The sequence below is a fragment of the Mycobacterium sp. genome, from assembly GCF_035506235.1.
Lineage (GTDB): Bacteria > Actinomycetota > Actinomycetes > Mycobacteriales > Mycobacteriaceae > Mycobacterium.
Genome location: NZ_DATJPU010000015.1, coordinates 1 through 40,374, shown reverse-complemented (window position 1 = coordinate 40,374; position 40,374 = coordinate 1). Strand labels below are relative to the sequence as shown.

At 68.7% G+C, this 40,374-nt stretch carries 41 protein-coding genes and 2 pseudogenes; 23 read left to right on the top strand and 20 right to left on the bottom strand.

Features of this window, described 5'->3' with window-relative positions:
* The first annotated feature begins 4 nt into the window (after nt 1-4).
* Nucleotides 5-1,501: a molybdopterin-dependent oxidoreductase gene (locus tag VMD50_RS02390; RefSeq protein WP_325424491.1), complete on the top strand. Its 1,497-nt coding sequence runs from the start codon at nt 5-7 to the stop codon at nt 1,499-1,501.
* A 1-nt stretch (nt 1,502) separates the two neighbouring features.
* Complete coding sequence (locus VMD50_RS02385) at nt 1,503-1,754, top strand: hypothetical protein (RefSeq protein WP_325424489.1); 252 nt, start codon at nt 1,503-1,505, stop codon at nt 1,752-1,754.
* Here VMD50_RS02385 and VMD50_RS02380 read toward each other — a convergent pair.
* Entirely contained in the window at nt 1,751-2,110 is a 360-nt protein-coding gene (locus VMD50_RS02380; protein WP_325424487.1) for a hypothetical protein, read from the bottom strand. The genes VMD50_RS02385 and VMD50_RS02380 overlap by 4 nt on opposite strands.
* Before the next feature lie 40 nt (nt 2,111-2,150).
* Nucleotides 2,151-3,188: a hypothetical protein gene (locus VMD50_RS02375; RefSeq protein WP_325424485.1), complete on the bottom strand. Its 1,038-nt coding sequence runs from the start codon at nt 3,186-3,188 to the stop codon at nt 2,151-2,153.
* A 135-nt stretch (nt 3,189-3,323) separates the two neighbouring features.
* Here VMD50_RS02375 and VMD50_RS02370 point away from each other — a divergent pair, with 135 nt between their 5' ends.
* Nucleotides 3,324-3,884 carry a hemerythrin domain-containing protein gene (locus VMD50_RS02370; protein ID WP_325424483.1) on the top strand — a complete coding sequence of 187 codons (561 nt, stop codon included), beginning with the start codon at nt 3,324-3,326 and terminating at the stop codon, nt 3,882-3,884.
* Between the two features lie 88 nt (nt 3,885-3,972).
* Nucleotides 3,973-4,629 carry a UdgX family uracil-DNA binding protein gene (locus VMD50_RS02365; RefSeq protein ID WP_325424481.1) on the top strand — a complete coding sequence of 219 codons (657 nt, stop codon included), beginning with the start codon at nt 3,973-3,975 and terminating at the stop codon, nt 4,627-4,629.
* 28 nt (nt 4,630-4,657) lie between these two features.
* Here VMD50_RS02365 and VMD50_RS02360 read toward each other — a convergent pair whose 3' ends face one another.
* The 5 genes from VMD50_RS02360 to VMD50_RS02340 all read right to left on the bottom strand — a co-directional run bounded on the left by VMD50_RS02360 (nt 4,658) and on the right by VMD50_RS02340 (nt 9,913).
* Nucleotides 4,658-6,451, bottom strand: a complete 1,794-nt coding sequence (locus VMD50_RS02360; RefSeq protein ID WP_325424479.1) for a thiamine pyrophosphate-requiring protein — start codon at nt 6,449-6,451, stop codon at nt 4,658-4,660.
* Between the two features lie 289 nt (nt 6,452-6,740).
* A complete protein-coding gene (locus tag VMD50_RS02355) occupies nt 6,741-7,796 on the bottom strand; it encodes a DNA topoisomerase IB (protein WP_325424477.1) in 1,056 nt (351 codons plus the stop codon).
* A gap of 110 nt (nt 7,797-7,906) precedes the next feature.
* Nucleotides 7,907-8,305, bottom strand: coding sequence for a heme-binding protein (locus VMD50_RS02350; protein ID WP_325424475.1), 399 nt, complete (start codon nt 8,303-8,305; stop codon nt 7,907-7,909).
* Between the two features lie 295 nt (nt 8,306-8,600).
* Nucleotides 8,601-9,017 (bottom strand): STAS domain-containing protein, encoded by a 417-nt coding sequence (locus VMD50_RS02345; RefSeq protein ID WP_325424473.1) that lies wholly within the window; start codon nt 9,015-9,017, stop codon nt 8,601-8,603.
* A gap of 260 nt (nt 9,018-9,277) precedes the next feature.
* On the bottom strand, nt 9,278-9,913 hold the full coding sequence (locus VMD50_RS02340) for an SDR family oxidoreductase (RefSeq protein WP_325424471.1): 636 nt from the start codon (nt 9,911-9,913) through the stop codon (nt 9,278-9,280).
* Between the two features lie 192 nt (nt 9,914-10,105).
* Between VMD50_RS02340 and mbp1 the strand changes: the two genes are divergently transcribed.
* Nucleotides 10,106-10,342, top strand: coding sequence for a microaggregate-binding protein 1 (gene mbp1, locus VMD50_RS02335; RefSeq protein WP_325424469.1), 237 nt, complete (start codon nt 10,106-10,108; stop codon nt 10,340-10,342).
* A gap of 131 nt (nt 10,343-10,473) precedes the next feature.
* Entirely contained in the window at nt 10,474-10,755 is a 282-nt protein-coding gene (locus VMD50_RS02330) for a DUF3349 domain-containing protein (protein WP_325424467.1), read from the top strand.
* A gap of 4 nt (nt 10,756-10,759) precedes the next feature.
* Here the strand turns inward: VMD50_RS02330 and VMD50_RS02325 are convergent, their stop codons facing one another.
* The 3 genes from VMD50_RS02325 to VMD50_RS02315 are packed head-to-tail and all read right to left on the bottom strand — an operon-like array spanning nt 10,760 to nt 13,335.
* A complete protein-coding gene (locus VMD50_RS02325; protein WP_325424465.1) occupies nt 10,760-11,524 on the bottom strand; it encodes an endonuclease/exonuclease/phosphatase family protein in 765 nt (254 codons plus the stop codon).
* Nucleotides 11,525-11,578: 54 nt separating this feature from the next.
* Complete coding sequence (locus VMD50_RS02320; RefSeq protein WP_325424463.1) at nt 11,579-12,394, bottom strand: PIG-L deacetylase family protein; 816 nt, start codon at nt 12,392-12,394, stop codon at nt 11,579-11,581.
* Entirely contained in the window at nt 12,391-13,335 is a 945-nt protein-coding gene (locus tag VMD50_RS02315) for an acyl-CoA dehydrogenase family protein (protein ID WP_325424461.1), read from the bottom strand. Before VMD50_RS02315 ends, VMD50_RS02320 begins: the two co-directional genes overlap by 4 nt.
* 190 nt (nt 13,336-13,525) lie before the next feature.
* Here VMD50_RS02315 and VMD50_RS02310 point away from each other — a divergent pair.
* A pseudogene (locus VMD50_RS02310) lies at nt 13,526-13,712 on the top strand (hypothetical protein); the annotation flags it as partial.
* A gap of 28 nt (nt 13,713-13,740) precedes the next feature.
* On the opposite strand, the gene VMD50_RS02305 reads toward VMD50_RS02310, so the two are convergent.
* Nucleotides 13,741-13,998: a DUF7218 family protein gene (locus tag VMD50_RS02305; protein WP_325424458.1), complete on the bottom strand. Its 258-nt coding sequence runs from the start codon at nt 13,996-13,998 to the stop codon at nt 13,741-13,743.
* A 104-nt stretch (nt 13,999-14,102) separates the two neighbouring features.
* Nucleotides 14,103-15,671, bottom strand: a pseudogene (locus VMD50_RS02300) (catalase).
* A gap of 98 nt (nt 15,672-15,769) precedes the next feature.
* Between VMD50_RS02300 and VMD50_RS02295 the strand changes: the two are divergent.
* From VMD50_RS02295 to VMD50_RS02285, 3 genes are read left to right on the top strand one after another with little or no spacing between them, the layout of a single operon-like run.
* Nucleotides 15,770-16,789, top strand: a complete 1,020-nt coding sequence (locus VMD50_RS02295; protein ID WP_325424456.1) for a chemotaxis protein CheB — start codon at nt 15,770-15,772, stop codon at nt 16,787-16,789.
* Nucleotides 16,782-17,540 carry an STAS domain-containing protein gene (locus VMD50_RS02290; RefSeq protein WP_325424454.1) on the top strand — a complete coding sequence of 253 codons (759 nt, stop codon included), beginning with the start codon at nt 16,782-16,784 and terminating at the stop codon, nt 17,538-17,540. The genes VMD50_RS02295 and VMD50_RS02290 overlap by 8 nt, the downstream gene beginning before the upstream one ends.
* A gap of 54 nt (nt 17,541-17,594) precedes the next feature.
* Complete coding sequence (locus tag VMD50_RS02285) at nt 17,595-19,436, top strand: CheR family methyltransferase (RefSeq protein ID WP_325424452.1); 1,842 nt, start codon at nt 17,595-17,597, stop codon at nt 19,434-19,436.
* Between the two features lies 1 nt (nt 19,437).
* Here VMD50_RS02285 and VMD50_RS02280 read toward each other — a convergent pair whose 3' ends face one another.
* Nucleotides 19,438-20,307, bottom strand: coding sequence for a chemotaxis protein CheB (locus tag VMD50_RS02280; protein WP_325424451.1), 870 nt, complete (start codon nt 20,305-20,307; stop codon nt 19,438-19,440).
* A 157-nt stretch (nt 20,308-20,464) separates the two neighbouring features.
* Between VMD50_RS02280 and VMD50_RS02275 the strand changes: the two genes are divergently transcribed.
* On the top strand, nt 20,465-21,613 hold the full coding sequence (locus tag VMD50_RS02275) for a glycosyltransferase (protein WP_325424449.1): 1,149 nt from the start codon (nt 20,465-20,467) through the stop codon (nt 21,611-21,613).
* Nucleotides 21,614-21,655: 42 nt separating this feature from the next.
* Nucleotides 21,656-22,720, top strand: coding sequence for a helix-turn-helix transcriptional regulator (locus tag VMD50_RS02270; protein WP_325424447.1), 1,065 nt, complete (start codon nt 21,656-21,658; stop codon nt 22,718-22,720).
* 2 nt (nt 22,721-22,722) lie between these two features.
* Here the strand turns inward: VMD50_RS02270 and VMD50_RS02265 are convergent, their stop codons facing one another.
* Nucleotides 22,723-23,676: an AraC family transcriptional regulator gene (locus VMD50_RS02265; protein ID WP_325424445.1), complete on the bottom strand. Its 954-nt coding sequence runs from the start codon at nt 23,674-23,676 to the stop codon at nt 22,723-22,725.
* A 92-nt stretch (nt 23,677-23,768) separates the two neighbouring features.
* Here VMD50_RS02265 and VMD50_RS02260 point away from each other — a divergent pair, with 92 nt between their 5' ends.
* Entirely contained in the window at nt 23,769-24,206 is a 438-nt protein-coding gene (locus VMD50_RS02260; RefSeq protein ID WP_325424443.1) for an SRPBCC family protein, read from the top strand.
* A 6-nt stretch (nt 24,207-24,212) separates the two neighbouring features.
* Here VMD50_RS02260 and VMD50_RS02255 read toward each other — a convergent pair whose 3' ends face one another.
* Complete coding sequence (locus VMD50_RS02255) at nt 24,213-25,583, bottom strand: flavin monoamine oxidase family protein (RefSeq protein ID WP_414685978.1); 1,371 nt, start codon at nt 25,581-25,583, stop codon at nt 24,213-24,215.
* 192 nt (nt 25,584-25,775) lie between these two features.
* On the opposite strand from VMD50_RS02255, the gene VMD50_RS02250 reads away from it, so the two are divergent.
* Nucleotides 25,776-26,750: an alpha/beta fold hydrolase gene (locus VMD50_RS02250; protein WP_325424439.1), complete on the top strand. Its 975-nt coding sequence runs from the start codon at nt 25,776-25,778 to the stop codon at nt 26,748-26,750.
* A 23-nt stretch (nt 26,751-26,773) separates the two neighbouring features.
* Here the strand turns inward: VMD50_RS02250 and VMD50_RS02245 are convergent, their stop codons facing one another.
* The gene (locus VMD50_RS02245) at nt 26,774-28,120 is read right to left on the bottom strand and encodes a flavin monoamine oxidase family protein (RefSeq protein WP_325424437.1); all 1,347 of its coding nucleotides are present in this window, start codon (nt 28,118-28,120) and stop codon (nt 26,774-26,776) included.
* 79 nt (nt 28,121-28,199) lie between these two features.
* Between VMD50_RS02245 and VMD50_RS02240 the strand changes: the two genes are divergently transcribed.
* On the top strand, nt 28,200-29,177 hold the full coding sequence (locus VMD50_RS02240; RefSeq protein ID WP_325424435.1) for a TIGR03617 family F420-dependent LLM class oxidoreductase: 978 nt from the start codon (nt 28,200-28,202) through the stop codon (nt 29,175-29,177).
* 14 nt (nt 29,178-29,191) lie between these two features.
* Here VMD50_RS02240 and VMD50_RS02235 read toward each other — a convergent pair whose 3' ends face one another.
* Together VMD50_RS02235 and VMD50_RS02230 are read right to left on the bottom strand one after the other, a co-directional pair.
* A complete protein-coding gene (locus VMD50_RS02235) occupies nt 29,192-30,307 on the bottom strand; it encodes an Rv3169 family protein (protein ID WP_325424433.1) in 1,116 nt (371 codons plus the stop codon).
* A complete protein-coding gene (locus VMD50_RS02230; RefSeq protein ID WP_414685977.1) occupies nt 30,307-31,470 on the bottom strand; it encodes a phosphotransferase family protein in 1,164 nt (387 codons plus the stop codon). The genes VMD50_RS02235 and VMD50_RS02230 overlap by 1 nt, the downstream gene beginning before the upstream one ends.
* Before the next feature lie 45 nt (nt 31,471-31,515).
* Between VMD50_RS02230 and VMD50_RS02225 the strand changes: the two genes are divergently transcribed.
* Nucleotides 31,516-32,118, top strand: coding sequence for a TetR/AcrR family transcriptional regulator (locus VMD50_RS02225; RefSeq protein ID WP_325424429.1), 603 nt, complete (start codon nt 31,516-31,518; stop codon nt 32,116-32,118).
* Entirely contained in the window at nt 32,115-33,002 is an 888-nt protein-coding gene (locus tag VMD50_RS02220) for an SDR family NAD(P)-dependent oxidoreductase (protein ID WP_325424427.1), read from the top strand. Before VMD50_RS02225 ends, VMD50_RS02220 begins: the two co-directional genes overlap by 4 nt.
* Here the strand turns inward: VMD50_RS02220 and VMD50_RS02215 are convergent.
* Together VMD50_RS02215 and VMD50_RS02210 are read right to left on the bottom strand one after the other, a co-directional pair.
* Entirely contained in the window at nt 32,999-33,604 is a 606-nt protein-coding gene (locus VMD50_RS02215; protein ID WP_325424425.1) for a class I SAM-dependent methyltransferase, read from the bottom strand. The genes VMD50_RS02220 and VMD50_RS02215 overlap by 4 nt on opposite strands.
* Nucleotides 33,605-33,635: 31 nt before the next feature.
* Complete coding sequence (locus VMD50_RS02210; protein WP_325424423.1) at nt 33,636-35,021, bottom strand: 13E12 repeat family protein; 1,386 nt, start codon at nt 35,019-35,021, stop codon at nt 33,636-33,638.
* A 166-nt stretch (nt 35,022-35,187) separates the two neighbouring features.
* On the opposite strand from VMD50_RS02210, the gene VMD50_RS02205 reads away from it, so the two are divergent.
* From VMD50_RS02205 to VMD50_RS02180, 6 genes are all read left to right on the top strand, one after another.
* Nucleotides 35,188-36,147, top strand: coding sequence for a DUF4129 domain-containing protein (locus VMD50_RS02205; RefSeq protein WP_325424421.1), 960 nt, complete (start codon nt 35,188-35,190; stop codon nt 36,145-36,147).
* Nucleotides 36,144-36,626 (top strand): hypothetical protein, encoded by a 483-nt coding sequence (locus tag VMD50_RS02200; RefSeq protein ID WP_325424419.1) that lies wholly within the window; start codon nt 36,144-36,146, stop codon nt 36,624-36,626. The genes VMD50_RS02205 and VMD50_RS02200 overlap by 4 nt, the downstream gene beginning before the upstream one ends.
* A gap of 13 nt (nt 36,627-36,639) precedes the next feature.
* Nucleotides 36,640-37,617 (top strand): AAA family ATPase, encoded by a 978-nt coding sequence (locus VMD50_RS02195; RefSeq protein ID WP_325424417.1) that lies wholly within the window; start codon nt 36,640-36,642, stop codon nt 37,615-37,617.
* Nucleotides 37,618-37,624: 7 nt separating this feature from the next.
* On the top strand, nt 37,625-38,893 hold the full coding sequence (locus VMD50_RS02190) for a DUF58 domain-containing protein (protein WP_325424415.1): 1,269 nt from the start codon (nt 37,625-37,627) through the stop codon (nt 38,891-38,893).
* Between the two features lie 7 nt (nt 38,894-38,900).
* Nucleotides 38,901-39,347 (top strand): hypothetical protein, encoded by a 447-nt coding sequence (locus VMD50_RS02185; RefSeq protein ID WP_325424413.1) that lies wholly within the window; start codon nt 38,901-38,903, stop codon nt 39,345-39,347.
* Nucleotides 39,348-39,597: 250 nt separating this feature from the next.
* The coding region (locus tag VMD50_RS02180; RefSeq protein WP_325424411.1) for a PPE family protein at nt 39,598-40,374 on the top strand (777 nt) is incomplete at its 3' end.

Genomic DNA, 40,374 nt, shown 5'->3' with positions numbered 1-40,374 from the left:
GCAGATGACCGAGATCGTGCTCGACTACCCGGCGTGGCTGCGCATCGACCACTGGCTCAACGTCCTTTTTCTGACGTTGTTGCTGCGCAGCGGCATCGAGATCCTGTCCACCCACCCCAAGCTGTACTGGCGCGAGGACAGCAGGCCCGGCACCGAGTGGGCGCGCTTCACCACCAAGACGATGCCGACCGACAAGCTCTACGACACCCTCGACGAGGAGGAGGACTACAGCTCGCTGGTGGCGCTGCCCGGTCACAAGAAGCTCGGCATGGGGCGCCACTGGCACTTCATCTCGGTGATCGGCTGGGTCCTGGTCGGGCTGTCGTACTACGTCCTGCTGTTCGCCACGGGTCAATGGCACCGATACTGGCCCCAGTCGTGGGCGACCTTCACCGAAGCCGGCAACGACATCGTCACCTACATGACGTTCAATCTGCCCCCGCTGCTGCCCAACGAACCGCTGGACGCCATCCAGAAACTGACCTACGCGGGCGTCATCTTCGTGCTGGCGCCCTTCCAGATCCTCACCGGCGCGTTGCAGTCCCCGGCGATCGAGGCCAGGTTCCCCTGGCTGTTGCGGGCCTGCGGCGGGCGGCAATCCGTGCGCAGCCTGCACTTCCTGGGGCTGGTCGCGTTCCTGGTCTTCATCGCGATCCACGTGTCGATGGTCTTCTTCTGGGGCTGGGGCCAGCTCAACGCCTCGATGATCTTCGGCTCGGTCCGCAATCTCACGTTGGCAACCGTGTTGTCCTTCGTGATCATCGGCGCGATCGTCGCCATTCACGTTGCGGCCACGGTGTGGAGCCTGCGCCGGCCGGTACAGGTCCGCCGCATTCTCGGCGCCGTCATCACGCGGGCCCGGCTCATCCTGCTGCGCCCCCTGGACTCGCGACAGGACTACCCGGAACGGATACTGTCGGAAGAACACCGCGTCAACGGCAAGCCACCGTGTTCGGCCGAGTACAAGGTGATGGCGGTGCACAACTTCGTCGACTGGCGGTTGCGGGTCGGTGGGCTCGTCGAAGAGCCGGTGACGTTGGACCTTGCCGCCCTGCGCGCGCTGGCCGAACCGCAAAGCCAACGCGTCCTGCACAACTGCGTCCAGGGCTGGTCGAGCATCGGCGAGTGGAAGGGGCTCCCGCTGGCCGCGCTGGCGGACCTGGTGCGCCCGCTGCCCCAGGCGCGCTTCGTGTGCTTCCTGACCATGCAGGACACCGGCCGCGACGAACCCAGCGCGGAGGGGGAGGGGCAGTTCTACGAAGTGATGGACATCGAACTGGCCTACAAGCCGCAAACCATCCTGGCGTACGAGATGAACGGAAAACCGTTGCCCATCAAGCACGGTGCGCCGTTGCGGCTGCGGGTGGAAACCCAGGTCGGCTTCAAGATGGCTAAATGGATCAACCAGATCGAGTTCATCGACGACCACCGCGGCATCGGCCATGGCCTGGGCGGCTGGCGAGAGGACAACGTCCACTACGACAAGGACGTGGAGATCTGACATGAGCGAGCTGACCGCTCTGGACCCGGCGGCCCGCCAACGGGTTTCGGAACAGATCGCGGCCAAGGGCGGGTACTGCGAGTGCTGCGGCGCAACGGAGTTCGATGTCGGCGACGCGCTGTTCCTCGGCTTTTTGTTCCTCGACGAGGACCGCGACGCCTACATGGTCGCGCTGACCTGCCGCAATCCCGACTGCACCAAGCCGCGCACCGGGATCATGCTGTCGGAGAAGGACTTTCGGGCAGAGCGTTAACGGCGGGGACGGAAACGCTTCGCCTTGGCGGGCGGGCTGTCGGTGAAGTTCGGCGAGGCGAGCCGGAACCGATCGATCAGGTGCGACAGCGTGCGCAATTCGTCGAGCAACGCGTGAAATCGGCGCTCGTCCGCCTCGTCGAGCCGGCCCAGCGAACTGTAATGCACCAGCCGGCGCAGCCGACCGGCCAGCACCGTTCCCCACCTGATGCTGAAGTCGTAGCGCTGGCCTTCGCTGATCGGCTCTTCGTCGTCCCGCTTCGCAAGGTCCCTGAGCGCCTTGATCTGTTGGTTGATCAACTCGACGTCGTTGTCGATGTCGATCGCCGCGCGGGTGGGATTTCGTGTGGTGCTCATCGTTTCTTCCTCCGCCTATCTTCCTCCGCCTAAGGATGTCTCACAGATGCGGCTTGGCCACGCTGATCACATACGGCGCGCCGGCCAGCGTGAGATAGACGCGGTGGGGTCCGATGGCCATGCCCGACAGGCCGGCCGACCGGGCGGCGCCGCCGGGCAGGTGGGACCGGTAGTCGATGACGCGGAGCACCGGGATCTTCCGGTCCGCAAAGCCGGTGAAGCTCGCCGTCTCGAGGACCACCACCTCGCGGTCGGTCGCGGCGTAGATGCGGGTGTCGTCGGTGCCCAGTTCGCGGATCGGCGACGGCAATTCGGCGCTGGCCAGCAGTTCCATCCCCCTGCCGCCGCGGCGCGAGTCGACGGCATACAGCGTGTTGCTGTCGTGTCCGGCAACATAGTTGCGGGTGTCCGCGGCACCGTCGCCGGCCGAGACCGCGACGTCCATGCCCAGCGAGCCGCGCTTGGTCGGCGGCGACGAAAAGCCTTCGTAATAGCGGATTCCCGATGCCCCGTAGAGGTGGTAGTCGATCTTTCGACCGCGGTTGGCGCCGTCGATGCTGTCCGCGGGGTCGTCGGTGACCGTCGCGGTCGGCAGCTTGCGGAAGCCGTACTGGTCCACCGGCGTCACCGCCGTTCCGTCCGCCGAGAGTGCGAGCAAGATCCGCATCCCGGCGTCTTCGGCCAGACAGGCGGGGTGCGGGCCGGCGTCGAAATCGTTGATCTGGCGCAGGCTTTCGAGGTCGATGGAGGCGACCTTGCCACGCTCGGGTTGCGGCACAAACACGACCCGGTCGTCCTTCTGGCTGATCTGCAGGTTGCGTCCCACCGCCATGGGCGCGGACAGCCGCGTCTTCGCGTCGTCGGGGCGCGCGCCCTCGGCGACCTCGGCCAGCCGGTGATCGTCGGTGATCGCGATCAGCGCGTGCGTGCGATACGACCACACGGGCTGGCGCAGCGGCGCGCCGACGGACCACAACGCCACCTCGGGCGCGCTCTCCAGCGTCGATCCCGGCGCGGCACAGCCCGCCGCGACCATGACGGCGCCGACGGCGCCGGCCAGCCCCGAACGCCAACCCATGATCGGAGAAATACCCGCTTGACGCACCCCCACACCTGCCGGTTTGGTGGCCGGGACGGTCGGGTAGCCGCTACAGAGCGCGCAGCAGCCCGCGCGCCGCTGTTGGAATCAAATGGCTTAAATGGGAGGGACATCATGGCGCAACACGCCATCGAGTCGCCCACCGACGTGGTCGACTTCCTTGTCAGCCAGCACGAGCAGATCAAATCCTTGTTCGCGGAGACGCTGTCGGCCACCGGAAAGGACCGAGAGAAGGCGTTCCTGAAACTTCGGCGGATGCTCGCCGTGCACGAGACCGCCGAAGAGGAGATCGTGCACCCGCGGGCCAAGCGGAAGCTCGGCAACGGTGCCGCGGTGGTCGGCAAGCGATTGGAAGAGGAGCACGAGGCCAAGACGGTGCTGCAGAAGCTGGAGAAGCTCGACGTCGACAGCGCGGAGTTCACCCGCCACCTGACGGAACTCCGCGATGCCGTCATCGACCACGCCGAGCACGAGGAGTCCGACGAGTTCGCCAAGCTGGGCGAGGAATTGAGCGACGAGGAGTTGGAGAGGATGGGCCGCGCCGCCAAGCTTGCCGAGGCGATCGCGCCCACCCGGCCGCACGCCGGCGTCGAGTCCCGGTTGGCCAACCTGGCCGCCGGCCCGTTCGCGGCGATGCTGGACCGGGCCCGCGACGCCATCGTCGGGAAGGGCTGAGCGGGCGTTTCCCGGCCGACACGCAGGGGTATGCCCGGGGACATGACGTCCCCGGGCCGCCACTGAATGCCACTGAATACGCTGAATCATGGCCGCCACCGAGATCAGCGCCGCGCGCTACCTGCCCGAGGATCGCAGCCTTGAGGCGCTGAAGGCGGCCGCCGGACGCTGCCACGGCTGCCCGCTGTATGCCGACGCGACGCAAACCGTCTTCGGTCACGGCCACCCGGGCTCGCCCATCATGCTGGTGGGCGAGCAGCCGGGGGACCAGGAGGACCGCGCCGGCCTGCCCTTCGTCGGCCCGGCGGGGCGGTTGCTCGCGCGGGCGCTCGACGACGCCGGCATCGACCCGACGCTGACGTACGAGACCAACGCCGTCAAGCATTTCAAGTTCACCCGTAAGGGCGGCACGCGGCGCATACACCAGAAACCGAGCCGCACCGAGGTCGTCGCGTGCCGCCCGTGGCTGATCGCTGAGATCGAGGCGGTGCGCCCGCAGGTGATCGTCTGCCTCGGCGCGACCGCCGCGCAATCGCTTCTCGGGGCGGCATTTCGGGTGTCAGCCCAGCGCGGTCAGGTGATCGGATTCCCCAGCACGGTCGACGTCCGGCTGGAGCCGCAGCCGATGGTGGTGGCGACCGTACATCCGTCGTCGGTGCTGCGCGATCGCAGCGATTCCCACGACGAGGCCTACGCGCTATTCGTCGACGACCTGTGCAGCGCCCGCACGGCCTACGCCCAGTGAGCCGGGCGGTGCGCGCCAGCTCGTCCCGTCAGCTCTTCTTGTGCGGCAAGAACTCCTGGGCTTTGGTTTTCAGGCCGACCTTGACGAAGCCGACCCGGTCCTCGTCGCCGGACAGCACCGCCGCGGTCGCCGCCTTGAACTGATCCCAGGTGGCGTGCGGCGGAATCGGCGGCATGTCGGGATCGGTGTGGACGTCCAGCACGGTGGGGCGGTCCGCGGACAACGCGTTGCGCCAGGCGTCGCCGAGTTCGTCGGCGTCCTTGATGGCCATCGCGTTGAGACCCAGCCCGGCCGCGAACCCCGCGAAGTCGATGTCGGGAAGGTTCTGCGACTCCGCGAATTTCGGCGACCCGGCCATCGCGCGCATCTCCCACGTGACCTGGTTGAGGTCGTTGTTGTGCAGGATCGCCACGATCAGGCGCGGGTCACCCCACTCCTGCCAGTACCTCTTGATCGTGATGAGCTCGGCCATCCCGCTCATCTGCATGGCGCCGTCACCGGCGAACACGATGACGGGGCGGTGCGGGTGCGCGAACTTCGCGCCGATGCCGTACGGGACGCCGGGACCCATGGTCGCCAGGTTGCCCGACAGCGAGCCGCGCATGTTGCCGCGAAAACGCAGGTTCCGCGCGTACCAGTTGGCCGACGAACCGGAATCGGCGGTGACGATGGCGTTGTCGGGCAGCTGCGGGGACAGCTCGGAGAACAACCGCATGGGGTTGATCGGATCGGCGCCGACCTTTGCTTCCATGTCCATGGTCTCCCACCAGCGCGCCACATTCGCCTCGACGGTGTCGCGCCACCCCCGGTCCTCCTTGCGGCGCAGCTGCGGGATCAAGGCCCGCAGCGCGGCCTTGGCGTCGGAAACCAGATTGACCTCGTACGGGTACCGCATGCCGATGAAACGGCCGTCGACGTCGATCTGCACCGCGCGGCACTGCCCGAACTCCGGCAGGAACTGCGTGTAGGGGAAGCTCGATCCGACCGTGAGCAGGGTGTCGCAGTCGCGCATCAGCTCGTAGCTGGGCCGCGTTCCCAGCAACCCGATCGATCCGGTGACCCAAGGCAATTCGTCACTCAACACGTCCTTGCCCAGCAGCGCCTTGGCCGCCCCTGCCCCCAGCAGGTCGGCGACCTCGGTCAGCTCCTCGCGTGCCCCTCGCGCGCCGGCCCCCACCAGCATGGCGACCTTCTTGCCCGCGTTGAGCACCTCGGCCGCGCGCCGGATCGCGGCGTCGTCGGGAGCGACCGCGGGCCACTCGATGCCCAGGCTGGAGGGCACCATCTTGAAGGCGTGGGTGGGCGGGGAGTACGGCAGCTCCTGCACGTCGGACGGGATGATCAGCGCCGTCGGCGCCCGCTGGGCCAGGGCCACCCGGATCGCACGGTCCAGCACGTTGGGCAATTGCTCAGGGACAGTGACCATTTGAACGTAGTCGCTGGCGACGTCCTTATACAGGCTCATCAGGTCGACCTCCTGCTGATAGGAGCCGCCCATCGCGCTGCGGTTGGTCTGACCGACGATCGCCACGACGGGGACGTGGTCGAGCTTGGCGTCGTACAGGCCGTTGAGCAGGTGGATCGCGCCGGGGCCCGACGTGGCCATGCAGATCCCGACCCGGTCGGTGAACTTGGCGTAGCCCACCGCCTCGAACGCGCTCATCTCCTCGTGCCGCGACTGAATGAACATGGGCTTGTTGTCGGCGCGCCCGAACGCCGCGAGGATCCCGTTGATGCCGTCACCGGGATACCCGAATACATGCTCGACGCCCCAGGTCCGCAGCCGCTCCAGCAGGTAGTCCGAGACCTCTTGTTTCGACATTGATTGCCCTCCTAGTCACTGGGGTGTCGCCGGGCGCGCAGGATTTCCGACCGCATTGGCGTATTCGCCGCGCCCAACCAGACCCCGGATCGCCATGGGTTCGACTTTCCGGGCAGCATCCGGGCAGCGCAGTCCGCGTGCCTGGCGCACAAATTCCCGCATACCCGAATTCGTGATCGTTATTCCTACGCGGATCGGCCCGTTCCACTGATTTCAGAGAAAGCTTTCAGAGACGCTTTTCGCCGGTGCGGCCGTAGCCGAGCGCACTGGTGTCAGAGGCTTCCCTGTCTCACGCGCTCCAGGCGAGCACGGAGGAGCCGGATGCGCTGTGGCCTTTGGCGACCCGGCGAATCAGCATGCGGGTCGCCTTCTCCAGGATCTCCTGCGCGGCCTCTGGCCGACGGGCCCGTTGCGCGCGTCGTGCCGCGGCCCCGATCGTCAGCCCCTGCTCATAACCGGTGACGACCCGCGGGTCAACGTAAGAGCCGCGCGCCACCGCCGGGGTGTTGCCGAGTTCCTCGGCGACCTCCTTCATGACGGCGGACTCGACGCGCTTGATCACCCGCTGCGAGACCGGCGGGTCCGCGTCGACGAACGCCGCGGCGGCCAGCACCGTGCCGTGCCACGTCCGCAAATCCTTGACGGTGTATTCGTCGCCGACCATCTCCTTGAACCGGGCATTGAGGTCGTCGGACCGGATGTCGATCCAGCCGGAGTCCTTGCGGCACACCAGCAATCGGTCGGTGCGTTCTGGGCGTCGCATCAGCGCACGCACCGCCCGGACGATTTCGGCGTCCTCGATTTCCACGGTGCGCCGCACTCCGCTTTTGGCCGGGAAGTCGAATGCGACGGCGTGGGGACGCACCGTCACGTGACTGCGCAGCAGGGTGGCCAGCCCGTAGGACTCGTTTTCCTCGGCGTACTGCTCACCGCCGGCGCGAAAGTATCCGCGGTCGAGCAGGCGCAGCGCGACCGCGAGCACGCGCTCGCGGGTTAAGCCGCGGCGCGACAGGTCTTTTGCGATGCGCGCCCGCCACATCGGCAACCGCACCGACAGCTCCAGCACGCGGTCGAACTTCTCCTCGGCGCGCTCCTGCTGCCATGCGGGGTGGTAGAGGTACTGGCGGCGTCCGGCCGCGTCGGTGCCGACCGCCTGGATGTGGCCGCTGGGGTGCGGCGAGATCCACACCTTTTTCCAGGCGGGCGGAATGACGAGATCCTTGATGCGCGCCAGGGTGTCGGGGTCGGACAGCCGGTTGCCCTCGGGGTCGTAGTAGGCGAAGCCCTTGCCCCGGCGTTTGCGTGCGATTCCCGGCTTGCCGAGATCGCTGCGACGCAGCCGCATCGTTGCCTCCATGCCCTTTGGCTGACTGCACAATTACCCGCAGCCCGTCAGCGCGAAACGACCCACCACGGCGCTGTGGCGGGTCGTTCGCGGCGTCATCAGCCGGGTTGTCAGCCGGCCATGAATTCCTGGTAGGCCGACTCCAGGTTCGGCGGCAGGGCCTTGACGTTGCACTGCCGTTCGGTGTCGCCGATCGGCGCCAGGATGCCGCGCAGGTCGTAGTACTCCTGCGGGTGCGCGGTGAAGTAGCCGCGCAGGCTGGACGCGGCCTCCGGCCGCGACTGGCCGAAGGCGGCCGTGACCGCCTGGTTGGCGTCCGGATGGGCGGCCAGGTACTGCTGCGCCGCGCCCTGCGCCGAGGTAACGGTCGCGTTCACGCCGCCCGGGCTGCAGTCGGGTGCCGCGGCCGCCGACGGGGCACCGATGATGCCCATGGTCAATCCCCCGAGCAGGAAGCCCGCGCTGACGCCGGCACTTCGCCGGCGCGCGACGATACTGCGGATTTTCATGATCAGTGTTGTCCTTCGAAATTGATCAATCGATTTCTTTGAGAGAGGCTCCCGATCCTCGAAAACCAAAGTAGCGGAGGCGAACCAGTGGCGCCGTCGGCCCGAAATGGCCATCCCGCGCCGCCCACCGCCCGATCCGCCTCCGGGACGGGTTTTTGCTAAGCGGACAACCAAATTCGGCCGCCAATGCTGAGAATTCTTAAAGAACGGGACCGGCTCTTAAGCAATCGTGATCCGGATCGTGACGAAACCGTGACCTTGACTGCGGTCGAAACGGGCGGTCGAAACGGGCCCGCTAATGCGCCTTGCGCTGCGGTTCTCCCTGGCGAGCCAGGCCCGCGAGGAGCCGGCGGCGCGCGTGGATGAAGTCGTGGGTGTTCTGCAGGGCCTCGGGAACCGAATCGACCACGGGCAGGCCGTGGTCGGTGACCACGCGGGTCAGCCGGCGCAGGGCCGCGCCGCTGACGACGTTGTTGTGCAGCTGTGCTTCCCGGTGCTCCTCGTTGAGGAACAGCAACATCCGCAGGCCGGCGCTGCCCAGGAAGTCCAGTTGGCTGACATCGAGCACCAGCGGGGCCTTGAGCCGCGCAAAGCGGCGCACCGCCTGGGCGACGAGATCAACATTGGACGTGTCGATTTCGCCCTCGATGCGCAGGACGGTGGCCACGCTGCGGGCGTGAACGTGCACCTGCGCACCCGCGCAATCAATCACGTAGCGATTGCGCGGTTCTCCGCAGCAGCCGGGTCTGGGGTTGGGTGAAGAAGTCATCTGTCTGCGCCCCTCAAAGTCCCTCAAAGTGTGGTGAGCAGGGCGAGCGACTGACTGCGCTGTCCTACACGCCGCTCGTAACGACGGCAGCTGTGGATTCAACTTGACACGAGCCTAGCGGCCCCCTCCGCCGCCGGCATGCTGAACCCCGGCACCGCGGGCGCCGCCGCCGCCAGGTGTTCGTTTCCCGGCTAGGCCGTCACTCAGGTTTTGGACAGGTCCCGCAGCTTCGTCGGCGCAGCACCGTCGCCGTCGGGCGAATCGCCGTCCGCGGCGGCGGGCGCCAGGGTGTGCAGCCAGGTGTCGACGTCGGGGCCGACGATCACTGCGCCGTCGGAGGCCAGCAGCGCCCCGGTGCCGAGCGCGCCGAGCGCGGGCTGCACGGTGCGCACGCGACGGTCGTCGCCTTGCCGGGCGAACTCGTACCACTGCGTGGATTTCACGATCGTCGCCGGGACCGGGCCGTCGAGGATGATGGCCTTCGCCGCCCGTTTGGCCTCGTAGTACCGAAAGCCGTCGAACACCGAGTCTTCCACGCCGGCGACCGTCGACACGACCAGTCGCCGAACGTCCCGCGCGGCGCAGGCGCCCACGACGTTGCGGGTCGCGGTGGCCACCGTCTGGGTGATGCCGGACCGGTCCGGCAACGGGTTGCTGACGTCGATCACGACGTCCACCCCCGCCAGTGCCTCGAATAGCCCCCGCCCGGACACGACGTCGACGCCGTGACGGCGGGAGATCTCGACCACCGCGACGTCGCGGGCCTTCAGCCTGGCGACGACGCGCGAGCCGGCCGTGCCGGTCGCCCCGATGACAGCGATGGTGCTCAGTGACGCCACCCCCTTCGATGGTCCTTTCCCTGGTCGACGGCTGAAGCTACCCGGAAATTGGTTTTCCAAACATGATCGTTCGCGCGGCGAAGCGCTCGGTGATCATGCACACAGGATCGGCGCGGGGGTGTTTGGCCGGGCGCCGGGCGGGAAGCCGGTAGATGCGAATCAAGACGCACCACCGAAAGGGAGGTCGACCCCATGGGGGATGACAAGAGCGGACCGCAGGAAGCCGTCAAGGGCGCCGTCGAAGGTGTCAAAGGCAAGGTCAAGGAGGTTGGCGGGACAGTCACCGGGCGCGACGACCTCGTCGAAGAAGGCCAGGCGCAGCAGGACAAGGCCGACGCCCAGCGCGACGCGGGCAAGAAGGAAGCCGAAGCGGAGTCAGCGCGCGCCGGGGCGAAGGCCGCCGAAGAGCGCCAGAAGGAAAACCAGTAGGTCGATTCCAGGAGGGGTCCGGTCCGCATGTTGGACCGGACCCCTTTTTGGGGGTTTCAAACGCCCGCACCGGGATATTCCTGGCAGGAACCGGCTTCGGGTGCGAAGCCGGGTGCTGGGAGAGGTGGAAGATGGGCCTGCGCAACGGCATTTCGGGCATCGTTGCGTTTCTGCGCGCGGGTTACCCGAGCCATGCGCCCGCCCTCGGCTACGCGCCACTGTTGGCCCTGTTGCCACGGCGGCTGGGCGACGACGAGGTCGCGGCGATCGCGAGCACGCTGCACCAGCGCCGCACGACCGCCAACGCCGATGTCGGCGTGCAGATCACCCGGATCACCGAGGAGATGCCCTCGCTGGACGACATCGATCGCGTTCGGCACCGTCTCGGTGCTACGGGACGGGCCGGCGGGTAAGCGCTCACGCCCGCTCCAGGTCGACGACCAGCGGCCGGTGGTCGGAGATCGGCATCGCTTCCGATTCCACGGCGCCGCCGCGCAGACCGGGGTGGTCGGTCAGGATGTGGTCGAGCTGGCGGTGGGGGGTTTGCGCGGGAAACGTCGCGGCCACGGCCAGCGGCCGCATGCCCGACCAGCGGCGCACCGCGCCGGGCTTCATGTTGAGGTCGCCGGTCAGCAGCCGGGGACCCGGGAAGCCGTGCAGGTCGTGGATCAGCCGGCGCAGCTGGCGCCGATTCCAGCCCGGCACGAAGGACAGGTGCGTGTTGGCCACCGTCAGCCCGCCCCACGGGGTGTGTAGCTGCGCCATGACCGCCGCCCGCGGTTCCTCGTCGACGACCATCACCCGGTTCGGTCCCGGCAGGTACATGGGAAACCGCATCGGAATCCGGGGCAACCGCACCACCTGCCAACTGGCCGCCGGAAACCGGGACAGCAGCGCGATCCCGTAGGCGGCGGTTCCGGGTTGTTCATGGCCGGTGGCGGCCATCCAGGTCGCTCCCGGGGTGCCCGAGATCGCGGCCACGAACCGATGCTCTACCGCTCCCATGGCCTCGGCCGCCACCGCTGTGAGATCCGCGAGAGAAGATCGGGGCTGGTCACAGTCGACCTCCTGCAGGGAAAGCACGTCGGGATCCAGGCGGCGCACGCAGTCCGCCAGCCGCGCAGGGTGCACCCCGTTCCCGACGGTGCGGCCGTGCAGGATGTTGAAGGTCGCCACGCGCATAGGTGATTCGATACCCACTCTCGGAGCGTGCACTCACCTCGGCGGCATCCGCGGCTAGCGGAATACCACTTCTCCCACCGCTTCTCCCACCGCGAGCAGCCGCTGCACCACGAAGGACGGCAACACGGGTGGGGCGCCCGCACCGCCCGGCTCGAGTTGGCTGCGAAAACATTGGGCCGCAAGGCGTTTGCGATCGAGCGCCCAACCGGGAACGTGCACGGACCGGGCCCGGTCCCAGGGCACCGCGGGGTCGGCCGGGCTGGCCCAGTGCCACATCCACACCGGGTATTCGAGCAGCGCGGCGCCGGTGCGCACGCAGGCCTCGGCGGCAGCACGCCCCACGGCTTCGTGGTCGGGATGCCCGTCGCCCCGCCAGGTGGCGGCACACCAGGCCCCGGGCGCGGTGTCCTGCAGGATCCCCTCGAGCAGTTCGGCGACCCTGTCCTCGTGGTCGGCCAGCTCGCCGCCGGGCAGACCCAGCGATACCGGCGGCGGGACACCCAAAACGCCCGTCGCCCTGCGCACTTCGTACCTGCGGGTGATTTCCGCGCGCGCCCGCTCCCACGGCGTCGCGCCGGGGCGGGCGGCGCCCCCGTCGCTGACCGTGATCACCCGAACGTCGACGCCCGCGGCGACCAGTTGCGCGATCGTCGCGCCGAGGCCGAGCGTCTCGTCGTCGGGGTGGGCCGCGACGACGACCAGCCGGGGGCAGGTGCTCAGGTCCAGTGGCGGCGGCGGTTGGCTGTCGAGCGCGGCCAGCCACATCGGAACCGGGGTGCCGCCGCGGGTGAGCGGCTTGGCCGCGAACTTGGCGCAATTGCCGGCGAAGACGGTTTCCGGGGGGCGCACCGGGCGCTCGATGGTGGTCATTGCGCCCGCCCGACGAGCCTTCCGAGTTCGGCCAGGTCCCGCTCGGCGTGGCTTTGGCGTATGTAGATGGTCATGTCGGCGACCCGCTGAGCGTGGCGACCGTCCTGACACAGCGGGCCGGGCCCGAGGGCGCGGCCGGTGCGTGTGATGGCCTCGTCGGCGGCGTGTTCCACCACCGTGCGGGCGCGGCGGGCCAGCAGTTGGGCGGTATCGGAGCGGTCGAATGGGTCCGAGTCGATCTGCATGGCCGCCGCCGCGAGGATCGCGTCGCCCGCGGCCAGCGCGGCGTCGACTGCGCCCAGGTGCGCCAGCGAATACGCGTCCGCCGATTTGCTTGTGGCGCAGCGATACAGCGGCTCGGCGACCCTGCGCGCGCCGCCCAGCCAGCACGCGGCCACGCCGATCGCGCCGTGCCAGAACCCCGGCCGATTGAAGTAGTCATCGGGATCGCCGACGGCGACGGCGTGGGCGTTGGTGAACTGCACCGCCCTGGTGTCGCTGCCCGCCATCCCGACGTTCCACCACGTCGTCGGCAACGCCTTCACGGCGGGCTCGGTGACCGCCACCGCGAACAGGCCGCGCCTTCCGTCGTCGAGCCGGGCGGTCACCAGCGCGTGCGTGCAGAACCCGGCGCCCGAACACCACACCTTGGTGCCGTTGAGAACGACGGCGCCGCCGCTGAGGGTGGTGGCGATCAGCATGGCATCGGGCGCCTCGGCCGCCCACACGCCCCACAGCTGCCCGGAATCGGGCGGCTTGCCGCCAAGCTCGTGCAGGATCGCGACGGCGTCGACGTGGGACTCGGCGATGCGGGCCGCCACGATGTCGTCCTCGGCGAGCCGTGCCAGGCGCTGCCAGCGTTCGGGGGTGCGTCCCGAGGCGGGCAAGGGCAATTCGAGTCGCCCCGACTCCAGCCAGTGCTTGACCAACCCCGCCGTCACGCGCAATCACCCGCCGCCGATCCCTCGAATGGTCCGAGACAGTGCGCGGCGGCAGCCCCCCCGCGGGCACGGTGGGCGCGGGACACGAGGGCTGACATAACACAAAGGTTTGCCAATCTGGCCGCCGCTTAAACGGACGCCAAACAACGCCGCGCCGAGGCCGGCCAGGTTGCATCCCCCGGGGGCGGGGACCATGGTGGTCATCCAGAAGCTGCGTTCCCTCAACGAACATCACTGCGATTTCGCGAGGCTGCTTCCGGCCGTACGGGCGGTGCGCGAACGCCTGGACTGGGGACCGCATCAAAGCCGACACCGCCGCCAACGATTACGCGGTCGCATTTTTGGTGCTGGCCGAACGGCTCGGCCTCACCGGCTGAGCGCGGCTCAGTGCCGATCAGTGGCCGGTCAGTGGTTGCGCAGTTTGGCGACCAACTTGTCCTTGGTCAGACTCGAGTAGCCCGACAGGCCAAGCTCTTTGGCCCGCTTCCGCAATTCCGGAACCGTCATGTCCTGGTACGACCCGGACTTACCGCCCTTGCGGCTGACCGACGACTTGCCCCGGCCGGCGGCCGCATTGGAAATCCGCGCGGCCTTCTCTTTGGAGTCGCCCTTTTTGCGGAGATCCTGATACATCTTTTCGTTTTTGATCGACGAACGCGGCATGATTCATCCTTTCCAGATTCATCCTTTCGAGACATCCTTTTCAGAGCCGTTGCCGGAATGCCCCACACGGCAACGGTCAAAACCCGGTCACGGCTGCCCAATTCCTAGGCGGGCACCGGGTCTGTTTGGCGTTCCCAGCAGCGGTGGCCGGACAACGCGGCGGCGAATTCCGCAGCGAACTCGTCGGGGAACTCGTCGGCGGCTGCGGTGGTGGTCACCACGGACCGGTCGCTGACGACGTCTGTTGCCGGGTCGCCGTCGGAGGCGAGGCGGGTGTCGATGTGCGCAGCGCGCAACAGCCTGATGCCGGCGCCGTACGCGCCGATCGGTTTGAGGTGTTTGTAGGCCTCGACCACGAAGTGCACGGCATAGCCGTCGTGGGAGAGCGTCTCCACCGAGTCCGGTCCGCACGCCACCACCACGGCGTCGTAAAGCACCGACGCCATCGTCGTGAACGCCCGGTCGACGGGAAGTTCGCCGCCGGACCCACCGCGCAGGGTGCCACCGGCAACCGGCGCCAACACGTCGACCACCGCACCGCGCTCTCGCATCAGCTCCTTGAAGCGTTGCGTGCCAACGACATCCACGCCGTCGGCGGCCAGGACGGCGATCTTGCGCGACGCGATGCTGTCGCTCACGCCGATTTGCGACAGCGCCGGCGACGCCGCCACCGCGCCGTCGACCGCTTCGTCGGGCGGCTGCCGAAGCCCGAGCTTAGCCGCCACCCGGGCGGCCAGCTCGTGGTCGACGCGGCCGAGTTGGGTCACCACCGCGGAGCGGATGTCGGGCACCTCCGCCTTGCCCAGCTCGAAGGCGAACGCGGCGACGATGTGTTCGGCCTCGACCGCTGACATGCTCTTCCAGAACATCCGCGCCTGGCTGTAGTGATTCTCGAACGACTTCGCGCGCTTGCGCATCGCGGCGCCGTCGACGCGTTGCGTGTAATGGCGGAACACGTTCTCATTGGCCAGCGCGGGGCACCCACCGCCGAGGGTGTTCTTGTAGTAGCTGGATCGGCCCTGCGGGATGGCGTGCTGGGAGTAGCCGTCCTGCTGGTTGTTGCGGACGTCGGCCACCGGCCGGTTCACCGGCAGCTGCGCAAAGTTGGGGCCGCCCAGGCGGATCAACTGGGTGTCGAGGTAGGAGAAGTTGCGGAACTGCAGCAGCGGATCGTTGGTGAAGTCGATGCCCGGCACCACGTTCGCGGTGTGAAAAGCAACCTGCTCGGTCTCGGCGAAGAAGTTGTCCGGGTTGCGGTTCAGCACCATCTTGCCCACCGGCGGACCGGAACCTGTTCCTCCGGAATGAGTTTCGTGGCATCGAGCAGGTCGAAGTCGAACGCGAATTCGTCGGCCTCGGCCACCAGCTGCACCCCGAGCTCCCACTCGGGATACTGGCCGGACTCGATGGCCTCCCACAGGTCGCGCCGGTTGTAATCGGGGTGCCCCGCGCGCGTGCACCACCCGCTCCGGGATGCGCTCGTGGTCGAAGTGGGTGATCTTCTCGCGGGCGTGGAAGTCCTGCAGCAGCGTGGGTCCCCGCTCACCTGCGGTCAGCGAATCGTCGGTGTGATCAACCCGGACGCCCTGTTGCGTGGTCAGGTACCCGGTGCCGCGGCTAACCCGCGCAGGCTCGAGGTCGCGCTGCTTCGGATCGGACGTGTGATTGGTCATGGCGTGTTGGGTACCACCGAGAACCCCGTGCAAACGGTTCGTCCGGGTCTCTATCCAGCAGGCACGCGGTTACGTACCCTGGGTGGGGGTAATCAAGGGTGGTGATTGACGCGACCAACGGAAACGACGGCCTGCGCGGCGTGGTCGCGATCGGTGCCTCGGCAGGAGGAATCGAAGCGCTCTCGCGGTTGGCCGCCGGGCTAACGGCGGATTTGCCTTACGCCTACTTGGTGGTGCTGCACATCCCCCCCGGCGCGCCCAGCATCCTGGCGCGGATCATCGATCGCAGCGGGCCGCTGCCGGCGGTCACCGCCCAGGACGGAACGACGCTCGAGCCGGGCCACATCTACGTCAGCCCCCCGGACCGTCATCTGCTGGTCGCCGACGATCGTGTGGTGCTGTCACAGGGGCCGACCGAGAACGGGCATCGGCCCGCCATCAACGCATTGTTCCGCTCGGTCGCCGTGGAGTACGGGCCATTCGCGATCGGCGTGCTGCTCTCCGGCGTGCTCGACGACGGCGTGCTGGGCTTGGCCGCAATCCGTTCGCGCGGCGGCACCACCATCGGCCAGTTACCCGAGGACGCAACGTTTCCCGCGCTGCCGACAAATGCATTTGCCGCCGGCGTGCTGGATCGGCAGGCCAGGGCGGACGACATCGGGGCGGTCCTCAAAGAGCTGTCCCAGGAAGAATTCGAGGACCCAGACTTGAAACCCGACCCCGCGCTGGACCTGGAGAACCGTATCGCCATGACCGCCCCGTTTTCGACCGACTTCGACACGCGAGAACTTGGTGTGCCGTCGGCATACACCTGCCCCGACTGCAACGGCTCGCTGGTCTCGATCAGCGAGGGCAACTTTCGCTGCCAGGTCGGCCACGCCTGGACGGCCGATGCCTTTCTCGCCGCGCGGGACCGGGAGGTCGAGGGCGCCCTCTGGGTGGCGCTGCGCAGCCTGCAGGAAAAAGCCAGACTGGCCCGAAAAATGGCCGACAATGCCGGTCCCGGTCCAGTCTCTCAGCACTACAACTCGCTGGCCAAGGAAAGCGAACGCGCGCTGACCGTGATCGGCGAGCGGCTGGCGGCCAATGCCCCCCATCGGAGTGATGCCGGTGGATGAATCGCGGTCGAGGATCCAGATCGACACGGCGCCCCGGCAGGATGTGCCGATCCTGGTGATGGAGGGGGTGCTGGACAGCAACACGTATCGGAGCGTGCGCGACAGCGTCATCAAGGCGGCGCTCGACGAGCCGCGCGCGGTGATCGTGGATGTCAACCGCCTGTCCGTGCCGTCCAGTTCGGCCTGGACGGTGTTCACCAGCGCCCGTTGGCACGTCAGCGTCTGGCCGGACGTGCCCGTCCTGCTGGTGTGCGCGCATCCGCAGGTGCGGCGGGCGATCACCGCCGTCGGCGTGACCCGGTATGTGCCCGTGCATCCCAACCTGGAGCTGGCGCTGGATGCCCTGCGGGGCAGGTCGTTACCCGTCCGCCGGCGGGCGCGCAGCGAGCTCCCCGCCGCCAGGGTCGGCGTCGGCCTGGCCCGCGCCATGATCACCGATTGGCTCACCCAGTGGGACAACGCCGACCTGGTCCCCGTCGCGGCGACGGTGGGCACCGTCTTCGTCGAAAACGTCCTCGACCACACCCAGAGCGCACCGGTACTGATTGTCGAGAGCTATCGGGACACCGTCACGGTCGCGGTCGAGGATCACAGTGAGCACCTGCCGGGCCGGCACGAAGACGCCTATCGCGGCGCCGAAATCGTCTCCGGCCTGGCTATCGTGTCCGCACTCTGCCGAGCGTGGGGCGCCACCCCGACGTCGTCAGGCAAGACGGTGTGGGCACTGGTCGGTCGCGAAAACCAGCTGTAACACTGCGAGTAGTGTTCGAATCCTTCGCCGAACGCGCTTTCGAACGGGACGTTGATGGACGCTACGACTGACGAGGCTTTCGAGGCCTTGTTGCGCTACATGCGGGATTCCCGCGGCTTCGACTTCACGGGCTACAAGCGCACGTCGCTGATGCGCCGGGTCCGCCACCGCATGGATCAGGCGGGATACAAAACATTCGAGGAGTACCTCGACGTTCTGCAGGCCAGCTCGGATGAATTCGCGGCGCTGTTCAACACCATCCTCATCAACGTCACCGCGTTCTTCCGGGACCCTGAGGCCTGGGAATTCATCAGCGCCGAGGTCATCCCGCGGATGCTGGCCGAGCGCGGGCCCGACGACCCGATCCGCGTGTGGAGCGCGGGATGCGCGTCCGGCCAGGAGGCCTACACGCTGGCCATGCTGCTGGCCGAGGCCCTGGGCCCAGACGCGTTCCGCCAGCGGGTCAAGATCTATGCCACGGACATCGACGAGGAGGCGCTCACCCAAGCGCGGATAGCGTCCTATGACGCGAAGGCCGTCGAGGGCGTGCCGGCGGATCTGCTGGCGCGCTATTTCGAACAGGTCAACGGCCGCTACGTTTTCCACAAGGATCTGCGCCGCGCGGTCATCTTCGGCCGCAACGACCTGGTCAAGGATGCGCCCATTTCTCGCGTCGATCTGCTGGTGTGCCGCAACACCCTGATGTATCTCAACGCCGAGACGCAGCGAAACGTGGTGGGGCGCTTGCATTTCGCCCTCGCGCCCAACGGCACGCTGTTCCTCGGGCACGCCGAGATGCTGTTGAGCCACAGCGACCGCTTCGCGCCGCTGAACCTCAAGAACCGGATCTTCCGCAAGGTCGCCGGATCCCAGGGCCACGTGGATCGCTACGACCCGGCCGCCGCCTTCTACGAGCGCCACACCGACCTGCCGGGCCTGACCACGGTGCGCGACTTGGCTTTCCGCGCCAGCCCGGTCGCCCAGATCGTGATCACCGGCGAGGACACCGTCGCGATGATCAACCAGCAGGCGGAGAACGTCTTCGGCCTGTCGGCCCGCGACATCGGCAGGCTCCTGCGCGACCTCGAGGTGTCTTACCGCCCGGTCGAGCTGCGCGCCTACCTCGAGCAGGCCAAGGTGGAGCGGCGGTCGACGCGCATTCCCGACGTCAAGTGGCAGCGACCCGGCGCCGAGACGGTGTGGTTCGAAATCCACATCAATCCGCTCGTCGACGCCGAGAACGGCCTGCTCGGCGTGTCGATCGTGTTCTTCGACGTCACCGCGACGCGCGCGCTGCTGGACAAGGTCGTGCAGACCAACCGCCAGCTCGAGGCGGCCTACGAAGAGCTCCAATCCACCAACGAGGAACTCGAGACCACCAACGAGGAACTGCAATCCACCGTGGAGGAACTCGAGACCACCAACGAGGAATTGCAGTCCACCAACGAAGAGCTCGAGACGATGAACGAGGAGCTGCAGTCCACCAACGACGAGCTGCACACCATCAACGACACGCTGCGCGAACGCAGCGTGGAACTGGACGACGCCAAGAACTTCCTGGATTCGCTGATCAACTCGGTTCAGCTGGGGATGGTCGTGGTGGACCGGGAGATGCGGGTGGTGGTGTGGAACCGCGGCTGCGAGGACCTATGGGGGCTGCGGTCCGACGAGACAACGGGAGCCCTCCTGACCGGATTGGACATCGGGCTGCCGCTGGACACCGTGCGGCCGTTGATCGGCAACGCGTTCGTCGACCCGGACAGCTTCGGCGAAACGGTCGTGGACGCCGTCAACCGGCGCGGCCGCGCGGCCCGCGTGCGGGTCCGGTGCACATCGTTTCGCTCGGCCGACGGAACCGTCGGCGGGGCGCTGCTGCTCATGGAGGTCGTGGGCTAGGTCAGTGGCCCCACCGCGCGGCCGCCTCGGAAGCCGCCTGATGAGCGAGTTGCGCTCGGCGCAACGACTCTTGGGCCCTGCGCCGCGCGATGGCCACGCTGTGTGCCGTGGCACCGAACCCTTCGGACAGATCCTGGCGTCTGCGCCGGAGCTCGGCGGCGCGCTGTCGGGCCGACTCGGCGCGGTTGGCCGCGCTGTTGGGTGCGGCGCGCGGGTCATCCATCGGTTCCCCCTCCGCAGCGCTCGGTTTGTCGCCGTTGCCCACTGGCGGGTGGTGCGCCGTGGGCTCGAGCGCCCCGCCGGCGACGATCTCGGCCAGGACGTGTCCGATCTCGTGGATCGGCAACACCAGGTCGGCGCCGGCCCGCGCGGCCGCGAGCGGCATCGACGGGTACTGGGCGGTTTCCGGGCTTTGGGCGATGACGATGGCGCCGGCCCGCTTCATCGCGACGGTGCCGATGGCGCCGTCCTGCCCGGAGCCCGACAACACCACCGCCACGCTGCGCGGCCCGTACGACTTGGCCACCGACGCCAGCAGCAGGTCGAAGCGCCGCTCGACCAGCGCCTCCACTCCGTGCAGGCGACAGCGGCCGCCGGGCGTGACTTCCAGGTGCATACCGGGCGGGCAGACCACCACCTGTCCCGGCACGACGGCCTGACCGTCCTGAGCCCAACTGACCCGATGGGGCGTTTGCCTGCCCAGGATCGTCGGGAGCACGCTGCTGAGGCCGCCGAGGTGTTGTTGCACGACGACGGCGGCGGGAAACTCGGTCGGCAGGTCATGCAAGACGATGGACAGGGCGTCCAGCCCACCCGCCGACGCCAGCAGGACCACCAGTTCAACTGGAGGGCGCTCGGGTGGGGTCGTCATTCCCCCAGTGTCCTCCGGTGGGCAGCCCGTCGGGACATCCGATATGCGAAACGCCGGGACGATGAACGAAGAGCGCGGGGCGTGGCGTTTCGTTTGCACCGAGCCGGGTAGCACCTTTGGTTGGTTGGCCTTCACGCTAGTTCAAAAGGGAGCCATGGTGAAGATCGCGATCGTCACCGGTGACGACCTCGTCAGCGACGACCCTCAGGAACTGTGTGCCGCGCTCGCGGCCCGGGGACACGAGGCGACGGCCTATGTCCGGCAACCGGGCCGGCGCCCCGCGAAGGTGATCCGCGTCGGTCCCCGCGCGGCGGCCCCCGCCGCGGAGGTGCTGCCCCATGTCGCGGAGTGGGCGGCCGTGCTCGAGCGCATGTGGTCATCCGATGCACCCGACGTGGTGCATGCCTACGGCTGGCTGGGCGGGTTGGCCGCACAACTGGCGGCACGACGGCGAGGGCTGCCGACCGTGCAGACCTTCCTGGGCCTGGCCGCGACGTCAGGTTCGGCCTCCGGCGACCGCCGCGAGCGCGAACGCGAACGCATCGAGCCACTGTTGGCGCGCGGCGCGACGTGGGTGACCGGCGAGTGCACGGCCGACGTCGACGTGCTGGCCCGGCTGCGGCGGGGTCGGGCCCGCGTATCGAGCCTGTGCGGCGGCGTCGATGTCGAGCGATTCAGTCCGGTCGGCCCGGCGGCGGCCCGCAACGGCCTCCATCGCATCCTCTGTTTGGCACCCGACCTGTTGGAGCACCATGGTTTTGACATCACCCTGCGCGCAATGCCCAAGGTAGTAGGCGCCGAACTCGTCTTGGCCGAAACCGCCGCCGGCGGCCCCGGCCACGACGAGGCGCGGGCCAAGCTGGAACGTCTCGCCGCCGAGTCGGGCGTGTCCGACCGGGTCCGCTTTGCGGGCGCGGTCGGCGGTGGCGACCTGCCCTCGCTGCTGCGATCGGCCGACGTGGTCGCCTGCACACCCCGGCGGCCACCTCCTGCGACCCAGGTGTTGCAGGCCATGGCCAGCGGGGTGGCGGTGGTGACGCTGCCCGTCGGCGTGCTGACCGACGCCGTGGTGGACGGCGTAACCGGGCAGGTGCTGTCGCAGCGTAGCCCCGCCGCGCTGGCCGCGGCCCTGAGAAGCCTTCTGGCGCAGAGCTTCCACTGCGAGAGCATGGGGGCGGCCGGTCGGAGCCGCGCGGTTTCCCGCTTCACCTGGGACCGGATCGCGCTCGACTCACTGAACATCTACCGACAGCTCGTGTCGCGACACTGGCTGCCGGCCGAGTTTCAGTCTACAGGTGCCCGGTGATGCGGCCGTGAGAGCACCCGGTGGCCGCCGCGCAGGTCCCCGATGACGGCCATCGCCGACACGGCGGCACCCGGATTCGTCGTCGGCGTCGCCGGTGAACCCGACGCGATCCAGGTCGATCTGCGTCCCACCCCCGCGCCTGACCCGGGGTCGGCCCCAAGCGGGGCCGCCGTCCGGTACGAGCAATTCCGCATCGTCGAACCGGAGGCGATCCGCGGGTTCTATGCCCGCGCCTACACGCCGGGCTGGCGCGTCAGCGGGGTCACGAGCCGCTCGGGCGTCACCCACCGGCGCTGCGCCACGGGTTCCATGGCGGTCGACGAGGTGTCGATCCAGGGGCAATTGGCCTTCGAAATACCGCCCGCCGACACCGTTGTCGTGATCCAGCCCCGCGCGGGATCGTTGACCGTGACGGGGGGGCCGTTCCCGAACGTTGATTGCCCCATTCTGGTCGCGCACGGCATGTCGTGCGCGCTTCGGGTGAGTGGCGCGCGGTTCGATGTGGTGAGCATCGCCGCGGACGCGCTGCACCGGGTCGCCGCGGGCTGGCACGCACCGCTGTCGCACCAGATCCGGTTCCTGAACTGGCGCCCACGCTCGCGCGGCGCGGTGCGCGCGTGGCATCGGGCGCTGGATTACGTGACCGCGACGATGGCCGCGCCCGACACCGCCCAGCAACCGCTGATCGTTGCCGCAATGGCCCCATTGCTGGCCGGCGCGCTGCTCGAGTGCTACCCATCCAACGCCACCGAGCAGGACCTGGCCGGCGACCCCGCGCTCCCGGAAACCCTGAAGGGGGCGGTGGCCTTCATCCACCGCCACGTCGCCGGCGACGTGAGCATCAACGACATCGCCGCCGCCGTCCATCTGACGCCAAGGGCGGTGCAGTACCTCTTCCGGCGCCAGCTCGATACCACGCCAACCGAATACGTGCGCCGGGTCCGGCTGCATCGCGCGCACGACGACCTGATTGCCGCCGAGCCGTCCCGCAGCACCGTCACCGAGATCGCAAAGCGCTGGGGCTTCGCGCACACCGGCCGGTTCGCGGTGCTGTATCGGCAGACGTACGGCCAGAGCCCCCACGCCACGCTCAAACTGGTGACCTAGCGTCAGTTGCGCAGCGTGGTATGCGGGCTTTGGCCGTAGACCTGGCGGTAGTAGACGGCGAATCGACCCGTGTGCGCGAACCCCCACCTGGCGGCGATCTGCGTGACGGTGCTGTGCGCCCTGTCGGCTGCCAGCAGGTCCTGATGCGCGTAGTGCAGCCGGACCCGGCGCAGATATTCCATCGGCGTGCAATCGCGGTGACGACGGAACATCAACTGGATCGCGCGCGGGGTGACGTAGGTCGCGCGGGCGACGTCGGCGATCCCGATGTCGCTGTCGGCGTGTTCCTCGATGAAGGCGATCGCGCGCCGCAGCAACGCCGGCGTGGTGTCGTGCCGATCCTCGATCGTGGGATCCAGCAAGGCGTTGTTGGGGAAGGCGGCAAGCATGGTGACCGCCAGGTGCTGCATCGCGGTGGAGGCGATCAGCATCGCGCCGCTCGGGGCCGGGTCGGTCAGCAACCCGTCCCGCACATAGTCGACGGCACGCACCAATTGCCTTCCGGCCGCCGCGGAAACCGCCCGCGAGTCGGTCAATCGGATCGGCCCGGGCCGGTGACCGTTACCCATCGTCGCCACCCGATCGAAGAGGCCTCTGTCCACCGTGACGATGTCGCAGCGCGCGTGGCTCACGCGCCCGGTGAAGGGCACGTCGAGCGCGCCGAGGGCCAAGACCTCTTCGGCGCCAACGGAATTCGTGGCGGCCCCGGGTATCCGCTCCTCGACCAGTCCCGAACGCACCCGGCACAGGTAGATCTTCTCGGGCGACTCGGAGTCGTAGCTGAACTCGCAGCCGGCTTCGGCTTCATCGATGGTGAGCGGCCCCAAGGACCGCCTCGAGATCCTGATGTGGTTGGCGCCGCTCGCGGTGCGGCCGATGCGCACGGCGACGTAGGTCTGACCGAGGATCTGCTCGGCCTTACCCAGGTCGTGCGTGTCCAACAACACGGTTCTCATCGGCTCCCGTTCGTTGACGCTACACAATAGTGTGCGAGACATGATGTGCGAGACGAATTATGTGCGAGACGACGGCGCCTAGCATGGGTCGAATGGTCCAGATTCGCGTGGAGCGAACGATCCCCGCGCCCACCGAACGGGTCTTCGACTGGCTGGCCGACCCGGCGAACCTGGCGGCCGCTCCGCTGGTGCTGAAGGCCGGCTACGCAAAGGATTCGCCGGGGCATGGCGCGGGCGCGGTGCGTGAGGTGGTCGGGGTCGGCACGTGGTTCCGCGAGGAGATCACCGCCTACGACCGGCCGCACAGCTACTCCTACCTCATCGTCCGGTCCTTCCCGCCGTTCAACCACGAGGGCGGGACGCTGACGTTCACCGCCTCAGGGGACGTCACCCGGGTGGACTGGCTGACCAATTACACCCATCCGGCATGGGCCGGGGGAAAGTTGTTGGAGGCCCTCAGCTATCGGCTGCTGCGCTCGAGCTTCCTCGCCATCCTCGATGCCTGCGCGCAGGCGCTGCAACGCTCGTAGCGACGGTCAGCCGCCCAATCGGTGCATCAATTGGCCGGCCGCGTATCGGCCACTGGCCACGGCGCCGGTCACGGTGGCCGGATTGTTGGCGCCGACCGCCTCACCCGCGAGGTAAAGCCGGTCGCCGATCGGTTCGGCCAGCCGGCGCCGGTCGCCCAGGCCGGAACCGGGGGCATGGAAGGAATACGAGCCGAGAGCATACGGGTCGACGGCCCAGTTCGAGCTGGAGACCTCGACCGGTGCGACCTCGTCGCCGAACAGCCGGCGCGCGATGGGCAGCGCGCCGGCCATCAGCTCGGCGGGCCGCGCCGACTCCGCCCACCGGCCGCGGTCACCGGCGTTGAAGGCCAACACGATCGGCCCCGCGGCGCCCGGCAGGGTGAACCATTGCGACCACGCGCCCGGCTCGGCGCCGAGGTACTGGTAGAAGGCGTTCTCAGCGTCCCAGCTGCGTCGGCTGAATCGGAAGAAGCTCTTGGACAGCACGCCGAATCCCAGCGCGTTCACCGCGTGGATGTGCGGGTCGGGAAGCGGCGGTTCGAACGTGATCGCACCGGATTTCAGGACGCCCAGGGGAACGGTGACGATCGCCGCCGGCCCCTCGAACGACCGGTTTCCGGCGCGCACGACGACGGAATTATCGTGTCGCGCGATCGCGGTGACCGGCGTCTTCAGCTGAATCTGCAACCCGTCGGCAGGGAGCCGCGGCAGGGCGTCGTAGCCGCTCGTGACGACGTCCTGGTCGCCGAGGGCGTACTCGCCATGGTCAAAGGTGTTGGCGGACAACTGGTCCGCGCCGGCGGCGTATTCATCCTCGATCTCGGTGGTGACATAAAATCCCAGCTGCGCCCGGTCGGCATCGGAAAGCCCGGCACGGGTGGCCGCGCGGTCCACCGCGGCGCCGAGGCTGCCGCCGTCGACGTGGCCGCGAGCCCGTTTGACGAAGGTGCGCCACGTTTCCGGGTCGTACTCGAGCGGCGGGAGCCGCGGATCGACCACCAGCTTCGCCCACCCGTAGTAGTCGGTGGGGACGAGTTGGGCCCGCGCCTCGTGCGCGAGCTCCATCAGCGGATTGTCCGTCGTGCCGTGGATCCAGGACGCACCCATCTCCAGCGGTACGTCCCATTCGCGGTTGGTGTGCACCCGCCCGCCGATGCGGTCGCGGGCCTCGATGACGCGCACCGGCCATCCCGCGTCGGCAAGGCTGCGGGCGGCGGACAGGCCCGCCATGCCGGCGCCGACGACGAGGACCGCCTTATTGTCCGGCGGGGTGTCCGGCGGGGTGTCCGGCGGGGGCGGGGGACCGGGCGCGCAGCCGGCCGCCAGTGCGCCGCTGACCAGGCTCGTGGTCGCCGTGAGGAACTCCCGACGGGACATCGGGTGCACGGCTGCCAGCGTCTCACGTCCGGTGGGGCGCGGCGCGCGGTTTGTTGCACAATCGTGCTGAAATTCGCCGCGTGTATTGGGCCGTTTTCATCAGTTCGTCGTTGAGAGCGGGCTACACTGCGCCTATATCGGGAGCCTATATCGGAGTGCGGCGACGTGGCCGCGTTCGAAGGGGGAGCGGCGATGAGCGCTGTGACATCGAATCGAACATGCGAGCGGCTCCCCGACGGCCTGCCGCCCAGCCGCGCCGTGACGGTCCGCGGGGCCGACGGAACTCGTTTGCACGCAGAGGTTTTCGGGCCGCCAGAGGGTTATCCGATCGTGCTCACGCATGGCATCACCTGTGCGATCCGGGCCTGGGCGCACCAGATCCGGGACCTGGCGACCGATTACCGGGTCATCGCGTTCGACCATCGCGGCCACGGACGGAGCGGCGTCCCGGGCACGGGCGGCTACAGCCTCAAATGCCTTGCCTCCGACCTAGATTCGGTGCTCGAGGCGACATTGGCGCCGCACGAGCGCGCGGTGCTGGCCGGCCACTCCATGGGCGGCATCACCATCGCCGCCTGGTCGGCGCAGTATCGCCACAAGGTCAACGGGCGCGCCGACGCCGTCGCCCTGATCAACACCACCACCGGGGATCTGGTGCGGCAGGTGAGACTGTTGTCGGTGCCGCGCGAGCTGCGGACGTTGTCGGTGGCGCGAATCCTGGCCGCCCGCGGCCTGATCACCGCTTTCGGCGGGTTCCCGCTGCCGCCCGGGGCCCGGATCCCCAGCCGCTACCTGGTCGCGATGCTGGCGGTCGCGGACGGCGCCGACCCGGGCGTCGCGCGGATGGTCTACGAGCTGTTCGCGCAGACGTCGCCGGCCGGGCGCGGCGGCTGCGCGAAGATGCTCGTCAACGCGTTGGGGTCGCGGCATCTGGATCTGGACGGGTTGACGGTGCCGACGCTGGTCATCGGCAGCCAACGCGACCGGCTGACGCCGATCGGCCAGTCCCGCAGGATCGCGCGCACCGCGCCCAATGTCGTCGGCCTGGTCGAGCTGCCCGGCGGCCACTGCTCGATGCTGGAACAGCCGCGCGAGGTCAACCGGCATCTGCGGGCTCTGGTGGAATCGGTGACCGACGACGTGCGGCTCCACCGGATCAGCTCATAGCGAGGCTTTAGCTTTAGCAAGGCTCATAGCAAGGCGGTGATCTCGGCGGCCGCCCGCTGGCCGGACCGCACGGCGCCGTCGAGGAAGCCGGTCCACTCGTCCGCGGTCTCGGTACCGGCCCAGTGGATCGGCCCGACCGGCTCGCGCAGCCACGGCCCGAACCGGGTCCAGGAACCCGGCGGCACCGCCGCGGTCGGACCGCCCGGCGCGAAATCCTCTGCGCCCCAACGCTGATCGACGTAGTCGAGGGGTTTGAGCGCTTCGTCGCCGAACAGCGAGGCGAAGCACCGCAGCGTGTCGCGGCGGCGCTGTTCGGTGGGAAGCGAGTCGAACGCGCGGGCGTCGACGAAGCCCATCAGGATGCCGGGGCCGTCGGCGTGCGGGCTGACGTCGAAGGTGATGAACACCGGGCCCCTGTCGGAAAGCGCCTGCCCGGAGAACCCGCCGGCCCGCCAGAACGGCGTCTCGTAGGCCGCGTAGGCCTTGCTGAGCCGGCCCTGCGGCCAATTATGGGCGAGCTGGTGGTATTCGTCGGGCAGCGGGGGAGCGAACTCGATCGATGCCCGATGGGCCGGCGGGATGGCGACGATGACGAAGCCGGCCTCGGCCGAACCGGCGTCGGTCGTCACCGTGACGCCCGACCCGTGCCGCTCGATGCGCCGGACCGGCGCGCCCAGCACCACGCGCGCGCCCAGCTCGGCGGCCGCCGCCTCGGCGATCTGCTGGGTGCCGCCGGGGAAACGATCCTGCTGGGCGCCGTTTTCGACGTCGAGCAGCGGGTCCAGCCCCCCGGCGGCGTGCACGTAGCGGGCGGCGTGCAGCATCGACACCTCGTCGGGTTCGCACCCCCAGGTCACCCGGGCCACAATGGCCATCAGGTCGTGCGAGGAGGCGCTGGCGCGCACCGAGCGCAGCCAGCCGCCGAGCGACATCCCGTCCAGCTCGCGTGCGCGGCGCGCGTCCCAAGGGGCCGCCACCGGGACGCTGCGGGCGATCCTTTCGAATTGCCAACGCAGCCGGCCGATGTCGAGCAGCCCGGTCAGCGAAAGTTTGGGGATGGTGCCGTGGTACGGACGCGCCCACCCGCGCCAGTGGATCACGTTCTTGCCGTCGTGGTGGGTCGGGATGGTCGCGACCCGAAGCTCGGCGGCCAGCGCCAGGACGGCATCCTGGGTCGGGCCGACGAAGGTGCCGCCCAGATCGGCGGGCAGCCCGGCGACGCTGCCGGTGAACGACCGGCCGCCGACCCGGTCACGGCCCTCGAACACCAGCACGTCATGGCCCTGCCGCGTCAGCTCGCGCGCCGCGGACAGCCCCGCAAAGCCGGCACCGACCACGACCACGTCGACAACCGGCGGCGGCTTCGTCACGTCCCCTAGTCAACCGTATTTTGACGATTTCGTAAGATCAATTTCCATTGCCGGTCCAACTCGGTGCCCAGGTAGGTCGATGAAAGTCATCACCGCGCTGTACGGGCCGGTGGACGCGGCCGAGCGCGCGCGGGCGCTGCGCGACGCCGGGGCCGGCGGTGTGGCCACCTTCGAGGGGCAGCACGACGTGTTCGCCCCGCTGACGCTGGCCGCCGCGGTGGGCGGGCTGGACCTGATGACCAATGTGGCGATCGCCTTTCCGCGCAATCCGATACACCTGGCGCACCAGGCCAACGATCACCAGCTGCTGAGCGGGGGGCGATTCTTCCTCGGCCTGGGCACCCAGATCCGCCCGCAGATCGAGAGGCGGTTCGGCGCGCAGTTCGAGCACCCGGTGGCCCGCATGACCGAATTGATCGCGGCCCTGCGCGCGATCTTCGCGGCCTGGAACACCGGTGGCCGCTTGGACTTTCGCGGCGACTACTACCACCACACGCTGATGACGCCGACGTTTTCCCCCGGCCCGAATCCCTACGGCCCGCCGCCGATCTATGTCGGAGCGCTCGGGCCGCGGCTGACCCGCGCCACCGCCGAACACGCCGACGGCCTCCTGGTGATGCCGTTCGGCACCAAGCGGTTCCTGCACGAGCACACGATGCCCGCGGTGCGCGACGGCCTGAAGGCCGGTGGCCGCCGGCCCGGGGAGTTCGCCGTCATTCCCGAGATCATCGTCTCGGCGGGTGACGATCACAGCGGCACGCGGCGGCTGCTGGGATTCTACGGCTCGACCCCGGCGTACCGGCCGGTCCTGGCCGCGCACGGGTGTGAGAACCTGCAGCCCGAACTCAACGCGATGTCCAAGCAGGGCCGCTGGGACGAGATGGGCGGCCTCATCGACGACGAGTTGCTGCACACCATCGCCGCCTGTGGCACGCCGAAGGAGATCGCCGCCCACATCCGCGACCGCGTCGACGGGGTCGCGGACACCGTGTGCCTGTATCAGCCGTCACCGATCGGGCTGCAGACGCTGTCGGAGATCGTGGACGAGTTGCGCTAGGCGCGTCGAAAGCCCTACGGGGCCACCGTAAGCCAGTCCTTGAACCCCGAGGGGTCGTGGCGGCCCAGAGCGCCGTGTTCGTAGAGGCCCCAGCCCTCCACCGGTTGCCCGTCACCGTCGCGGCACACCGCGCGGCCCACGTGGTCGATCACGCCGAAGCCGGACCGCGCGACGATGGCCGGGTCGGTCATGTCGTACGTCAGCCGCTCGACGAACTTTTCGCCCTTCCACATGCCGTGCAGCCAGTCCGAGTCGCCGCCGTAGCCGCCGCCGACGTGGATGGGCACCGGAAGCTTGGACTCGACGTCGAAGTGGACCGGCGTGCCGTCGGGCGCGGTGGCGTCGATGGTGGCGCCGGTCGGGATGCGGGTGCCGGACCGGTAGTGGATTTTCACCCGCGGCCAGCCCAGCTGCTCGACGCGGCCGTCGCGCCACACCCGGGTGCAGTCGTTGAGCGAGCGGAACCCGTCGGGCTCCTCCTGGATGATCAGCACGATTGCGAAGTCGTCGAAGGCCATAGGCACGTAGAGCCACCACATGCCCTCGAACGGCGGGTCGGCGGGCCGGCCGGCCGGCTCCGGCTCGCCGATGGGCCGGATGCCCCAGGACCGGTCGCGGCTGCCGAGCCAGGCCGCGGCATCGACGGCGATCTCCTCGCCGTCGATGGCGATGCGGCCGCTCCAGCTGCCGAGCTGGGCGAACCGCTGGGCGTCCAGGGTCACCCGGTTGCCGGACCGCAGGACGTGCGGCTGCTCCTGGACGACGCCGAACAGGCCCTTCCAGGTGAGATCGGCTGCGACGCCCTCGGTTTCATCGAGGACCAGTCGCAGTTTGCGCAGCGGTTCGATGACCTCGATGCGGTACCCGTTCACGTTTTGGTTGAGCCGGTCCTGGTCGATGGCGTCCGACAGGTGCACCGCGGTCTGGGTGTCCCCGCGCCTGACGAGGAAGAACGCGTCCTTGACGCCCAGGTTGGGGTAGTAGCCGATGCCGCTGATGACGAAGATGTTTCCGGTGCGGTCGTGGGCATTGAAGTAGGAGCGGTCGTAGAAGTTGCGGTCCGAGGAGCCCGCCCACGCGATCGGCTTGGGAACCTGATGAACCGGAAACTCGTCGAGCGGTCCGAGCATTACTGATCCTCTCCGATGAGACGCCTCATCAATCCGGCGTGGTAGAACAGCGATTCTGCGAAATCAGGGTCGTCCGACCTCTCTATTTCCCCGAAGTGCACCCGTCGTGCCCCGGTGCGCATGAACACGCACGCCCACATCACCCCGGAGTAGGCGTAAAACCAGCGCAGGTCGCCGACGTCGACGCCGGTGAGTCGCCGGTAGGTGGCGCGAACGTCGTCCTCGCGCATCACGTCGGGCAAGCCCGGCAGGCTCGCCAGGCCGGCGAGCTCTTGGAAGACCATGTGCGCGTAGATCATCCACGCTACGTCGAGCTCGCGTGGCCCCAGCGTCACCATCTCCCAGTCCAGCACCGCCACCGGGTGGAAGTCGCGGTACAACACGTTGCCCACCCGCGCGTCGCCCCAGAGCAGCACGGGCTCACGCGCGGCCGCCTCGCCGGGCCAGTTGTCCTCGAGCCACTCGAAAGTCCGCTCCAGCAGCGGTGATCGGCCGATGTCGGGCACCGCGAAGTCATACCACGACCGCACCCAGTTGAAGTGCCTGCGCAGGGCGGTGTCGCCGTCTTCTGCGGAGAGGAACCCGAATGTGTTCTGGGCATTGGGGATTGAGTGCAGTTTGGCCAACACCCCCACCGTGGCGTCCTGCAATTCGCGCTGGCGTTCGGCGGGCGCGTCGGCGAACCAGTTCCCGCCAAAGGTGTAGGGCATGACGTCCGGGGGCACCAGGCCCTCCACGTAATCCATCACGAAGAACGGCGTTCCCAGGACGTCGCCGGTGGGCTCCAGCCAGCGCACGCGCGGGACGGGGACGTCGGTGAGTTCGGCGACCTTTCGGATCACTTCGAATTGGTGGTCGAGCCGATATGTCGGGAAGACCTGGACGTCCTCGGCGGTCGGCGCCACCCGGGCCACCAGCTTCTGCTCGATCGGCCGGCCGTCCTGCTCCCAGCGCCCGGTCAAGATAATGGTCTCCGACGACATGCCCGTCGAGTCGACGCCGCTTTCCACGGTCACGTGGGGTTTAGCGGGCTCGTCCCCACCGGGGAGCACCGTCGACAGCCATCGCGACATCACCGCGGGCAGGGTGCTGACGTCCCGGCTGGAGCGCTGCAGTCGGTCGACTTTGTCCAGCACAGGTTCATTGGACACAGGTGCCTCCATTCTTCGACACGTCAGTGAGGCAATTACGATACGGTAGGTAGCGTTATGAAAGCAGACCCGTCCTACCTTGACAAGGCCCCCGGCGCGGGGCGGCCCCGGGATCCGCGCATCGACTCGGCGATCCTGTCGGCGACCGCCGAACTGCTTGTGGAGATCGGCTATTCGAACCTGAGCCTGGCCGCGGTGGCGGAGCGCGCCGGCACCACGAAATCGGCGCTGTACCGCCGATGGTCGAGCAAGGCCGAACTGGTCCACGAGGCGGCGTTCCCGACGGCGCCCACCGCGCTGGTGGCCCCGGCCGGCGACATCGCCGCCGACGTCCGGATGATGATCGAGGCGACCCGCGACGTGTTCACCACCCCGGTGGTGCGCGCCGCGTTGCCCGGGCTGGTGGCCGACATGACGGCCGATCCGGCCCTGAACGCCCGGGTGATGTCGCGCTTCGCCGAGGTGTTCGCGGCGGTGCGGGTGCGGCTGGGCGAGGCCATCGACCGTGGTGAGGCGCATCGGGGCGTGGATCCGGACCGATTGATCGAGTTGATCGGGGGAGCGACGATGCTGCGGATGTTGCTGCGCCCGGAGGAGGACCTGGATGACACCTGGGTGGAGCAGACGACCGCCATCGTCGTGCACGGGGTGACCGGGTGACGCGGCGACTTGCGGGACGCGCCGCGATCGTCACCGGCGGCAGCCGCGGGTTGGGCCGGGCGATCGCGCTGGCGCTCGCCACCGAGGGCGCGGCAGTGGCCGTCGCCGGGCGCACCGAACAGGTATGGGACGAGCGGCTGCCCGGAACCATCGGCGAGACGGTCGCCGACATCGACGCGGCCGGCGGACGCGCCGTGGCGATCCGCGCCGATCTGACCAACCGTGACGACGTCGCCCGGCTGGTGGGCGAGGCCCGAGAGGCGTTGGGGCCCATCACTATTCTGGTCAACAACGCGGCCTTCACCGCGCCCGGCCGCCCGCCGGTGCCCGGCTCGAAAACGGAAGGGGCGCCGCGCGCCAAGCCTACGGCCAACGCTGCGTCGGCCGCCGCCAAACCCGGGTGGCCGGGCTTCGTCAGCACGCCGCTGCAGGCGTATCGCCGGCATTTCGACATCGGGGTGTTCGCCGCCTACGAGCTGATGCAACTGGTGTGCCCCGACATGATCGATGCGGGTGGCGGCTCGATCATCAACATCACCTCGGTCGCGTCGCGGATGCCCGGCGACGGACCCTATGCCGACCGCAGCGGCGGGGTGCTGCCCGGTTACGGGGGGTCCAAGGCGGCGCTGGAGCACCTCACGCAGTGCGCGGCGTTCGATCTCGCCGACCACAACATCGCGGTGAACGCGCTTTCGCCGTCGAAGCCGATCCTCACTCCGGGCCTGGCCTACTACGCCCGCGAATTCGTGGACACCGCCCCCGCCGATGAATTCGCTGCGGCGGCAGTGGAATTGGCGCTGGTGGATCCCGCGGCGGTCACCGGGCGCACGATCGGCCATCTGCAGGTGCTCGACGGCAGCTTCCGGCCGTTCACGCCGGGCTAACCCGGCTTGGTGGCCGTGACCGCGTTGATGATCACGGCGTACAGCCGGTGCCATTGTGGGGACGCAAACCCCGCGCGCCGCAGGAGGCGGGTGGCGCGGCTCCGGGTGCGGGCCTTGCCGCGACGGCTCGTGGCCAGGGTCGGCAGCAGCCACCGCGAGAACTGGTCGACGAGCACAAGCTCGCCACCGGGGCGCAGCACCCGGGCGCATTCGATCAGTCCCGCTTGTTGATCCGTCCAGTGGTCAAACGATGTCGTGCTGACGACGAGGTCGAAGGTGCCGTCGGGGAAACCGAGTCGTTCGGCCACGCCGACGGAGAAGCTCAGCCGGTCGTCGCCTGCGAAAGCTCTTGCCGTCGCGATCATTTGGGGCGCGGCGTCGATGCCGCAGAGTCGTCGGGCGTCCGGGTATCGGCGGCCGAGGGTGCGCAGCAGATGACCGGTTCCGCATCCCACGTCGAGCACATGACGAGGGAAGGCGATGGTCGCCACGGCGAGATCGGCTGTGCGATAGGTGATCTCATGGTGCAATCGGCCGCGCCACCCGTGGTCATACCCGGGCGCTCGATCGTCGTACGCGGCCAGGTCACGGTACGGCGGCACCGGTTCAGTGTGGCACCGCGCGTGCACCCGCTCAACCCTCGTCTTCGTCGGGTGGGTCGGGGTCACCGTGTAGGAGTTCTTCGGGGTGGTGGGCGTGGTTGATTTCGGGTGGGCCGGTGCCATCGGTCCAGCCGAGTCGTCCGTTCTCGGTGACGGTGGTGTGCCAGTCACCCCGGCTGGTGCCGTCGTGGTCGCAGCCGCAGGCGAAATACAGTTTGTCGGCGTCCGTGCACCCGCCGACGGCCCAGTCTGGGCAGTGGTGCACCTCGCAGCGGTAGCCCGGCACCAGGCAGTTGGGTCGGGTGCAGCCGCGGTCGCGCGCGTAGCAGATCAGTCGCTGGTCGGCGGTGGCGAGGCGTTTTTGGCGGCCCAGGTACAGCGGCCGGCCGGTATGCTCGTCGAACACCGCCAAGTAGTGAATCGCCCCGGCCGCCATGCGGATGAGGTCTGGCATCGGCAGCCGGGAACCGCCGCCCGTGAGCGCGGGGGCGGGCATCGGGGTCGACGCGGCGGCGGCGGCGTGGGCGGCCTGGTTGAGTTCGGCCAGGGTGGTCGTGACGACGACGGTGACGGGATGGCCGCGGTGCACCCCGAGTTCTCCCGAGCCGATCGCGGTGTGCAGGCCGAGTTTGAGTGCGTCGTGACAGCGCTGGGCCGCGCTGCGCTTGTCGCGTTGCTCGGGCGGGGTGTCCAGGGGTTGGTGGCGGCCGGGCCGCACGGCGGCCTCGATGGCCTCGAAGCAGGCGCGGGCCTCGGGGTCCAGCAGCCCCGAGAGCCGCGACATGCCGTCGGGTCCCTGCGGGCTCAGCCGCAGGCCGCGCCGGCGGGCCCGGTCCTCGTCGGTGAACAGCCCGTCGGGGTTGAGGTAGTCGGCGATCCTGATACCCAGCTTGATGACGACTCCGGCGTCGAGTTTGCGCGCGTGCGCCACCAGTTTGCGTTCGGCCTCGGCCACGTCGGTGGGCGACACGCAGGCCGGTAACACGTCGATGGCGCGGCAGACCGCGCGGATATGGTCCTCGCCGACCGCGCCGGCCTCGACGGCGGCCGCCAACTCGGCCAGCTCGGGCCCCACCGGGGGACCGGTCAGCGAGCGCCGCGGCCTGATCCGCGCCGCCTGCTTGAACCGGCGGATGATCTCCTTGGGTGGGACGCGCAGCCGGGCCCAGAGCATGTCTCGCACCGCCGGGACGCACTCGGCGCCGTCGGGGGGTTCGGCGATCTCACCGAAAAACCGATACATCAAACCCCGATTGAGCCGCTCCTGGGTCTCCAACCGCTCGGCCACCTCAACGCGGAAGTCGTTGCCCACCACATCCGAACTGGTCTCGCGCAGCACGGCGTGCGCGGCGTCGATGGCGTCCAAAGCTCCATCGATGCGCTCCTGCGCCTGCTTGGCGCTCCCGCGAAAACCCATGCCCCGAAGCTATGAACCACCCCCGTCAAAACGACGGGCCCCGCACCGCGACGACACCGGCCTGTGGATGAAGCCGCAACTGTGGACAAACCGCGCCCCGGCGTGTGCCAGTATGGAGAAAGCCAGTGCCGCAACGGCGGCAGGCAACCGGTCGAGTGGTGTGCGCATGCCCGGTATCAAGCCCGGTATTGACAAGCCGACGGGGCGCGTCGTTGCGCTGCTCGTCCTGATGATCGTTGTCGCCGCCGCCCTCCGCGGATACCTGCCGGCCCAGGGCCGGGCGGTGCGGGCGGAGCCCGGCGGCGGTCGCGCGGCGCTGCTATTCGTCATAGTGACCCTCAGCGCGGCCCTCGCGCTGCTGGCGATCGCCGTCATCGCACGGTTGCGGGATCCGCGTGCGATGGCTCCGAAGCAGGAAGATCTATCCGACATGCTTGGCACCGGCAAGGGCCGCCCGAGCTGGCGGGTGTTGCTCATCGGACTCGTGCTGATCGTGGCGTGGCTGCTGATCGCGACGCTGCTGGTGCACTACCTTGTGCCGCACGCCGTCAACCCCTCCGCACCCGGCCCGGCTCCCGACGCACCGCCGTCGGGGCGCCCGGGCGGGGCGCCGCCACAGCAACGCCCGCCGAACAACTCCGGGGACATGTTCGGGGTGTTGCTTGCGGGCGCGATCCCGATGATGCTGGTGATCATTGTCGGCTCGGTGATCATGGCGCGGCGGCGCTCGCGCGCCGCGATACCGGCTGCCACCGATAATCGGGCCGACGATCATTTCGAACCCCCGGCGCCGCGCTCGGAATCGCTGGCGCGGGCGGCGGAGGTCGGGCTGGCCGAGATCGGCGACCTCAGCCGCGAACCGCGCGACGCGATCATCGCGTGCTACGCGGCGATGGAGCGGGAGCTGGCCAACGTGCCCGGCGCCGCCCCCCAGGACTTCGATACCCCGACGGAGGTCCTGGTCCGTGCCGTCGAACACCATGCGCTGCATGCCGATAACGCAGAGCGGCTGGTGAACCTGTTCGAAGAGGCACGTTTCAGCCCGCACGTGATGAACGAGGAACACCGTGAGGTGGCGGTGAACGTCCTGCGGTTGGTCCTCGCGGAATTGCGGAGCCCGGTATGAAAAAGCTGATAGCCCTGGGCGTTTGCCTCGTGTTGGGGATAGAGCTGTTGGCGCTGATCCTGCACGGCCGCCGGTTCCTGCTGGCCGCCGCGGGCATCGCCCTGGCGCTGGTGCTGCTCAACATCCGTCGTTACCTGGGCCGCGGCAACGAGCCGGCGGCCGAGCCGGAATACGACGACCTGGGGGATTCGTTGCGACGCTGGCTCGCCACCACCGAGACGACAATCCGGTGGTCGGACTCCACGCGGGCGGACTGGGACCGCCATTTGCGTCCCATGCTGGCGCGGCGGTACGAAATGACAACGGGCCAAAGGCAATCCAAGGATCCCATGGCATATCACGCGAGCGGCCGGATGCTGTTCGGCACGGAGCTGTGGGAATGGGTCAATCCGAACAACGTCACGCGCACCGGTGACCAGCACCCCGGTCCGGGCCGCGCGGTGCTGGAAGAGATTCTGCGAAAGTTGGAGCAAATATGACATCGGAGCAAATATGACGCTGCCGGCCGCGACAACCACCGCACAGTGCGAGGCGGTGCTCGACGAAATCGAACGTGTGGTGGTGGGGAAGCGATCGGCATTGACGCTCATCCTGATTGCCGTCCTCGCGCGCGGCCACGTGCTCATCGAAGACCTGCCCGGCCTCGGCAAGACGCTCATCGCCCGATCCTTCGCCTCGGCGCTGGGGCTTCGATTCACCCGGGTCCAGTTCACGCCGGACCTGCTGCCCGCGGACCTGCTCGGCTCGACGATCTACGACATGCAGTCGGGTCGCTTCGCGTTCCGGGCCGGGCCCATCTTCACCAACCTGTTGCTTGCCGACGAGATCAACCGCACGCCGCCGAAGACGCAGGCGGCGCTGCTGGAGGCGATGGCCGAAGGCCAAGTGAGCATCGACGGCGAAACCCACAAGCTGCCAACGCCGTTCATCGTCTTGGCGACCGACAACCCGATCGAGTACGAGGGCACCTATCCGTTGCCCGAGGCGCAGCTGGACCGGTTCGCGATCCGGCTCGAACTTCGATACCTCTCCGAGCGGGACGAGACCGCGATGCTGCGTCGCCGCCTGGAACGGGGTTCGGCCGAGCCGACGGTCAATCAGGTGGTGGACGCCCACGATCTGCTGGCGATGCGCGAGTCGGTCGAGCAGGTGACCGTGCACGAGGACGTTCTGCACTATGTGGTGTCGCTGGCCACCGCCACCCGCCATCATCCGCAGGTCGCGGTGGGCGCGAGCCCCCGGGCCGAACTCGACCTCGTTCAACTCGCGCGCGCCCGTGCGCTGTTGCTCGGTCGCGATTACGTGATCCCCGAAGACGTCAAGGCGCTCGCGGTTGCGGCCGTGGCGCACCGGATCACCTTGCGGCCGGAGATGTGGGTGCGCAAGATCCAGGGCGCCGATGTTGTCGGGGAACTGCTGCGGCGCTTGCCGGTACCCCGAACCAGCGCGGGGCCCGCGGGGCCCGGATGAGACCGGTGTGATCCAAAGCCGCGACGTCGAATTCCGCTGGCGCGCTTCGCCGTTGGCGCGAGCGATCGCGACCTGCGCCGGGGGCGCGCTGGCCGCCGCCGTGATCGGGGCGCGCTGGCAGCTGATCGCCTTCACGGCGCCGCTGCTCGGCGTGCTGTGTTCGATCAGCTGGCAACGCGCCGTACCGAAGATCTCGGTGCACGGGGAACCCCACTCCCAGCGATGCTTCGAAAACGAGCGGGCGCGGCTGAAGGTATGGGTGACCCTGGCAACCGGGGCTGTCGGCCCCTCGGCGGTCGAGCTCACCGTTTCGCCGGTCGACGGCATGGAACTCGAGGCGCTCGAGCCGGAATCCGGCCATGCGAAAACGGTTGCGGCAACCGCGAAACGCTGGGGCCGCTATCCGGTCCGGGCCCGAATCGACGTGGTCGCGCGCGGCGGATTGGTGACGGGGACGGCCACCGTCGACGCCGCCGATGTCCTCGTCTTCCCGCTGACGCCGCCGCAGTCGACGCCGATCCCGCAGACGGAGTTGCTCGACCGCCTGGGCGCCCACCTCACCCGGCACATCGGCCCGGGCGTCGAGTACGCGGACATTCGCCCCTACGTGCCCGGTGATCAACTGCGGGCGGTGAACTGGCCGGTGAGCGCGCGCCGCCGCCAGTTGCACGTGACGCAGCGCTTGACCGACCGTGCCGCCGACGTGGTGGTGCTGATCGACACCTACCGGCAGCCGGCGGGTCCGGCGACCGCCGCCACCGAACGAGTCGTGCGCGGCGCGGCGCAGGTGGTGCAAACCGCCTTGCGCCACGGTGATCGGGCCGGGATGGTCGCGCTCGGTGGCAACCGCCCGCGGTGGCTGGGTGCCGACATCGGACAGCGCCAGTTCTACCGAGTGCTCGACACCGTGCTCACCGCCGGCGACCAATTCGAAAACACCACGGGCACACTGGCTCCGCGCGCGGCCGTGCCGGTGGGGGCGATCGTGATCGCGTTCTCCACGCTGCTCGACACCGAATTCGCGCTGGCGCTGATAGACCTCCGCAAACGCGGCCATGTCGTGATCGCCGTCGACATCCTCGACAGCTCACCTTTCGAGAGCCCGCAGGACCCGCTGATCGATCGGATGTGGGCGCTGCAGCGTTCCGCCATGTATCGCGACATGGCGACCGTCGGTGTGGACATCGTGGGCTGGCGGGGGGACAGCACGCTGGATCAGTCGATGGGTGTGCTGCCGGATCGCCGCCATCGCGTGCGCGGACGGCTCAGGGGATAGCGGTGGTATGACTTCTATCCCGCGTTCGGCGACAATCGCGATGGCGACCGTATTCGGCGTGCTCATGGTCGGATTGGCCGCCGTCGGCTCCCACGGACCCGCACTCGTCACGGCGGCCGCTGCCCTGATCGCGGTGGGCGCCGGACTGGTTTTCCGCGCGGTGGCGACGATTGCCGTGTTGCTCTCGGTGGCGACGATCGTGGCGTCGGATCAATCGCTTGTCTTCGCCGCCTGGTCCGGGCTCTGCGCCGCCGCCTACCTGGTGTGCCGCCACGCAGCAGCGACACCCGGCGTGGTGATGTGGAGCTGGCCGACAGTGGTTGCGGCCGTTGGGTTTACGTGCGCGGGACTGGTCGCGGCATCCTTCCCGCTGCAGTTGCCGTGGTTGCCGCTGGCCGCGCCGCTGGCCGTGCTGGCGATCTACGTCCTGGCCGCGCGCCCGTTCCTGAGCTGAGCATCAAAAGACTCAAGTATCCGAAAATTTCCAAAAATCATCATTTTCGGATGATTAGCGGGCGATTTCCAAAGGGGGCGTGCGGAACTCGCTCGAACCGATTTCACATCAACTTTTCGAAAACTTGGATTTCCGCACGACGACTCCATACAGTTTTTTCACCGGTCGGGCGCGGAATCGCCGAATTTGTTGGCGAGACGCGCGGCTCCGGAGGATGAATTTCGTGGCACCGCGAACGGGAGGGCGGCTGATGAGTTTCTTGACGATGCCACCGGAGATCAATTCGTTGCTGATGTTTTCCGGTGCCGGTTCGGCACCGATGCTTTCGGCCGCCGCGGCGTGGGAGGGTTTGGCCGCCGAATTGGGATCGGCGGCGGACTCGTTTTCGTCGGTGACGTCGGGCCTGGCGAGCGGGGCCTGGCAGGGTCCCGCCTCCGCGGCAATGGCCGCGGCGGCGGCGCCGTATGCGGGGTGGCTGCAGGGGGCGGCCGCCCAGGCGGCGGTCGCGGCCGCCCAAGCGAAGGCGGTGGCCAGCGCCTTCGAGTCCGCCATGGCAGCGACGGTGCATCCGATGGTGGTGGCGGCCAACCGGTCTGACCTGGTGCAGTTGGTGATGTCGAACGTGTTCGGGCAGAACGCGCCGGTGATTGCGGCGGTGGAATCCGACTACGAACAGATGTGGGCGGCCGATGTGGCCGCGATGGTCGGGTATCACGGTGGGGCATCGGCGGCGGCCGCCCAGTTGGCGGCGACCACCCTGGCCGGCATCCCGGCCATCAACACCGGCCTCGGCAACATCGGCAGCTGGAACCTGGGTGGCGGCAACACCGGCAACTTCAACCTGGGTGGCGGCAACATCGGCAACCTGAACTTCGGCAACGGCAATTGGGGCTTCGCGAACCTGGGCAGCGGAAACATCGGCAACACGAACTTCGGCCTCGGGAACTTCGGCAACTCCAACCTGGGCAGCGGAAACCTCGGTTCCGCGAACCTCGGCTTCGGCAACGGCGGGGGCGTGCTGGGCATC

Bases quoted from the DNA above. Each gene is read 5' to 3' on its own strand.
- VMD50_RS02390 (WP_325424491.1), top strand. From the start codon at position 5: ATGACCGAGATCGTGCTCGACTACCCGGCGTGGCTGCGCATCGACCAC.
- VMD50_RS02385 (WP_325424489.1), top strand. From the start codon at position 1,503: ATGAGCGAGCTGACCGCTCTGGACCCGGCGGCCCGCCAACGGGTTTCG.
- VMD50_RS02380 (WP_325424487.1), bottom strand. From the start codon at position 2,110: ATGAGCACCACACGAAATCCCACCCGCGCGGCGATCGACATCGACAAC.
- VMD50_RS02375 (WP_325424485.1), bottom strand. From the start codon at position 3,188: ATGGGTTGGCGTTCGGGGCTGGCCGGCGCCGTCGGCGCCGTCATGGTC.
- VMD50_RS02370 (WP_325424483.1), top strand. From the start codon at position 3,324: ATGGCGCAACACGCCATCGAGTCGCCCACCGACGTGGTCGACTTCCTT.
- VMD50_RS02365 (WP_325424481.1), top strand. From the start codon at position 3,973: ATGGCCGCCACCGAGATCAGCGCCGCGCGCTACCTGCCCGAGGATCGC.
- VMD50_RS02360 (WP_325424479.1), bottom strand. From the start codon at position 6,451: ATGTCGAAACAAGAGGTCTCGGACTACCTGCTGGAGCGGCTGCGGACC.
- VMD50_RS02355 (WP_325424477.1), bottom strand. From the start codon at position 7,796: ATGCGGCTGCGTCGCAGCGATCTCGGCAAGCCGGGAATCGCACGCAAA.
- VMD50_RS02350 (WP_325424475.1), bottom strand. From the start codon at position 8,305: ATGAAAATCCGCAGTATCGTCGCGCGCCGGCGAAGTGCCGGCGTCAGC.
- mbp1 (WP_325424469.1), top strand. From the start codon at position 10,106: ATGGGGGATGACAAGAGCGGACCGCAGGAAGCCGTCAAGGGCGCCGTC.
- VMD50_RS02330 (WP_325424467.1), top strand. From the start codon at position 10,474: ATGGGCCTGCGCAACGGCATTTCGGGCATCGTTGCGTTTCTGCGCGCG.
- VMD50_RS02325 (WP_325424465.1), bottom strand. From the start codon at position 11,524: ATGCGCGTGGCGACCTTCAACATCCTGCACGGCCGCACCGTCGGGAAC.
- VMD50_RS02320 (WP_325424463.1), bottom strand. From the start codon at position 12,394: ATGACCACCATCGAGCGCCCGGTGCGCCCCCCGGAAACCGTCTTCGCC.
- VMD50_RS02305 (WP_325424458.1), bottom strand. From the start codon at position 13,998: ATGCCGCGTTCGTCGATCAAAAACGAAAAGATGTATCAGGATCTCCGC.
- VMD50_RS02285 (WP_325424452.1), top strand. From the start codon at position 17,595: ATGGACGCTACGACTGACGAGGCTTTCGAGGCCTTGTTGCGCTACATG.
- VMD50_RS02280 (WP_325424451.1), bottom strand. From the start codon at position 20,307: ATGACGACCCCACCCGAGCGCCCTCCAGTTGAACTGGTGGTCCTGCTG.
- VMD50_RS02270 (WP_325424447.1), top strand. From the start codon at position 21,656: ATGACGGCCATCGCCGACACGGCGGCACCCGGATTCGTCGTCGGCGTC.
- VMD50_RS02265 (WP_325424445.1), bottom strand. From the start codon at position 23,676: ATGAGAACCGTGTTGTTGGACACGCACGACCTGGGTAAGGCCGAGCAG.
- VMD50_RS02260 (WP_325424443.1), top strand. From the start codon at position 23,769: ATGGTCCAGATTCGCGTGGAGCGAACGATCCCCGCGCCCACCGAACGG.
- VMD50_RS02255 (WP_414685978.1), bottom strand. From the start codon at position 25,583: ATGTCCCGTCGGGAGTTCCTCACGGCGACCACGAGCCTGGTCAGCGGC.
- VMD50_RS02250 (WP_325424439.1), top strand. From the start codon at position 25,776: ATGAGCGCTGTGACATCGAATCGAACATGCGAGCGGCTCCCCGACGGC.
- VMD50_RS02240 (WP_325424435.1), top strand. From the start codon at position 28,200: ATGAAAGTCATCACCGCGCTGTACGGGCCGGTGGACGCGGCCGAGCGC.
- VMD50_RS02235 (WP_325424433.1), bottom strand. From the start codon at position 30,307: ATGCTCGGACCGCTCGACGAGTTTCCGGTTCATCAGGTTCCCAAGCCG.
- VMD50_RS02230 (WP_414685977.1), bottom strand. From the start codon at position 31,470: ATGGAGGCACCTGTGTCCAATGAACCTGTGCTGGACAAAGTCGACCGA.
- VMD50_RS02225 (WP_325424429.1), top strand. From the start codon at position 31,516: ATGAAAGCAGACCCGTCCTACCTTGACAAGGCCCCCGGCGCGGGGCGG.
- VMD50_RS02210 (WP_325424423.1), bottom strand. From the start codon at position 35,021: ATGGGTTTTCGCGGGAGCGCCAAGCAGGCGCAGGAGCGCATCGATGGA.
- VMD50_RS02205 (WP_325424421.1), top strand. From the start codon at position 35,188: ATGCCCGGTATCAAGCCCGGTATTGACAAGCCGACGGGGCGCGTCGTT.
- VMD50_RS02200 (WP_325424419.1), top strand. From the start codon at position 36,144: ATGAAAAAGCTGATAGCCCTGGGCGTTTGCCTCGTGTTGGGGATAGAG.
- VMD50_RS02195 (WP_325424417.1), top strand. From the start codon at position 36,640: ATGACGCTGCCGGCCGCGACAACCACCGCACAGTGCGAGGCGGTGCTC.
- VMD50_RS02185 (WP_325424413.1), top strand. From the start codon at position 38,901: ATGACTTCTATCCCGCGTTCGGCGACAATCGCGATGGCGACCGTATTC.